Annotated in this window: 59 protein-coding genes, 1 other RNA gene and 1 pseudogene; 27 read left to right on the plus strand and 34 right to left on the minus strand. The window is 63.0% G+C overall.

From position 1 onward, the window contains the following. Positions 1–316 precede the first annotated feature (316 nt). From GE300_RS14605 to GE300_RS14615, 3 genes are read right to left on the minus strand one after another with little or no spacing between them, the layout of a single operon-like run. Positions 317–604: a putative quinol monooxygenase gene (locus GE300_RS14605; protein WP_154447360.1), complete on the minus strand. Its 288-nt coding sequence runs from the start codon at positions 602–604 to the stop codon at positions 317–319. Positions 605–664: 60 nt separating this feature from the next. Continuing rightward, on the minus strand, positions 665–1,759 hold the full coding sequence (locus GE300_RS14610) for an isocitrate/isopropylmalate dehydrogenase family protein (protein ID WP_154447362.1): 1,095 nt from the start codon (positions 1,757–1,759) through the stop codon (positions 665–667). Positions 1,760–1,775: 16 nt separating this feature from the next. Then, entirely contained in the window at positions 1,776–2,447 is a 672-nt protein-coding gene (locus tag GE300_RS14615; RefSeq protein ID WP_154447364.1) for a GntR family transcriptional regulator, read from the minus strand. A 161-nt stretch (positions 2,448–2,608) separates the two neighbouring features. Between GE300_RS14615 and GE300_RS14620 the strand changes: the two genes are divergently transcribed. The 5 genes from GE300_RS14620 (at position 2,609) to GE300_RS14635 (ending at position 6,237) form a co-directional block, all read left to right on the plus strand. Continuing rightward, positions 2,609–3,628: a TRAP transporter substrate-binding protein gene (locus GE300_RS14620; protein ID WP_154447366.1), complete on the plus strand. Its 1,020-nt coding sequence runs from the start codon at positions 2,609–2,611 to the stop codon at positions 3,626–3,628. Between the two features lie 60 nt (positions 3,629–3,688). Continuing rightward, a complete protein-coding gene (locus GE300_RS14625) occupies positions 3,689–4,201 on the plus strand; it encodes a TRAP transporter small permease subunit (protein WP_154447368.1) in 513 nt (170 codons plus the stop codon). Beyond that, complete coding sequence (locus GE300_RS14630; protein WP_154447370.1) at positions 4,201–5,508, plus strand: TRAP transporter large permease; 1,308 nt, start codon at positions 4,201–4,203, stop codon at positions 5,506–5,508. The genes GE300_RS14625 and GE300_RS14630 overlap by 1 nt, the downstream gene beginning before the upstream one ends. Positions 5,509–5,521: 13 nt before the next feature. Beyond that, positions 5,522–5,644 (plus strand): hypothetical protein, encoded by a 123-nt coding sequence (locus tag GE300_RS23585; protein ID WP_267905456.1) that lies wholly within the window; start codon positions 5,522–5,524, stop codon positions 5,642–5,644. 116 nt (positions 5,645–5,760) lie between these two features. Further along, a complete protein-coding gene (locus tag GE300_RS14635; RefSeq protein ID WP_154447372.1) occupies positions 5,761–6,237 on the plus strand; it encodes a hypothetical protein in 477 nt (158 codons plus the stop codon). Positions 6,238–6,248: 11 nt separating this feature from the next. Here the strand turns inward: GE300_RS14635 and GE300_RS14640 are convergent, their stop codons facing one another. From GE300_RS14640 to GE300_RS14650, 4 genes are all read right to left on the minus strand, one after another. After that, the gene (locus GE300_RS14640; protein ID WP_233417046.1) at positions 6,249–7,121 is read right to left on the minus strand and encodes a competence protein CoiA; all 873 of its coding nucleotides are present in this window, start codon (positions 7,119–7,121) and stop codon (positions 6,249–6,251) included. Further along, positions 7,118–7,387 (minus strand): helix-turn-helix domain-containing protein, encoded by a 270-nt coding sequence (locus tag GE300_RS23085; protein ID WP_233417047.1) that lies wholly within the window; start codon positions 7,385–7,387, stop codon positions 7,118–7,120. Before GE300_RS23085 ends, GE300_RS14640 begins: the two co-directional genes overlap by 4 nt. Positions 7,388–7,476: 89 nt before the next feature. Then, positions 7,477–7,902 carry an EF-hand domain-containing protein gene (locus tag GE300_RS14645; protein WP_154447376.1) on the minus strand — a complete coding sequence of 142 codons (426 nt, stop codon included), beginning with the start codon at positions 7,900–7,902 and terminating at the stop codon, positions 7,477–7,479. 64 nt (positions 7,903–7,966) lie between these two features. After that, the gene (locus tag GE300_RS14650) at positions 7,967–8,173 is read right to left on the minus strand and encodes a hypothetical protein (protein ID WP_154447378.1); all 207 of its coding nucleotides are present in this window, start codon (positions 8,171–8,173) and stop codon (positions 7,967–7,969) included. A gap of 613 nt (positions 8,174–8,786) precedes the next feature. Between GE300_RS14650 and GE300_RS23725 the strand changes: the two are divergent. Both GE300_RS23725 and GE300_RS23095 read left to right on the plus strand, forming a co-directional pair. Beyond that, positions 8,787–9,431: pseudogene (locus GE300_RS23725) on the plus strand (DNA topoisomerase); the annotation flags it as partial. A gap of 235 nt (positions 9,432–9,666) precedes the next feature. Continuing rightward, a complete protein-coding gene (locus tag GE300_RS23095; protein ID WP_233417048.1) occupies positions 9,667–9,855 on the plus strand; it encodes a hypothetical protein in 189 nt (62 codons plus the stop codon). A gap of 103 nt (positions 9,856–9,958) precedes the next feature. Here GE300_RS23095 and GE300_RS14660 read toward each other — a convergent pair whose 3' ends face one another. From GE300_RS14660 to GE300_RS14670, 3 genes are all read right to left on the minus strand, one after another. After that, on the minus strand, positions 9,959–10,513 hold the full coding sequence (locus GE300_RS14660) for an OmpA family protein (RefSeq protein ID WP_154447382.1): 555 nt from the start codon (positions 10,511–10,513) through the stop codon (positions 9,959–9,961). Positions 10,514–10,619: 106 nt separating this feature from the next. Then, the gene (locus GE300_RS14665) at positions 10,620–11,264 is read right to left on the minus strand and encodes a lysozyme family protein (RefSeq protein ID WP_154447384.1); all 645 of its coding nucleotides are present in this window, start codon (positions 11,262–11,264) and stop codon (positions 10,620–10,622) included. Between the two features lie 6 nt (positions 11,265–11,270). Then, positions 11,271–11,498: a helix-turn-helix domain-containing protein gene (locus GE300_RS14670; protein ID WP_154447386.1), complete on the minus strand. Its 228-nt coding sequence runs from the start codon at positions 11,496–11,498 to the stop codon at positions 11,271–11,273. 193 nt (positions 11,499–11,691) lie between these two features. Between GE300_RS14670 and GE300_RS14675 the strand changes: the two genes are divergently transcribed. Next, positions 11,692–12,285, plus strand: coding sequence for a hypothetical protein (locus tag GE300_RS14675; RefSeq protein WP_154447388.1), 594 nt, complete (start codon positions 11,692–11,694; stop codon positions 12,283–12,285). An 18-nt stretch (positions 12,286–12,303) separates the two neighbouring features. After that, positions 12,304–13,143 carry a hypothetical protein gene (locus GE300_RS14680; protein ID WP_154447390.1) on the plus strand — a complete coding sequence of 280 codons (840 nt, stop codon included), beginning with the start codon at positions 12,304–12,306 and terminating at the stop codon, positions 13,141–13,143. Between the two features lie 54 nt (positions 13,144–13,197). Here the strand turns inward: GE300_RS14680 and GE300_RS14685 are convergent, their stop codons facing one another. From GE300_RS14685 to GE300_RS14700, 4 genes are all read right to left on the minus strand, one after another. Further along, entirely contained in the window at positions 13,198–15,240 is a 2,043-nt protein-coding gene (locus GE300_RS14685) for an ATP-dependent helicase (RefSeq protein ID WP_154447393.1), read from the minus strand. A gap of 202 nt (positions 15,241–15,442) precedes the next feature. After that, entirely contained in the window at positions 15,443–16,249 is an 807-nt protein-coding gene (locus tag GE300_RS14690; RefSeq protein ID WP_154447395.1) for a DeoR/GlpR family DNA-binding transcription regulator, read from the minus strand. 77 nt (positions 16,250–16,326) lie between these two features. Beyond that, positions 16,327–17,817, minus strand: a complete 1,491-nt coding sequence (locus GE300_RS14695) for an FGGY-family carbohydrate kinase (RefSeq protein WP_154447397.1) — start codon at positions 17,815–17,817, stop codon at positions 16,327–16,329. After that, complete coding sequence (locus tag GE300_RS14700) at positions 17,814–18,608, minus strand: SDR family NAD(P)-dependent oxidoreductase (RefSeq protein WP_325063253.1); 795 nt, start codon at positions 18,606–18,608, stop codon at positions 17,814–17,816. The genes GE300_RS14695 and GE300_RS14700 overlap by 4 nt, the downstream gene beginning before the upstream one ends. Positions 18,609–18,779: 171 nt before the next feature. Here GE300_RS14700 and GE300_RS14705 point away from each other — a divergent pair, with 171 nt between their 5' ends. From GE300_RS14705 to GE300_RS14730, 6 genes are all read left to right on the plus strand, one after another. Further along, positions 18,780–19,580, plus strand: coding sequence for a BtpA/SgcQ family protein (locus GE300_RS14705; protein ID WP_154447399.1), 801 nt, complete (start codon positions 18,780–18,782; stop codon positions 19,578–19,580). 252 nt (positions 19,581–19,832) lie between these two features. Further along, entirely contained in the window at positions 19,833–20,864 is a 1,032-nt protein-coding gene (locus GE300_RS14710) for a TRAP transporter substrate-binding protein (protein ID WP_154447401.1), read from the plus strand. Between the two features lie 57 nt (positions 20,865–20,921). Then, complete coding sequence (locus GE300_RS14715) at positions 20,922–21,518, plus strand: TRAP transporter small permease subunit (protein ID WP_154447403.1); 597 nt, start codon at positions 20,922–20,924, stop codon at positions 21,516–21,518. After that, positions 21,515–22,819, plus strand: coding sequence for a TRAP transporter large permease (locus GE300_RS14720; RefSeq protein ID WP_154447405.1), 1,305 nt, complete (start codon positions 21,515–21,517; stop codon positions 22,817–22,819). The genes GE300_RS14715 and GE300_RS14720 overlap by 4 nt, the downstream gene beginning before the upstream one ends. A gap of 9 nt (positions 22,820–22,828) precedes the next feature. Next, positions 22,829–24,259, plus strand: coding sequence for an amidohydrolase family protein (locus GE300_RS14725; RefSeq protein WP_154447406.1), 1,431 nt, complete (start codon positions 22,829–22,831; stop codon positions 24,257–24,259). Beyond that, positions 24,256–24,990, plus strand: a complete 735-nt coding sequence (locus tag GE300_RS14730) for a maleate cis-trans isomerase family protein (RefSeq protein ID WP_154447408.1) — start codon at positions 24,256–24,258, stop codon at positions 24,988–24,990. Before GE300_RS14725 ends, GE300_RS14730 begins: the two co-directional genes overlap by 4 nt. Before the next feature lie 318 nt (positions 24,991–25,308). On the opposite strand, the gene GE300_RS14735 is transcribed toward GE300_RS14730, so the two are convergent. Continuing rightward, on the minus strand, positions 25,309–26,616 hold the full coding sequence (locus GE300_RS14735; RefSeq protein WP_154447410.1) for a hypothetical protein: 1,308 nt from the start codon (positions 26,614–26,616) through the stop codon (positions 25,309–25,311). Between the two features lie 412 nt (positions 26,617–27,028). Between GE300_RS14735 and GE300_RS14740 the strand changes: the two genes are divergently transcribed. Beyond that, positions 27,029–28,330, plus strand: coding sequence for a replication-associated recombination protein A (locus GE300_RS14740; RefSeq protein ID WP_325063254.1), 1,302 nt, complete (start codon positions 27,029–27,031; stop codon positions 28,328–28,330). A gap of 426 nt (positions 28,331–28,756) precedes the next feature. Here the strand turns inward: GE300_RS14740 and GE300_RS14745 are convergent, their stop codons facing one another. From GE300_RS14745 to GE300_RS14780, 8 genes are all read right to left on the minus strand, one after another. Beyond that, positions 28,757–29,614, minus strand: a complete 858-nt coding sequence (locus GE300_RS14745) for an amidohydrolase family protein (protein WP_154447412.1) — start codon at positions 29,612–29,614, stop codon at positions 28,757–28,759. Then, entirely contained in the window at positions 29,611–30,645 is a 1,035-nt protein-coding gene (locus GE300_RS14750) for an ABC transporter ATP-binding protein (protein ID WP_154447414.1), read from the minus strand. Before GE300_RS14750 ends, GE300_RS14745 begins: the two co-directional genes overlap by 4 nt. Further along, complete coding sequence (locus tag GE300_RS14755) at positions 30,642–31,607, minus strand: ABC transporter ATP-binding protein (protein ID WP_154447416.1); 966 nt, start codon at positions 31,605–31,607, stop codon at positions 30,642–30,644. Before GE300_RS14755 ends, GE300_RS14750 begins: the two co-directional genes overlap by 4 nt. A 2-nt stretch (positions 31,608–31,609) precedes the next feature. Next, entirely contained in the window at positions 31,610–32,428 is an 819-nt protein-coding gene (locus GE300_RS14760) for an ABC transporter permease (protein ID WP_154447418.1), read from the minus strand. Continuing rightward, a complete protein-coding gene (locus GE300_RS14765) occupies positions 32,428–33,435 on the minus strand; it encodes an ABC transporter permease (protein ID WP_154447420.1) in 1,008 nt (335 codons plus the stop codon). The genes GE300_RS14760 and GE300_RS14765 overlap by 1 nt, the downstream gene beginning before the upstream one ends. A gap of 2 nt (positions 33,436–33,437) precedes the next feature. Then, positions 33,438–34,613: a mandelate racemase/muconate lactonizing enzyme family protein gene (locus GE300_RS14770; protein WP_154447422.1), complete on the minus strand. Its 1,176-nt coding sequence runs from the start codon at positions 34,611–34,613 to the stop codon at positions 33,438–33,440. After that, the gene (locus GE300_RS14775) at positions 34,610–35,605 is read right to left on the minus strand and encodes a zinc-dependent alcohol dehydrogenase (RefSeq protein WP_233417050.1); all 996 of its coding nucleotides are present in this window, start codon (positions 35,603–35,605) and stop codon (positions 34,610–34,612) included. The genes GE300_RS14770 and GE300_RS14775 overlap by 4 nt, the downstream gene beginning before the upstream one ends. Before the next feature lie 104 nt (positions 35,606–35,709). Further along, positions 35,710–37,488 (minus strand): ABC transporter substrate-binding protein, encoded by a 1,779-nt coding sequence (locus GE300_RS14780; protein ID WP_154447426.1) that lies wholly within the window; start codon positions 37,486–37,488, stop codon positions 35,710–35,712. Between the two features lie 156 nt (positions 37,489–37,644). Between GE300_RS14780 and GE300_RS14785 the strand changes: the two genes are divergently transcribed. Continuing rightward, positions 37,645–38,538: an IclR family transcriptional regulator gene (locus tag GE300_RS14785; protein WP_154447428.1), complete on the plus strand. Its 894-nt coding sequence runs from the start codon at positions 37,645–37,647 to the stop codon at positions 38,536–38,538. Here GE300_RS14785 and GE300_RS14790 read toward each other — a convergent pair. The 3 genes from GE300_RS14790 to GE300_RS14800 are packed head-to-tail and all read right to left on the minus strand — an operon-like array spanning position 38,535 to position 41,404. Further along, entirely contained in the window at positions 38,535–38,870 is a 336-nt protein-coding gene (locus GE300_RS14790; protein ID WP_154447430.1) for an L-rhamnose mutarotase, read from the minus strand. The two genes, GE300_RS14785 and GE300_RS14790, sit on opposite strands and share 4 nt — an antisense overlap. Further along, on the minus strand, positions 38,867–39,916 hold the full coding sequence (locus GE300_RS14795; protein WP_154447432.1) for a Gfo/Idh/MocA family protein: 1,050 nt from the start codon (positions 39,914–39,916) through the stop codon (positions 38,867–38,869). Before GE300_RS14795 ends, GE300_RS14790 begins: the two co-directional genes overlap by 4 nt. Positions 39,917–39,925: 9 nt before the next feature. Continuing rightward, positions 39,926–41,404, minus strand: a complete 1,479-nt coding sequence (locus tag GE300_RS14800; RefSeq protein ID WP_154447434.1) for a sulfatase family protein — start codon at positions 41,402–41,404, stop codon at positions 39,926–39,928. Between the two features lie 353 nt (positions 41,405–41,757). Here GE300_RS14800 and GE300_RS14805 point away from each other — a divergent pair, with 353 nt between their 5' ends. Beyond that, positions 41,758–42,099 (plus strand): helix-turn-helix domain-containing protein, encoded by a 342-nt coding sequence (locus GE300_RS14805; RefSeq protein ID WP_154447436.1) that lies wholly within the window; start codon positions 41,758–41,760, stop codon positions 42,097–42,099. On the opposite strand, the gene GE300_RS14810 is transcribed toward GE300_RS14805, so the two are convergent. After that, positions 42,096–42,296 carry a hypothetical protein gene (locus tag GE300_RS14810; RefSeq protein WP_154447437.1) on the minus strand — a complete coding sequence of 67 codons (201 nt, stop codon included), beginning with the start codon at positions 42,294–42,296 and terminating at the stop codon, positions 42,096–42,098. The two genes, GE300_RS14805 and GE300_RS14810, sit on opposite strands and share 4 nt — an antisense overlap. Further along, a complete protein-coding gene (locus tag GE300_RS14815) occupies positions 42,277–42,594 on the minus strand; it encodes a hypothetical protein (protein WP_154447439.1) in 318 nt (105 codons plus the stop codon). Before GE300_RS14815 ends, GE300_RS14810 begins: the two co-directional genes overlap by 20 nt. Before the next feature lie 127 nt (positions 42,595–42,721). On the opposite strand from GE300_RS14815, the gene GE300_RS23100 reads away from it, so the two are divergent. Together GE300_RS23100 and GE300_RS14825 are read left to right on the plus strand one after the other, a co-directional pair. After that, on the plus strand, positions 42,722–43,477 hold the full coding sequence (locus GE300_RS23100) for a hypothetical protein (protein WP_233417052.1): 756 nt from the start codon (positions 42,722–42,724) through the stop codon (positions 43,475–43,477). An 80-nt stretch (positions 43,478–43,557) separates the two neighbouring features. After that, positions 43,558–44,523 carry a metallophosphoesterase gene (locus GE300_RS14825; RefSeq protein WP_154447441.1) on the plus strand — a complete coding sequence of 322 codons (966 nt, stop codon included), beginning with the start codon at positions 43,558–43,560 and terminating at the stop codon, positions 44,521–44,523. A 439-nt stretch (positions 44,524–44,962) separates the two neighbouring features. Here the strand turns inward: GE300_RS14825 and GE300_RS14830 are convergent, their stop codons facing one another. Further along, a complete protein-coding gene (locus GE300_RS14830) occupies positions 44,963–45,907 on the minus strand; it encodes a hypothetical protein (RefSeq protein WP_154447443.1) in 945 nt (314 codons plus the stop codon). Positions 45,908–46,086: 179 nt separating this feature from the next. Between GE300_RS14830 and GE300_RS14835 the strand changes: the two genes are divergently transcribed. Beyond that, positions 46,087–46,515, plus strand: a complete 429-nt coding sequence (locus tag GE300_RS14835; RefSeq protein ID WP_154447445.1) for a potassium channel family protein — start codon at positions 46,087–46,089, stop codon at positions 46,513–46,515. A 40-nt stretch (positions 46,516–46,555) separates the two neighbouring features. On the opposite strand, the gene GE300_RS14840 is transcribed toward GE300_RS14835, so the two are convergent. The 3 genes from GE300_RS14840 to GE300_RS14850 all read right to left on the minus strand — a co-directional run bounded on the left by GE300_RS14840 (position 46,556) and on the right by GE300_RS14850 (position 47,808). Next, positions 46,556–46,822: a hypothetical protein gene (locus GE300_RS14840; RefSeq protein WP_154447447.1), complete on the minus strand. Its 267-nt coding sequence runs from the start codon at positions 46,820–46,822 to the stop codon at positions 46,556–46,558. Between the two features lie 152 nt (positions 46,823–46,974). Further along, positions 46,975–47,208 carry a WGR domain-containing protein gene (locus GE300_RS14845; protein ID WP_154447449.1) on the minus strand — a complete coding sequence of 78 codons (234 nt, stop codon included), beginning with the start codon at positions 47,206–47,208 and terminating at the stop codon, positions 46,975–46,977. 102 nt (positions 47,209–47,310) lie between these two features. Next, a complete protein-coding gene (locus GE300_RS14850; RefSeq protein WP_154447451.1) occupies positions 47,311–47,808 on the minus strand; it encodes a hypothetical protein in 498 nt (165 codons plus the stop codon). Positions 47,809–47,903: 95 nt separating this feature from the next. On the opposite strand from GE300_RS14850, the gene GE300_RS14855 reads away from it, so the two are divergent. The 3 genes from GE300_RS14855 (at position 47,904) to GE300_RS14865 (ending at position 50,321) form a co-directional block, all read left to right on the plus strand. Then, positions 47,904–48,743, plus strand: coding sequence for a hypothetical protein (locus GE300_RS14855; RefSeq protein ID WP_154447453.1), 840 nt, complete (start codon positions 47,904–47,906; stop codon positions 48,741–48,743). A 439-nt stretch (positions 48,744–49,182) separates the two neighbouring features. Continuing rightward, positions 49,183–49,944, plus strand: a complete 762-nt coding sequence (locus tag GE300_RS14860) for a hypothetical protein (RefSeq protein ID WP_154447455.1) — start codon at positions 49,183–49,185, stop codon at positions 49,942–49,944. A gap of 164 nt (positions 49,945–50,108) precedes the next feature. Then, the gene (locus tag GE300_RS14865) at positions 50,109–50,321 is read left to right on the plus strand and encodes a hypothetical protein (RefSeq protein ID WP_154447457.1); all 213 of its coding nucleotides are present in this window, start codon (positions 50,109–50,111) and stop codon (positions 50,319–50,321) included. A gap of 98 nt (positions 50,322–50,419) precedes the next feature. Here the strand turns inward: GE300_RS14865 and GE300_RS14870 are convergent, their stop codons facing one another. Continuing rightward, on the minus strand, positions 50,420–51,523 hold the full coding sequence (locus GE300_RS14870; RefSeq protein WP_154447459.1) for a hypothetical protein: 1,104 nt from the start codon (positions 51,521–51,523) through the stop codon (positions 50,420–50,422). Between the two features lie 199 nt (positions 51,524–51,722). On the opposite strand from GE300_RS14870, the gene ssrA reads away from it, so the two are divergent. The 3 genes from ssrA (at position 51,723) to GE300_RS14885 (ending at position 53,833) form a co-directional block, all read left to right on the plus strand. Beyond that, positions 51,723–52,172, plus strand: a transfer-messenger RNA (tmRNA) gene (gene ssrA / locus GE300_RS14875). Between the two features lie 27 nt (positions 52,173–52,199). Further along, the gene (locus tag GE300_RS14880) at positions 52,200–53,042 is read left to right on the plus strand and encodes a Mom family adenine methylcarbamoylation protein (protein WP_233417053.1); all 843 of its coding nucleotides are present in this window, start codon (positions 52,200–52,202) and stop codon (positions 53,040–53,042) included. 62 nt (positions 53,043–53,104) lie between these two features. Further along, on the plus strand, positions 53,105–53,833 hold the full coding sequence (locus GE300_RS14885; protein WP_154447461.1) for an NAD-dependent deacylase: 729 nt from the start codon (positions 53,105–53,107) through the stop codon (positions 53,831–53,833). A 3-nt stretch (positions 53,834–53,836) separates the two neighbouring features. On the opposite strand, the gene GE300_RS14890 is transcribed toward GE300_RS14885, so the two are convergent. Then, the gene (locus GE300_RS14890) at positions 53,837–54,001 is read right to left on the minus strand and encodes a hypothetical protein (RefSeq protein ID WP_154447463.1); all 165 of its coding nucleotides are present in this window, start codon (positions 53,999–54,001) and stop codon (positions 53,837–53,839) included. Positions 54,002–54,596 lie beyond the last annotated feature (595 nt).

Below are 54,596 nucleotides of genomic sequence, written 5' to 3' on the forward strand. Positions count from 1 at the left end.
GTCGTCCATCCCGTCGCTCCTTCACTGTAGAAGGAGCCGTCAAATCTGAAAGTGCGAAAGATTCTTTACGTTATCAAAGTTTTTCGCATATCGTGTTTCCTTGCCGGGACAGCCTTACTAGGATCGCCCGATCGGCGATCCGGCAAGACCCTCCTCCCCGGTATCTGTTGCGCCGGAAAGCCCGGCCGCCTCGTTGATCGAATGGCTGGCAGGTCCCGGCGCGCACGTTCTGGAACAGGAAGAGCTGGATCCCGCGGCAGACTGGATAGACGCGCAGTCCTGAGCCGTTGCCCGGCTCGCCCCCTTCCGGCCAAGCTCAGTTGGTGATTAACTCATAGACCCTGACGGTTTTGTGCCGGACCAAATCTGCTACCGCGACATCGAAGGACTTGAAGTGCGCGGTCTCGACGTGCGCCATGAAGGCGGCAAGATCGGTGTAAAGCTCATAGAGAAATACACTATTGCGGTCTTCGGAAAGGCAGACGTCAAACCTGTGGCACCCTGGTTCATCTTCCAGAGATCGGCGGGCGTTCTCCAGCATGTGCGGCAAGAAGGCTTCCATCTGACCGGCATGGGGCTCGAAGGTCACTGTGACGACATACATTCGCTTTCCTTCAGGCAGCGCAGGGAAGTTGCAGTGCGGATTGGAGCAACTGGTCTCGGCTCAATCCAAAAGCTCCAACAGCTCCTTCGTGACCGCGATAGTGCCCATGTCACCACCGAATTCTATCGGCCGGAGGCGGTTTTCCTCAAAGCCGCTCTGAACCGCCACTTCAACGAACTCGGCAGCTTCCGCCCAGCGTTGATTGCCGGTGCGTTCCGCGAGGTAGTCGAGCATCAGGGCACCAGAGAGCACAGCCGCTAGCGGATTGGCTTTGTCTTGACCCATGATGTCTGGCGCTGATCCATGTGCGGGTTGGAAAAGTCCCACCTCATCGCCGATCTCGGCACAGGCTGCCATGCCCATCCCGCCGACAAGGCCGCCGCCGAGGTCAGAAAGAATGTCGCCGAACATATTTTCCATCACCATCACGTCGAACTCCCAAGGCTTGCGGATAAGGTCCAGCGCCTGGGCGTCGACGTAGTTATGCGTGGCCTCGACGTCCGGGTATTTTGGAGAGACTTCATCGAAGATCTTTCGGAAGAAGGCCATGGAGTTGAAGACATTCGCCTTGTCGACGCAAGTGAGCTTGCCCGGGCGGCCACGGGCCTTGCGCTTTTCGGCCAGGCGGAAACCGAAGTGAAACAGCTTCTCGGTGGTCGGGCGGGTGATGCGAAGTGTGTCGCGAACCTCATCATCGCTGGAAAAATTCGGGCGACCGTGGGTGGCGGCTGAAAAGAACAAACCTTCGGTGGATTCCCGCAGGATGACCATGTCAATCCCGGCCGCGCGGGGGTCGGCCAGCCGGCGCGGGGCATTCGGATATGCCTTGACCGGGCGGACACCTGCGTAAAGGCCATATCGGTCGCGCAGGCGGAGGTGCGGGGTAATCTCGGTACCGTCATCGTGGCGCACCGAGGGTAGGCCGATGGCGCCAAGGAAGATGGCGTCGAGTTCCCCGGCGCGGGCCTCTCCCCCGGGCTCGATATCTCGCCCGGTTTCCTTGTAGTAGCCGGCCCCGGCGGTGATTTCCCTATAGGTCAGCGCCGGCAGTCCCGCCTTTGCCACCGCAGCATCGACAACCGTGACCGCCGCGTTTGCTACGTCTACACCTATGCCGTCACCCCTAATGAGGGCGATGCTCAACCTATCTGACATGATAGTTCCTTCTGTCCTAAAGCTGGCCCAGCTTGTATTTTTCCAGAATGGCCAGCAGCTCTTCGGCGGATCTCGTGCGGTGCTGTTTGAACAGTCGCCGCACGGAGTCGCCGTCGCCTGCCCGCAGGTAGTTCAGAATTTCGCGGTGCTCCTGAGTGGAACGGTGAGGAGGGCCGCGCATCCGCATGGTGACAACCCGCGCCCGATGAGCCTGGACGTAAAGCGCGCGGACGAAGTCCTCCAGGCGACGGTTCCCCTGCAGGTCGAGCAGGATATGGTGAAAGCGATCGTCTGCCTCGGCCCATTTGTCGAGATCCTCGCTCACCAGTGCGGCCTCCATATCGGCAGTGGCCTGCTTCAGTGGGGCGAGCTCCTGGTCGCTGGGGCGCGTTTCGGCGTAGCGGGCGGCTGCATCGGGCTCCAGCGAGGTAAGGATCTGGTAGATCTCGCGCATATCCTCGGGATGAATCGGCAGGACCCGCACACCCCGGCGGGGGACCAACTCGACCAACCTCTCCGCCTCCAGACGGATGAGGGCCTCGCGCACCGGTGTGCGGCTCATACCCAGCCGCAACGCGATCTCGGGCTCCGGCGCCTGAAAGCCGGGCGGCATCCGGTTGGTCCGGATCTCATCCTTCAATCGCGTATAGGCAGCTTCAACACGTGTTGACTTGGCAGCCTCTGCCATCCGGTCCGACCCTTCTCATTTCGGCAACAATTGCACTTCATGTGTGCATCGTCAAATAGTTTAATGCACACATTGACCGACGCATTACAAAATGCCTTAGTGTGCGGACGTGCCGGTGAACCGGCCCAGAAAATGCCCAGCCGTGGGCGCGAGGAGGAAAAATGAAACGGATGATCATGACGGCGGCGGCATTGTCGCTCGCTGCCACTGTGGCCAGTTCGGAAACAGTTCTCAAGATCCAGTCATCGGCGCAAAGCGGCGCCTACGAATACAGCTACCTCGAAGACGAGTGGGGCAAGCGCCTTGCGGCCATGACGGGCGGCGAGGTGACCATCGAGTTCTTCCCGATCAATGCGATCGTCGACCGCAACGAAACCCCCGAGGCGGTGATGGCCGGTGTGCTTAGCGGCGACCTGAACTCCGTAGCCTATTTCACCGGCCGCAATCCGGCCTTTGCCATCATGGGCGACCTCATCGCCGGCTACGACTCGCCGGAGCAGGTGCAGACTTTCTGCCGCCATGGCGGCGGGCGCGATGCTCTTCAGGAGCTTTGGGAATCGGTACTGCCGGGCGCCATGCACGTCGTCGGTTGCGGTGCAGTCTCGAAAGAGGCGCTGGTGTCCAAGGTCGAAATCCGCGGGGTCGAGGACCTCGAAGGCGTCAAGATCCGCTCGCCCTCGGGCCTTGCGGCGACCGTGTTCCAGAAGGCGGGTGCCGCGCCGGTGTCCATGTCGATCAGCGACGTTTTCACCTCGCTGGAAAAGGGCGTGATCGATGCTGCCGATGCCTCTGCCTACATCAACAACTCGACCAGCGGCTTCCACCAGGTAGCGAAATTCCCCCTGTATCCGGGCATCCACTCGATGGCGATGCGTCAGTTCGTCATCAACAAGGGCGTCTGGGACGGCCTGACGGAAGATCAGCAGCTGGCCGTCGAAACCTGGTTCTACGCCGCCTATGACGACCTGCGCCGTCAACTCGACCTGCAGGACAAGCAGCAGGTTCAGGAAGACAAGGCCGCCGGCGACATCACCGTGGTCGACTGGAGCCAGGAAGAGCGGGACAAGTTCCGCGTTCTGGCCACCGAAGCGTGGGAGGAGACCGCTGCGAAATCGCCCGAGGCCCGCAAGGCGCTCGACGCGCATTACGCCTTCATGAAGCAGATCGGGCTGCTGGAATAACACCAAGAACGGCGGGGGGCAGTCACCGTGCTGCCTCCTGCCCACGAACGGGAGGGGCCGGTGCAGGCATATGTTGAAATCATGGGGAAGATCTCTGTCTTCCTCGGCAAGGTCTGCGGGGTCTTCTACCTCGCTGCGGTGGGTCTCTCGCTCTACGAAGTATTCATGCGCTACGTCTTCGGCGCGCCCACCTCGTGGACATCCGAGACGATCATGGTCCTGGTCGCTACCGCCTGGATGCTTTGCGTCGGTGCCGTCACCCAGCAGCGCCGTCACATCACCGTCACCACGATGGAGCTTCTGGTGGGCGAGGCGCTCTGGAACCGGATGAAGAAGCTCGCGATCGTGCTGTCGATGATCGGCGTGGCCGGGCTGCTGATCATGATCTGGGGGCCGATGGTAAAGGTGCTCAAAGCGCCTCAGACGACCGGCAGCGCCTTTGACCCCTACGCCCCGACCTATGTGAAGACCATGCTCGTCGCCTCGGTGACGCTCTACTTCCTTCAGCTTCTCGCCAACCTGTTGACGCCCGCGGCAAAACGACCTCGCTCAGCCGGAATGGGAGTCGAATGATGGGCATCGAACTGATCACGCTCTGCATCGTCTCGGCGCTGTTCGGCCTGATGGCGATCGGCGTGCCGCTGGGCGCTTCCACCCTGCTGATCTCCGTCGCCACCGCCTACCTTGCCTTTGGAAGCAACGGCTTCATCCTCGTCACCTCTGCCGTCACCAAGGTGATGGACAAGCAGACCCTCGTGGCGGTGCCGTTCTTCGTCTTCATGGCGAATATCATGGAGCGATCAGGCGTAGCCAAAGAGCTTTTCAACTCCATGGCCATTCTGGGCGGACGGATGCGTGGAGGCGTAGCGGTGCAGACCTGCCTCGTGGCCGTGCTGCTGGCCGCCATGTCCGGCATCGTTGGCGGCGAGATCGTGCTATTGGGCCTGATCGCCCTGCCCCAGATGTTCCGGCTGGGCTATGATCGCAAGCTCTCGATCGGCGTGCTTTGCGCGTCCGGCTCTCTGGCCACTCTCATTCCACCCAGCGTGGTACTGATCGTCTATGGTGCCGAGGCGGGCGTATCCGTGCGCGACCTCTTTACCGCCGGCGTTGGCCCCGGCGTTCTGCTGGCGTCGCTCTACATCGCCTACGTGCTGCTCCGCGTGCGGATGAACCCGGCGATCGGCCCCGCCTATGACGCGCCCGAAGCCCAGTTGCCGTTCTTCGAGCGGATCTCTTATCTAAAGGGCTTGATCCTGCCCTTCCTGCTGATCTTCGGCGTTCTCGGCTCGATCTACGGCGGCATCGCTACAGTCACGGAATCTGCGGCCATCGGCGCGGTTGGATCACTCATCGTAGCGGCGGCCAGGCGCGAGCTGACCACGAAAGGCGTGCGTGAGGCGCTCTGGGCAACGACGCTGACCACCGGCTCCATCCTGTGGCTGATCATCGGGGCCGTCAGCCTCGTGGGCATCTACAACCTTTTGGGTGGTACCCGCTTTCTCAGCGGCATTCTCACCGGGCTCGACATGCCCCCGATCATGGTCATCGTCGTAATGATGCTGATCATCTTCTTCCTGGGAACCTTCCTCGAGTGGATTGCCATCGTTTTCATCACAGTGCCAGTATTTGCTCCCGTGGTTGTACAGCTTGGGTATGATCCGGTCTGGTTCGGCATCCTCTTTGCCATGAACATCCAGATCTACATGCTCTCGCCCCCCTTTGGGCCGGCCTGTTTCTACCTCAAGAGCGTGGCCCCCAAGGACGTAACGCTTCAGGAAATATTCCTGGCTGTGCTGCCGTTTATCGGCCTTCAGATCATCGGCTTGGCTCTTGTCATGGCCTTCCCTGCGATCGCACTTTGGTTGCCTGGTCTATAGAAAGGACACCATCATGGATACGAACAACGAAGACCACGAGGTTTACGAGTTCGGCTGGTGGCCTGAGATCGTAGGGGCGGTCGGCGTTGTTGTTCTAGTCTGGGCGTTGATTGCCACTGCGCGTGGGGCGATCTAGGGCGAGGCGCGAGAGCAGGTCGAGGCGGTTCTTGGGGGCCTTCGCGCCTGAGCCGGCGGGTTGCCCGCCGCGCCCCGGCCCTGCTACGCTTTCCGGGTCAAAGGTATTTCGAGTGCGTGATCATGGCCCAAGCTCTTTGCCCCTCCTGTTCCGGGAAGGGATCCGTCGACAATTTCGTATGCGGCTTCTGCGGCGGCACGGGCTTCGTGAAGTCCCCGGGCGGCGGTGGCGGCGGCGATGGCCCGCCTCTCCCGCCTGGCCTCCCTATCACCGGCCTTCTGCGTATTTTCGCGCTGATCCTCGTCGCGTGCGCGGGCTACGCGACCTTTCTTGCCTACCAGAACGCTCCGGGCAGCGGCAGCGACAAGGTCTTCACCGCCAGCATCACCTTCGGTCTCCTCGGCCTCGGGATCATCATCGTGGTGCGGGTCCTCCAGCATGCGCTGGTGGTCGGCATCGTGCTCGCAGTGCTCGTCGGTATCGATTTCGCGATGAACGACGGCGGGTTCACCAATGGCGCAGTCAGCCTCGCCGGCCCGGCGGCCGAAGAGGTGATGGGCTGGCTGCGGTACCTGGTTCTCGGGCCGGGTTGAGGCTCGGAGGGTTACCGGGGCTCGGACTTCTCGGCCGCTTGCTTCGGTGAGATCCTTGTCCAGCTGCGATCTCCTGGTCCGTAAGAACGTGGCGCGCGCCTGGCTTCCTGCTTTGGAGCGGGTGTGGCGGGTGGCGGCCGCTTTTCGGTCAGGATCGCCTTTGGCGTCACGCCATCGAATTCGATCCACGGCAGCGGCTTCCCGTCGCGGATGCACGCGATGAATTGCGCTCGAGGCAGGAAGAAGCCGTACACCGACATGACCGCGCCATCTTGCGACAGACGCCGTGCGCGGAGCATACAGAGATCATCGAGATCTTCGGTGCCCGGCCCAAGGCCCTGAATTCCGCCCGCGCCGAAATCGAAGAGAACAGGGCATGAGATGCCGGCCCAGTCCCGGGTGAGGCGCACCCAGTCGACATCACGGATCTCGTAGACAATGCCGCCGGCCAACCTGTGCTTTGTTGCGCACGACAGCGCATCGGAGAACTGCCCGGCGTCCGTCTTCCGGCGCAGCCCGTCGACCACCCAGGTGATCGATCGGTGGAAGGCGGTGCGCGCGAGGATCTCTCCCCTGTCGATCGCCGAGTGCTGGAGCTCGACCACCCTTCCGGACGGTGTGCGCAGATCAGCGATGTGAAGCTCGCCATACGCATCCCGCAGCGGGATTTCCTGCCACTCGGCCGGGAACTGCCCCTTCCAGCGACGATGCCATTCGGTCTCGTTCTCCCACCATGGATCGCAGTGGCACCGCCCCTTGTGGGCCCAGTGCCAGACTTTGCGATCGCCGCATTTCGCGACCAGATCAGCGCCGCAGCCCGGGCAGCTGCCGCGCGCACCCGGTGTCGCCTCGACGCGAGCCTTATCGACTATCGCGAACCTCATTGCGAAAGCCCATACTTCTCCCGAACCATCGGCGCGACCCCGGCGAGCGACCCGCGATAGATCCAGTCGAGCGTCACGCCGTAGCGCTCGCAAAGAACCGTCGCAGCCTCGATCGGGATCCGCCTCTGGCCGTTGTCCCAGTTCGCGTACTGAGAGCGCTGAAAGCCGTTCAGCTTCGCCCAGGTCGTCTGGTCCATGTCGTGGATCTGGCGCAGCCGCCGCAGCCGCGCCGCGATCTCGGGAAATGTCTGTCTTTCGGTAGCCAACCTGTGACGCTCTGGAAATGCCTGAAAAGAAAAGCCTCCCCAGCATGGACCGGGAAGGCTCGGGGTTCCAGAAAAACGTGATCCGTGGATCAGCGAGCGGCGCGGCCCTTGCGCCCGGCCTTCATCTCTTCGCGGGTGAGCTTGCCGTCGCCATCGGCGTCGAGCAGCGCGAAGCGGCGTTCGGCCGAGGCGATGAAATCGGCCCGCGCGATGGTGGTCTCGGTACGATCGCCGCTCCGCTCGGGACGGTCGGCGCGGGCCGCCTTGCGCCGCTCTGGCGCGTTCTTCCGCGCGGCGGCGCGCTCATCGGGGGTGACGCGCCCGTCCTTGTCGGCATCGATCCGGTCGAACATGGCCGCGCGCTGCGCGCGCATGTCCGACAGCGTGATCGCGCCATCGCCATCGGCATCGAGCCGGCCCGCGCCGCGCTTGCCGGCTCCTTCGGCGAAAGCTGCCGCCGGGGCGATCAGGCTGGCCGCGACGGCCAGGACGAGAAGCTTGCTGGAGTTCTGCATGTCTGCCTCTTTCGTTGGTGCCTCCTTGTTACGGGGCACCCGCCCTGTTCCGTCGCGAAACGCCTCAGTTCGTCAGGACATCGAGATGGCGCTCGATCTCGGAGCGCGACAATTCGCTCTCGATCATCGCCTTGGCGGCGGCCTTCTGCGCCGAGCTCAGTGCAGCCGGGTTGTCGACATAGCGGCCGAGCTGGGCATCGAGCGCGGTGCCGGCCGAGAGCGGGGTGGCGAAAGCGCCGGCGAGTGCGGCGGCAATGGCGAATTTCTTCATGATTTTCTCTTTTTTCTCGGTTCTCGTGGTCCGGGTTGTCGGCCTCCCGCGCAGGGCGCGCTCGGTTTTCAGGCCCGGGCTCCTCATTTCGGATCCTGGGCCCCGTTTTCAACAGACCTCACCGTTTTGTTTTTTCGCAGGTAATTCACATGCAATTTCTCAGATAGTCGAGAACTCGAGAATGCAGGCAGTCGTATTCATTGAGGCGAAGGGGAAGGCAAATGCCTGGACCCGTATCGCCCGCCGGCTGGGAATGACCGCGACGGTCGTTCCCACGATCGGTCATGTCTGCTCGTTCCCGCGCAAGCTCTACCCGATAGGGATCGATCTTTCATCTGGAGAGGGGCTCGAAAAGGAGCGACATCCGATCCCGGAGAAGCGCAGGGCCATCCTCGAGGCGGTTTCCAATGCCCCGGCAGGCGCCGCCATCATCATCGCGACCGACGACGACGTCGAAGGCGACGTAATCGCCTACGACGTGGCGGACATCGTCTACAGCGCGTTCCCCGAAAGGGCGAGGGCGATCGTGCGCGTGCGCCCCGGCCCGATCACCGTGCGGGGCATCCGGACCTCGCTCGCCTCGGCGCAGCCGCTCGAGCGCATTCTCGTACAGATGACGTCCGACGCGATCCCTGGCCGGGCCCGGGCGGTCACCGATCGCTGGATCGGCGCGACCTTCTCACGCATCGCCGGCGCGCCGGTCGGCCGGGTGCGGTCAGCGATCCTCGGCGCGACCTACCTGTTGAACCGCGCGCCGGAGAAGCTCCGCGGCCGCCCGGAAACGGGGGAGATCACACTCCAGGCGCGCTCCGCCATGGGAGGCCGCCCGTTTGTCGCGCGCGTTCCCCTGGCAGGAGCGGAAGACCCGGCGCGCGTCGCCCGCCTGCGCGACCTGGCGCAACGATACGCAATGCGCGTGGTGCCCGGCTCCGTCCGCCCACTGATGTCGCTGAGCGCCGCGGTGGCCCCGCGGATCGGCACCGTGCGCCCGTTCAACACGGCCGACGCCCTGGCGCACGCCGCGCGCCACCACGGAATTCCCGTCCGCATGGCAATGCAGGGCCTGCAGGACGCCTACCTGCGGGGCATGATCTCCTATCCGCGGACGTCCGGCCGGGGCATCTCGGCCGAAAGCGCAGCACATGTCGAGATGCTCGCGCACAGCTGCGGCATCACCGGGCTGGACGTGGAGGTTCTCTCTTCCGACAACATGCTTGCCGGACCCGCGCCCGGCACCCACGAGGGCCTGCACCCGGTTCTGCCGCTATCGACCGAAAACTCGGACGTGCTCCGGACGCTCATCCGCAAGCCCCTGCGCGCCCCCGAGGGCGGCTGGGACCGCACGAGCGTCATGCAGGCCATGGTCGCCCTGGTGTCGCGCCGCGCCTTCGAGGCGGCCCGCGAGATCGCCATGGAGCGCGGAAACTGGGGGCCTGACAATGGCGACATGGGCATACGGCATCAGGAAGAAGGCCGAGGTGCGAACCGAGACGATGCGCCTGGAGGCGGAGCTTGCGGATCTGCGCGAAGAGCGCGCGCGACTGGAAAATCTCACGCGGCGTCTTTCCACGGAGTATCTCGACCTGGACCTTCTCGACGAGAGAGCCCGTGCCGTGCTCCAGCTGGCGCGGTCAGATGAAATCGTCATCGATGCCGATCCGGCGCTTCCGGCCCGGCACTGATGCCATCGGGTCCCCGCGCATGCGGGAGAGGTATGTGCGGCAACAGCGCGTAATGCTGCAAAACCGGTTCATTCCCGCAAATGCAGGGAGACGGCGCGCCCCGTCAAAGCGGACGCACGAGGAACGAGACCCGTTCATTGCGCTCGAACCCGTCCGCTGTTGCTTCGGCAAGGGGGAAGCGGTGGCCGAGTCCCGTCGCGAGCAGACGGTGACCATCTACGCCGCGGCTCATGAGGGCGCCTCGAACCGCCTCGCTACGACGTTCGGTGCGGATCGCCGCGGCGTAGCTGTCGTCACCAGGCTGGACGTGAGATACGATCTCGACGCGGATCTTCCAGGTGATCATCGCCGGGGCCATTGCTGTCAGGATCTGGGTCCCGCGCGGCAGCAGGGATGTCGAACGGGACGCAAAGAGTTGGCGTGCCGGCATGCGGATCCGGTAGTGGTCCTGCAGGGTCGCGGTCTCGATCCAGTCGGGCCATCCAAGGTCGCCGGCGATCTTGCGTCCGGCCAGCATCAGGTAGCCTCTTTCGGCGTCGTTGATGGCTCGGCTCGCCCAGGGGTCCACGTCCCGGCCGGTACGGGCGATCGCGCTCGCGGGGGCGGCAAGGGCCGCAGCGGCGGTCATGATCAGGTCGCGTCGGGAAGTCTCTGGCATTTCGGATCAGTCCTGTAGGCCGAACATGTCTCTCCTTGCGATTATGGAGGGCGCCGCCGGGGGCTCAACTCTCGAGGCCTGTCGGCTCCGGCGTTATCAACAGATATCAGCGCAGCGGAACGGGATCGGCCACCCGGCCATCGTCCGGCCACACCACCTGGCGCGGTGTACGCAATCCGCCCTGGCGGAGGTCGACCGGCGGGCGGGATCTCGAGCTGATGATCGCGCGCATCACGGGCACGGTGGTCTGGGCCCGGTTGCCGGCAATCCCGTGATAGTAGGACATTCCCGCCTTTGGTCCCGTGAACACCGGGAATGCCGCCCAGATGGTCGCGACGCAGTTGCCGATCCGCGTCGTGTCCGCATCCGGATCGTAATAGTTGCAATCGTTGAGCAGCATCCGGGCAAGAAAGTCCTGTGTACGGGCATTGAACATCTGGCGCCGGTCCACCCTGTGTCGGCCGACCAGGTCCCTGAGGGTCTTGCGAATGAACTGGTAGCGCCCGACTGCGCTCGAGGCGGAGCCGGCGGCAACCATGCGGTCCTGGAAGGCGATGACCTCCTCGATACGCATGGAGCTGATCGGCTTTGGGGGCTGCAGTTTCGAGTGCCCGCTGATCTCGTCATAGCCATCCGGGCCCTCGACCTTGCCGAGAAGCGACAGGATGGGACCATCATGCACGATCGGTGCGGCCGCGGCCGTGCCGATCGCGGCGAGTGCGAGCATGACCATGACGGGCAGCGCGCGCATCGGGGACTATCCTGCCGTGGCGGTGGATCCGGCCTTTTCATGGATCCGCAACTCGAGGCCGAGCGCATCCAGGATCGCCACGACCCGGCCCAGGCCGAGTTCCAGGCCGCGGTGGTTCTCGATCGCCTCGATCCGGCCCTTGCTGACCTCGGCGCGCTCGGCGAGCCCGGCCTGGGTCATTCCCTGTCGCGCACGTTCGAGCCGCACCACATCGCCGATCTTCACGGTATCCATTCTGCCGGGTCTTTCTTCTGTCCTGCCGATACAGAACTGGAGTGGGGCCGGCGCCGGGGCGGGTCAACGCGCAGAGAGGGAGTTCTCCACATTTTCCACGGTGTCCGCTGTCCCGGGATGAAGGACAGTCCCGTTTTTCATGTCGGCGTCGTATTTTCGCAGGACCGTACCCTGACGCCGGAGCAGCAGACCCATGAGCTCGATGACCAAAGAGGACGCGCTTTCCATCGGCGAGGCCCGCTGGGGCGCTCCCGCGACCGCCGAGCCCTGCGCGCGGCACGGCGCATGGTCGATCGAGGGCTCGGCTGGCGCAGGCATCGTCGTCGACGCGGCGACCGTATCCGCGGGTGAGCGCCTTCAGATGGCGCCCTACGTCCAGGAAGAAAGTGGCGCGTTCACCTTCGACCTCGAGCGCCAGTGGTCGATCGCGGGATTCGTTCTCGGGGCCTTCGCTCCCGACGACGCCGATCGCACGGCGATACGGGACATGGCGGAAGTCGGATTCAAGCGCGACTTCGTGGCGCCGCGCATCGCCAGTGGTGTCGCGGAGGACCATGTTGCCTCCAACCCCGGGCTCACGAGGCATCTCGAGCTCGGCTTCGAAGCCTGGCGCAGGCGTCACGACATCAGCGAGTTCGAAGGCAATCACCGGAGTGACTACTGGCCGAATGCGGCCATGATCTTCGACGCCGCCGTGCGCGCCCGCCTTTCGATCGAGGTCGGCGCCGAGGCTCCGGCGGAGCCCGTCGGCAAAACCCCTGCCCCCGCACCCGAACCGGAATTCTGACAAAGGGAAGACCCACAGATGAGAACCAGGCGCGCCTTCGTCAACTTCGACCCCGCCGATCCCGGACGCCTCGCCACGGCACCGCAGGAGCCCGAAGAGCTCACCGCGGACGGCTTCGCCCGCGCCTATGACGGGTTCGAGACCGCGAGAGGTGCACGTTTCCACATCGACGATGCCGCCCAGGCGCTCTGGAAGGCTTCGCAGCGCGGCGAGACGGAAGAAAGGTTCGAGACCCTCGAGAACGTGCCGCGCGGCGAGCTGAAGCAGGCCGTGATCTTCGACGATGGCGACATGCACGTATTCCCCTGCCCTGTCGGCGCAGACGGGGAGCCGGTGCTCGGCGATCTGCCTTGCGAGCGCATCCTGACGCGCGCCGAGATCTACGCCGCGTCCGGGATGGACGATCCGGTGCCGGCGGCGCGCTTCGTGGAAGGTGAGCATCGCGCGCAGGTCCGTATCGGGATACGCGATGAGGAAGAGTTTCGCGAGACATTCCTTGATGGCCGGTCCTGCAGTCTCTCCGAGGCGGAGATGGACCGTGTCATCTATCCGTTCGAAGCCGGCGAGATCGGCGCAGACCTCGGAGGCATTGCGCTGCGCCCTGCTGGGGCGGACGAGTGGATCGTCGAGATCGAGGCGCGGGTGAATGCCGCCGATCTCTTCAACGTTGCCGCGGCCCGGGCCGCCCGCGCTGCCGGGCACGATGACGACTACGTTCCGGAAAGCGTGGCCGACGCGATCTTCGAGGCGTTCTGGGGTGGCAATGACTCGCCTTCCCCGATGGATATGGGCTTCGAGATCCTGGACTGGGGTCCCGTTCCGGCGCCGGAGGCTGGGGCCGAAGAGCCGGCGCCCTGATCAGGCCCGGCGCGGCCGGAGTCGGAGCAGATCTTGCTGCAGGCCGTCCGATCCTCAGTCCCACATGCTGCGCATGCGTGCACTGACGTCGACGGTTCCCGGGGCCGGGGGCATCGGCCTGTCATTTTGCGCGGCGGGAGACCAGTAGGTCTGCTCGAAGCGGTCAAGGATGTCCTCGGGAATGAAACGCGTGCGCGCGGCGTAAAGGTGCCGGTCGCCGTTTCGCGCCTGCTGGTGAACGAAGAAGCGCAGCGGAATGCCCAGGGTCAGCGAGTCCTTCGCCCGCGTCATGGCGACATAGAGCAGGCGCCGTTCTTCCTCGAGTTCCTCCGTCGTGCCTGTGCCGAGATCTGACGGGATGCAGCCATCGACCGCGTTCAGGACGAAGACCGACCGCCATTCCTGGCCCTTGGCCGAGTGGATGGTCGAGAGGATCATGTAGTCCTCGTCCTTGTGTGGAGGCCCGGCGCGATCGCTCGTCGCGTCCGGCGGATCGAGCGTCAACTCGGTCAGGAAACGCTCGCGGGACGGATAGCCTGCCGCCATCTGCTCCAGTTGCAGGAGGTCGGCGCGGCGGCTCTCGGCATCCTCGTGCAGACGGTCCAGGTGCGGATCGTACCAGGCCCGCGCCCGCGCGATCGCCTGTGGCCATTCGGACTTGCCCGTCAGGGCAACCAGAAGCCCCTGCCAGTCGTCACCGGCCGATCGCGGCGGAGCCACGCATTCGAGCGCCCAGTGCGGGTCGGGCGCCAGGTCGAGAGCATCGAGCACCCGGCCCGCCGCGACCGGGCCGACGCCCGGAACCAGCTGCAGGACCCGGAAACCGGCCACCCGGTCCCGCGGGTTCTGCGCGAACCGCAGGAAGGCGAGGATGTCCTTCACGTGAGCGGAATCGAGGAATTTCAGCCCCCCGAACTTCACGAATGGCACATTGCGGCGCGTCAGCTCGATCTCGAGATGTCCTGAATGGCTCGAGGTGCGGAACAGCGCCGCCTGGTCCTTCAGCGCCATCCCGGTCTCCCGGTTTTCGAGCACCCGGTCGACGATGTAGCGCGCCTGGGTCAGCTCATCCGACACCGTGACCAGGCGCGGCTTCTCGGCGGACATTCGTTCCGTCCAGAGATTCTTGGTGAAGCGTTCCCGCGCGCCTGCGATGACCCCGTTCGCTGCCTCCAGGATCGGGGCCGTCGAGCGGTAGTTCCGGTCCAGCGTGATGACGTCCGCGGGCGGGCTGAAGCCTTTCGGGAAATCGAGAATATTGCGGACTGTCGCGGCGCGGAACGCGTAGATCGACTGCGCATCGTCGCCGACAACGGTCAGGCCGCGCCCGTCGGGCTTCAGTGCCATGAGGATCCGCGCCTGCAGGCGATTGGTATCCTGGTACTCGTCGATCAGCACGTGATCCCAGGCGCTGCCGATGTGCGCGGCAAATCCGGGATCCTCCATGACCTGCGCCCAGGCAAGCAGGAGGTCGTCATAGTCGAGGACGTTCTGCGCCTGCTTGGCTTCCACGTAGGATCCGAACAGCCGCTTGAGCTCGGCCTCCCAGTTCTCGCACCAGGGAAAACTCTGCTTCAACACATCTTCCAGCGGGAGCTCGGCGTTCACTGCGCGGGAATAGATCGCGAGACAGGTGCCCTTCGCGGGGAACCGGCTTTGGGCTTTCGAGAAGCCGAGTTCGTGCCGACAGACGTTCATCAGGTCCGCGCTGTCCTCGCGATCGTGGATGCTGAAGTTCGGATCGAGACCGATCCCGAGCGCGTTGTCCCGCAAGATGCGCGCGCCGATCCCGTGGAAGGTTCCCGCCCAGGTGAGCGCCTCTCCAGCATAGCCGGTGCTCATCGCTTGCGCGGTGATCCGCTCGACACGGCGGGCGAGTTCCGTTGCCGCGCGGCGCGAAAACGTCATCAAAAGGATCCGCCTCGGATCAGCGCCGTTGACAAGCAAGTGCGCCACGCGGTGTGCGAGTGTGTTGGTCTTGCCCGAGCCCGCGCCGGCAATGACCAGCAGTGGACGGGAGATGGCGTCATCGCCAACCCCGTGAACGGCCGCAGCACGCTGGTTGTCGTTCAGCTTGTCGAGATAGCCCGTATCCATTGCACCGCCTGCCGCTCGCTTTGTGCCAGGGTACCGGGTTGCGAACGAAATGTGAACACGCTCGATGAGAGCCGCTTTGCACGGTAGCATGCTCAGAGTTGCCTGGCTTTTGCGGCCGCATTTCGCTTTTCGGGGCATGCCAAGCGAGCGCCTGATCTGCGGGGTGGGCGCCTCGAACGCTCTAGCTACTGCGCAGGAACTCTCAGGCCACGCAAATTTCAACTTTCGCCCGTGCCAGCGCATCAGCGATAGCGCTCGGCGGCATGGCATCAGTGATCAAGACATTTACCTGGGACAAAGGAGACACTCGGGAAAATGCCCTCCGCTCAAACTTGGAAGAGTCACACAACGCGACGACCTTGGCCGCATTAGCCATGAAGGCGCGCTTTACCTCACTGTCCTCCGGGGAATAATCGTAAAAACCATACTCATCCAAGGCGGCGACGCCGATGAATGCAATGTCAAGGAAATGAGACTTCACGCTGTCCACGGCTTGCGGTCCGGTGATTGAAAGCTCGGGTGTCCGCACTTGGCCAGCCAGCGTATAGACCGGCGTATCGCGTCCGGCGAGATATGTTGCCGCGCGCAGCGAACTGGTAATTACGCGTATATCTCGCCTTGATCCAAGTTTCTCTGCAAGGGCAAGAGTCGTGGTCCCCACGTCGATGCCCAGCGACATTCCCTCACCCACCAAGGCAGCCCCGGCTTTGGCGATGGTCACCTTCTGCCCAGCGCTCTCCTGGCGGCGCATGTCAAATGCCGGCTCATTCATCTGCGCATCTCTGACTGGAGGTAGCGCTCCACCACGGGTTCGTTCCAGTAGCCCCTGCCGATCGAGGGCATCCAGGTCGCGCCGGATCGTCATGGCCGAGACATTGAAGATCCTCGCCAACTCGCCGATGGTGACAAAAGTGCTCTCCTCAAACGCGTGTAGAATCCGCGCCTGCCGCAGCGATGCAGGCAGCCTTTCAGGCTTGCGGGAATCAGCGTGTTTGGGAGGGTCCAGCATCAGGTGAGCTTTCGGTCAGGCAAAAGGGCTGAGGGAGGGATACCAGATTCTCACGGCGAGGAAATGTGCGGTAATGTTCAGGTCCGTTCTTCGGCAAACCAGGGCTGCAGCGCGCCGTAAAGCGCCCGGTACCGATCGTAAGCTTCGTCGTAGGTCTGTCGATGCGCGGGCTGTGGGTGAAAGATGTGGCCCCGAGGCGACAGGCGCGTGATATCCGACCAGTCGTGAGTTAACCCGAGCCCGTAAGCCGCGACGAATGCTGCCCCAAGCGCGGATCCGTGATCAGCTTTTAGAAGTTGCAACGGATGGCCAATTACGTCGGCGGTGATCTGCATCCAGACTCCGCTTCTTGTGCCGCCATCGGCAGCGAAGAATCGTGCTGGAGCATGCCCGATATCGGCCAGTACTTCGATGTGATGGCGAAAACCGAAGGCGACCGCTTCCAGCGCGGCGCGCCACATATGCCCACGCGTGTGGCTGAGTGTTAGCCCCGCGAACGTACCTCGCGCTGCAGGATCGTGGATCGGAGTTTTCTCTCCAAGGAAATATGGCAGACAGAAGAGTCCATCCGAACCGGGAGGAACTTCGTTCGCCAGCTTATCGAGTTCCTGGTGAGGATCTCCGTTTGCACCCGGTGCGATCAATGTGGTTAGCCAGTTCAGCGCCGAGCCGGACGAGGCCATGCAGCCATTGGGCGCAAAAAGTCCGGGCACGATGTGGTAGTCAAGGTACAGTCGCGGATCAGGTAGAGCTTTCGGAGTCGAAACCACGATATCACCCGCTCCACCAAATTTCAGCAGCACATCACCGACATCGAACACACCCGCCCCGAAGGCTGACACAATATGGTCTGCCGCTCCGCCAAAAACGGGAACTCCTTCGTCCAAACCTGTTTCGGCGGCAGCCGCTGCGCTGACGCGGCCCATCATCTCATGGGATACCGAACGTTCAGGAACCGCGTGGCGAGGGAGGCCGGACAAGGCGACGAGGTCATCTTCCATGCAGCCAGTGCGGAGGTCGGTAAAGCCAGCTTCAAGTGCCCAGTTTTGTTCCACTGCTCGGCGCCCAGTGAGGCGCCAATTGATGTAGTCATAAGAACCGAAGACCGTGGAGATTTGGTTGAAGACCTCGGGCTCGTGCCGCGCGATCCAACGCGCCTTGGCGGCTACGAGCTGCTGATTGATACCGTTTCCAGTTCGGGCAATGAAACTGGCCTCGTCGATCTCGGTACGCAGCTCCTCCACCTCGCGACCGCAACGCCCATCACTTTGTTGAATGGAAGGGCGGAGAATCCTCCCGGCCTCGTCCAACAACACTACCGCGGGAAGCATGCCAGTTACGCAGACTCCAGCAATTCTCTCAGGGCCGACCGCGTCCGCGACTTCGCGCAAAAGCGAACTTGCGTTGGCCCACCACTCGGCCGGGTCTTCCTCAGCCCATCCGGTGCGCGGAGCTGACAGCTTTGTCGGGCGCATTCCAGTGGCAAGGATTTCGGATGGTATACGCGCCGCCAGAACCGCGGTGGAGGTGGTGCCGATATCGAGGCCAATGACTACATCCCGCGTCATCCCATATAGACCCCGCCAGTGACATTGATTCCCTGACCGGTCATGAACCTGGCTGCATCCGAACATAGGAAGGTGACGAGCCCGGCAATATCTTCGGGGTTTTCCAGTCGGCCGAGAGGAGTTTGCGAGATGTAGTCCTGGAGAACCTCATCTTCCCTCATGCCACGCAGGTTCGCTTCCCACTCCACTTCGCGCCGCTGCATCTCAGTCCGGACGAAACCGGGGCAAACAGCGTTCACACGAATGCCGTCTGGTGCCAGTTCCCGGGCAAGGGCCTGAGTCCAGCCAAGAACTGCGAACTTGGATGCTGAGTAATGAGCCAATAGGGGCGCACCGACCTTGGCGGCAAGTGAGGCGGTGTTGACGATCACGCCCTTTCGTCCCGCGCCAAGGAAGTGGCGGGCTGCAGCCTGATTGGTCAAAAAGACCCCGCGGGCGTTAACGTCGAAATTGGTGTCCCACTCATCATCGCTGAGATCCACGGCGCGGTTCATGGACGAAACGCCAGCATTGGCAATCAGGATGTCCAGGGGGCCGTAGTCCCGAATAGCGGCCGCAAAACCGGCTTCGACCGAAGGCCGGCGTGACACATCCATTCCCAGCGATCCATGTCCAGGTCCAATACTGGTAGCTACACCTGCGGCTTGCTCTGGCGAAAGATCGGACGCGATGACCCGTACGCCATGGGCTGCCAGGCAGACAGCGATAGCTCGCCCGATTCCACCCCCAGCGCCGGTGATTAGGGCCGTCTTCCCATCAAGATCGACGGCCAGCCTTTGTGGTACGTTCACGCTCTTGCTCCCCTGCAGTCGGAGCGAGATTGGCCGTGTTTTAGTCGCAAGGCAATGCTCCAATGTAAACCTATGTAATTTTATGTTGCTTTTTGTTCATTTTGCTGGACTGTAACGAATGCCTGACCTGCACTGGCCGGGCTTTCCAGAAGAAACGGACGGCTATACGCAATGGTGTTTGATATCTTCGGCTCACGATCCAAGGTCGTGATTGCCATGGTTCATGTAGGGGCTCTGCCCGGAACGTCGCTTTACGACGCGGATGGCGGCATGGCCGCACTGATAGAAGGCGCGCTTGCCGATGCCGAAAAGCTGAAGGAAGCAGGCGTCGACGCCATCATGTTCGGCAACGAGAACGACCGACCCTATGTCTTCACGGCGCCTCCGGAAGGTATTGCCGCCTTCACCACGGTCATCAATGCAGTGGCTCCCGAGATTGGGCTTCCTTTTGGGGTTAACTACCTTTGGGACCCCATCGCGAGCACCGCCATCGGTGGCGCGACAGGCGCAAATTTTGTACGCGAGATCTTCACCGGGGTCTTCGCATCGGACATGGGTATTTGGGAGCCAGACGCCTCTTCCGCATTGATATTGCGCAATAATATGTCGCGAAGAGACATGAAAATGTTCTTCAACATCAATGCGGAGTTCGCCCACTCCTTGGATCGGCGCCCTATCGAATTGCGTGCGAAGAGCGCCGTCTTTAGCTCGCTCGCCGACGCCATCCTGGTTTCAGGCCCCTTGACCGGACAGCCAGCTGAGCAAACCGATCTGCAGCGGGTCAAAGAGGTACTTCCGGACACCCCGGTCTTCGCCAATACCGGCGTCACCATCGACACGGTATCCGACGTCCTTGCAGTCGCTGACGGAGCTATCGTTGGTTCGCATTTTAAGGTCGATGGGAACACCTGGAATGCGGTTGATGCAGATCGCGCACGGCGCTTCATGGATCGCGTCGCGCAGCTGAGATGAGTGAGCCTGCTCGGGCTTGCTCGAGCATCAGCCCTAAGAGTGACGAAGGAAGCAACAATCACCCGCAAAAGTGATCAAATAATGAACACTAATTAACATTTCTAAACGAAACTGACCGGAATGGGTGGCGGGAAACGTGGAGAACAAGGGAGCCTTGACGTCGCCCATGTCCGGAGAATCTGGGGGTGCTCTGGAAATGAAACGAGTCCATCCAGGATCGGAACAAGAACTAAAACACAACAGGAGAGTGACATGCATATGAGAACGACCATTGCCGCCTGCGCCATAGCTGTGTTCGCTGCACAGGGAGCTGCGGCACAGCAAGTATCTTGGCTCAGCCAATCCCAGACGCAAAGTGCGCAATATCCAATCGAACTCGAGGCGATCCAGGCAATCAACGAGAGCGGGATCAACGTCTTGCGCAACGAGTTCCAGGCACTCGGAATTTCCATGGCGGATGGCTTGCGCCTTGTGCGCGACGGCACATTCAACCTCGCTTCGATCCAGGTGGGCCTGGTGGCCAGCGACGACCCTTTCCTGGAGGGGATCGATCTCATCGGTGTGTCTACCGACATGGAGAGTCTGGAAGAGACGGTCGACGCCTATCGAGGGTCTTTCGATGCACGGCTCGAGGAGCGGTTCGGGGTGAAGGCCGTCGCGGTCTGGCCGTTTGGTGGTCAGGTCTTCTTCTGCAACGAACCCATCGAGACACTGGACGATCTGGCCGGGATGCGCGTTCGCTCCTTCACCGCATCTATGTCGGCGCTGCTGGAAAACCTGGGCGCCACGCCAATCACCCTGGCTTTCCCCGAGGTATATCCCGCACTCCAGCGCGGCGTTGCGTCCTGCGGAATCACCTCAGCCACATCGGCCAATACCGGTCGCTGGCCGGAGGTTACCACCCACCTTCTGCCGCTCTCGGTCTCAGGCGCGATCCAGGCGCATGTGGTAAACCTGGAATGGTGGAACGGTCTTCCGGAGGAGCAGCGCGCCACGCTGGAGGAGAACTTCGCCGCCATGGAAGAAGCGCTCTGGACACTTGCCAATGAAACTTCCAGCACGGCAATCGAGTGTACCACCGGTGGATCCTGTGAGAGCGAGCTTTACGGCTCCTACGACCTGGAACTGGTCGAAGTCTCGGACACCGATATGTCCCGCCTGCAGGAAATCGCCAGCGAGGTGATCGTCAGCGACTGGGTAGAACGCTGCGAGCGGACCTACCCCGAATGCGGTGCCATCTGGTACGATACGGTTGGCGCGGTGCGCGGCTTTACCGCCGACTGAACCGGAAACTCACGGCGGCGTCCTCGGGGCGCCGCTCCTCTACGGGGACAGGCGCGCATGCCCGCTACGCGAATTCTTTTTACGATCCTCCGCCATCTGTCGACCTTCTTGGCACTGCTTGCTGGACTTTCAGTATTCGCACTGGCCTTCATCATTGGATTGGATGTGGTGGCACGCAGGATCTTCGGCGTCTCGGTCCAAGGTTCTGATGAGATTGGCGGATACGTTCTGGCCATCGTCGCCTCGCTTGGGTTTTCCTACGTCCTGTTCGAGAAAGGTTTCACCCGGATCGACATCTTCGTGAAGAGGTTGCCGAAGCCCGTCGAGAACGCGTTCAACGTTATCGCCTACGTCTCGCTCGCGTTTGTGGCGATCTTCTTTGCGCAAAAAGCAGTTGCGGTGTTCGAGACCACGCTTCAGTTCGACTCGCGCGCGAACTCGCCGCTGCAAACGCCGATCCGCTACCCGCAAGGCTTCTGGGTTGTAGGCACCGTGTTCTTCGCGATCTGCGCCACGCTTCATGCTCTGCGCGCCGTCGTACTCTGGTTCACAGACGTCGAGGCTCTCGAAGCCGAGTTCGGTTTCACTGATATCGAAGAGGAGATTCACGAAATCTCCGAGCTGACCTCAGACGCGCGGGAGCGATCCAAATGACTGGTGCCGGGCCCGAGACCATCCTTATCGGCTTTGCCATCCTGCTTGTCCTGCTTTCTGTTGGCATGCATATCGGCACAGCGCTTTTCGCCACGGCGGCTTTCGGATCCTGGTGGTACTTCGGCGGGGTGATGTTCAACCCGTTCGGCACCATGATGTGGAGCACGCTCAACAACTTCCTTCTGGTGGCTATCCCACTTTACGTGCTGATGGGGGAAATCCTTGTCCGGGCCGGAATCACGGCGCGGATGTATACCGCTATCGATGACTGGATGCGGCATCTGCCGGGGGGGCTTCTGCACACGAACCTGGCCGCCTCGACTGTCTTCGCGTCAATCTCCGGCTCGTCCGTTGCGACCGCGGCAACCATCGGAACGGTCGCCTTCCCTGCATTTCGCGACAAGGCTTATGCCGAGAAATGGGTGCTGGGCACAGTGGTCAGCGGAGCTACAATTGGCATTCTGATCCCGCCGAGTATCAACCTGATTATCTTCGGCGCGATGACGAACACTTCAATCGGGCAGCTTTTCCTGGCCGGTGTCGTGCCGGGCCTGCTGTTGGCCTCGCTGTTCATGGGCACAGTGATCATCGCCAGCGTGCTAGACCCGACCGTTTCGGAGAGCGCACCACCCGATGCGTTGGCCGCTCGCCTGCGGCGGCTCAGGGATCTACTCCCGCCGCTTCTTATATTTATCGGGGTGATGGGCAGCATCTATACCGGCTGGGCGACCCCAACCGAGGCGGCGGGTCTTGGTGTCGTGGCAGCGACCATTCTCGTGGCCCTGCATGGAGATTTCACTATCAGGCTGCTGCTCGACAGCGCGCTGTCGACGGTCAAGGTATCGGCCATGACCCTCCTCATTCTGATAGCAGCCTTCTACCTTAACTTCATTGTGGGGGTGATAGGCATTCCCGCACTCCTGACCAACGCCATGGCGGGCCTGACTATTCCGGCCTGGCAGATGATCATGCTGCTGGTAGTGATCTACGTGGCGCTTGGCTGTTTCATGGACTCCCTCGCCATGATGATCGCCACGACGCCGATCGTTTTCCCGGTAGTAGTAGCCTTGGGTTACGATCCGCTCTGGTTTGGCGTGTTCCTTGTTATCATGTGCGAGATAGCACTTATCACGCCACCCGTAGGCATGAACATCTTCGTGGTTCAGGCCGTGCGCGGCCGTGGATCGGTCACGGATGTCATAAAGGGAGTGATACCCTTTATTGCCTGTTTCTTCGCGCTCGCAATCGCAATTACGGCATTCCCGAACATCGTGACCTGGCTGCCGAATTCGTTGGAGTAAAAAGTCGAGATGACCGAGACGACGTGTATCCGCGCTGCAGACTGGATCATTGCCTGGGACGAGCACAAGGAGGCCCATACATACCTGCGCGGCGGCGATGTCGCCTGGACAGGGGACCGACTGAGGCAGGTCGGAGGTCGTTTCGATGGCCTGGTCGATACAGAGGTCGACGGCAGTCGCCTTCTTGTCATGCCGGGGCTGATCGACATGCATTGTCACCCGACACAGACGCCGATCTTCCGGAATTTTGTTGAGGAATGGGGTAATCCGCGACTGTTCTTCAGCGGGCGCCAGGCCTTTCGCCGGAACTTCATTCAGGATGACAGAGCCCTGGCTGCGTCTGCCCGCTACGCACTGGCCGAGATGGCAGCTTCAGGGATCACCACGATCTTCGACTTGAGTCATGCCTACCCGGGCTGGCTCGATATCCTCGAGGAAAGCGGTCTTAGAGTCTGGGTCGCGCCGATGTTTCGCTCGGCCCGTTGGTACGCCGAGACGGGGCAGCAGACGCTCTACGACTGGGCCGATGATGGCGGTGCCGCCGCTTTCTCGGAGGCGCAAATGGTGATGGATGCCGCTGAAGTCCATGAAAGTGGGCTTTTTAGCGCAGTGGTCGCGCCCGCACAGATCGACACCTGCACCGAGGCACTTTTACACGACTCCATCGCACTGGCCGAAGAAACCGGGCGCCCGCTATTTACCCACGGCGCTCAAAGCTACCCGGAATTCCACTGCATGGCGCAGCGGCATAACATGTCTCCTATCGAGTTCATGGCCGAGATCGGATTCCTCGGGGAAAAGACAATCATAGGCCACGCCGTATTTACCGACGAGCACCCGTGGATCCTTTGGCCTCGCAATCACGACCTCAAACTCCTGGCGGAAACCGGTAGTTCAATTGCTCATTGCCCCACCGTCTTTATCCGCGACGGCACGGTCCTTCATCACATCGGTGCCTATATGGATGCCGGAGTGAACGTGACTCTGGGTACCGACACGCATCCGCAGAACATGCTGGAGGAGATCCGGGTGGCCGAACTTCTGGCCCGCGCGTCCTCAGGTCCCAAGCACAGCAGCAGTACAACCCGACTGTTCAACGCAGCAACGATCAATGCGGCGAAGCTGTTGGGGCGAGACGATCTGGGCCGGCTCGCCCCAGGAGCGAAGGCCGATCTCGTTACCTTCAACATGGACCATCCGCAGATGCACCCGGTGCGTGACCCGCTACGTACCATCGTTCACCAAGCTGCCGAGCGGGCAATCGAATCTGTCTATGTGGATGGCCGGAGTATCTTGTCCGGAGGCCAACCCACGCGGATCGACTGGCAGGTGGCAGGGCGCGAGTTGACGCGTCAGCAGGCACGCCTCGCCGCAGAGGCCGGCAATATCGAAGAGATAGTACCTCTGTCTTTGGAAATGGGCCAACCGAGGGGCGCATGATGGACCGCAAATTGATGGGGGTCCTGACCCCTTCTTCAAATACCATCCTTGAGCCAGGCACATCAGCGCTTGTCGCTGACCTGCCGGGCGTATCTGCCCACTTCTCACGCTTCAATGTGGTAAAGATCGCCCTCGACGAGGGTGCGAACAACCAGTTTCTTCTGGAGCCGATGCTCGTTGCCGCGCGACTTTTGTCCGATGCAAAAGTTGGGGTCATTGCCTGGTCAGGGACTTCCGCGAGTTGGCTTGGCCCCGACTGGGACGCGGAGTTGTGCGCGGCAATCGAGGCCGAGACCGGAACTCCCGCCTGCACCGCCGTTGGCGCGATCAATGAATTGCTCGCGCGCCACGGGGCATCAAAGATTGGCTTGGTCACTCCCTATACGGCAGATGTGCAAGCGCAAATTATCGCGACCTATGCAGGACAGGGGATTTCAGTAGTCGGGGAGGAGCATTTGAACCTGTCCGATAACTTTGCTTTTTCGACCGTTTCCGACAACGATATCCGCGCCATGTGCCGCTCGGCGGCCAGGGATGGGGCTCAGGCGATCGTCATCATGTGCACCAACATGCGCGGCTGGAGCTTCATGGCTGAGCTGGAGGCCCAGATAGGGATCCCTGTCATCGATTCTACCGCTGCCGTCGTTTGGAAGGCGCTGCTCGTATTGGGGGAGGATCCGGTACCGCTGGAGCAAAGGGGGTGGATGTTCACTCAGGCGGGAACTGCATGAGCCGGAGTATTTTATGCCAAGGGAGAAGTCTTCGGAATCCGGGCGACCTCTGACCTCCTGGTCGAAGGCTGTGGCTGACCGCTGCAGCCGCATTTCGATTTTCGGGGCACGCCAAGCGAGTACATTGACGCCGACGGCGCGGCGGTCGTGGAGGCTTTCCAGAGTGCGGCGGAGATGCCTGGCAACGGCTGATCCGAAACACGCACCTCGACCTTCCTTCGGTTGGAGGGGCGGCTTCCCGGTCCCGAAACAATAACAAAAAAAGGCCGGCGCATCCCGCCGGCCTCTCTCGTTTCGGGGCAGCCATTCGGCGGCGTATCAGTACCCGTCGGGGCGCGGCCCGGCACCGATGCCGTAGTCGTCCTCGTCATCGTACTCGGGCTCATCCTCGTCTTCGTCATCGAAGCCGAAGTCGATCTCGGCGCCGTTGTCGTAGCGCAGGTCCTTGAGCTCGTCGCGCAGCGCCTGCAGCTCGTCCTCGGTCGGAACGTCGGCCTCGGTCAGCTGCTCCATCATCGGGGCGGCGTCGAAGTCCTTCACGCGGGTCTCGCTGTCCCATGCGTAGAGCACGGCACCGGCCTGGTCGGCGATCAGCATCATGTCGACGCCACCGCGGCTGAACATCTTCCCTTCGAAGGAGTAGCCCGGCATGCGGCTGGTCAGCAGTGCGCGCGTCTTCTCGATCGCACCCGGGCCCCACTCGGTTTCCTCGTGGCGGCGCAGGTCGGCGATGACCGTGTTCGCGTCACGAGGGCCGAGGCGGCGGGACTGGATTTCCTCGAGCGGGGTCGTGGTCAGCGGCGCGAAGGCCAGTCCGATCAGCTCCCGGTTCGGCATCATCGCGGCGACCTGGGCAGCGGTCATGCCCTGCCCCGCGCTCGGCAGGTCGTTCAGCTCGTCGGTGACGCGCTCGAGGCCATGCTCGCGCTTTTCCCCGGCCGGCGCGGCATCGGCTGCCCGGAGCTTCGCGATCTCCGTGCGCAGCGACTTGGCCTCCTGGGCCATGCGCGCGTCTTCGGCGGTGAGGTTGTGCGCGGTCGCCCTGCCGATCCTGAACTCGGCCATCGCGGCGATCGACTTGCCTTCCAGGCCGCTGAACGGGTTGTCGTGCTCTGCAGCCAGGCGCGCTTTCATGCAAGCCACGAAGCCGTCGTTCTGTGCAAAGGCGCCATCGGCGTAGCGGGGCTTGGCCGGCACGAACTCGTCGTCCTCGGCGAGCTCGCCGCGCGCGACGAGCGCGCGGTGCTCCCGCTGCGCCTTCTCGTTATGCTCGACGAGATCCTTGCGATTCTGCCGATCGTCGCGTCCCATGTCGACGAGACGCACGGCGGTATCGACCATGTCGCTCGCGCCCACGACGCTCTCGGTGCCATCGCCCATCGGCACGACGATCGAGAGATCGTTCCAGCCCATCGGATCGAGGACGCGGCCCTTGCGCTTGCCGCCTTCCGGCTGCCAGCTGACGATGACGTCGCCGGCCTTCAGTTCCTGGCCGACCTTGTCGGCGGTGTCGGCAGGCAGGTCGCGCAGCAGGTCTTCCGTCAGCGGAAGGATTTTCGCGGGGGCGCTTTCGTAGCGGGCCTTCATGCCCTTCTCGGCGAACGCCTGGGTCAGCGTGGTGGTCATGAATGTCTCCTTGAGATCGGGTGTCCTGCCAGAGCGTATGGTGGACGTCTGAAAATCGCAATGATTCGTGTTTTTCGCGTACTCGAAAGAGGCCCGCTTCGGAACCCTCCGCTCAGGATATGAGCGGAGTAGCGGAGTAGACGCGAGAGATCCGTGGCGTGGGCACGTGAGAAAGTCTCATCTGGTATTTGTTTTTCGCAAACTATCAGGCTATGCTTCCAAGGTCAACGAATTCCCCGCCTCTCCAGGCAATCCTGCCAGGCGTCACCCGCTTGGTGTGGCGCCAGGTGCTTCCTCCGGCTATGCAGGAGACGCTCGATTTGCCACCGAGCGCTGCCGACCGGCAGCGTGTCGATCGCACCGCCCGCCTGCGAGCCGCGCCGGAGCCAGAACTGACCAAGGACCCCGTATCGTGAAAGATCTCTTCGCCGCCGAGCCTGCATCGCGCCCACTTGCGCACCTCCTGCGCCCGCAGTCCCTCGACGAGGTGATCGGGCAGGAAAAGGCCGTTGCGCCCGGCGGCATCCTGCGCCGGAGAATTGCCGCCCAGCAGCTGGGCAGCATCATCCTTTTCGGGCCGCCGGGCATCGGCAAGACCTCGATCGCCGAGGCCGTGGGGCGGGAACTCGGCAAGGAGTTCCGCCAGCTCCACGCCACCCGGGCCGGGGTGAAGGATATCCGGGCGCTTGCGGACGAGGCCGCGCGCACCCCGCTTCTCATCTTCGTCGACGAGGTCCACCGCTTCTCGGCGACGCAGGCGGACGATCTCCTGGCGATCTCCGAGAACGGTACGGCCGACTTCATCGGCGCGACCACCCAGAATCCCTACACGTCGCTCCCCAAGGCGCTCATCTCCCGCTCGACGGTGGTGAAGCTCGAGCCGCTCTCGATCGAGGACATGGAGAAGGTTCTGGATCGCGGCCTGGCGCATTTCGCGAAGGCGGGGCTCGAGGTCGCGCTCTCGCCAGCGCACAAGCGCACCATCGCCGGGCGATCGGGCGGCGACGCCCGCGCCGCGCTGACCGTGCTCGAGAGTCTCGCGATCGGTCATGGCAGCGGAAATCGCGTCGAGATCACCGACGACATGCTGGCCGACGCCTACGAGGCCGCCCCGGTCAACCACGATCGCGGCGGTGATCAGCACTACGACATCATCTCGGCTTTCGTGAAGAGCATGCGGGGCTCCGATCCGGACGCGACGCTCTATTGGCTCGGCCGGCTCATCCATGGTGGCGAGGATCCCCGCTACATCGCCCGGCGCATCATGGTCCATGCAAGCGAGGACGTCGGCCTGGCGGACAATACCGCGCTACAGACTGCCGTCGCCGCGGCGCAGGCGGTCGAGATGATCGGCTACCCCGAGGCGCGCATCATCCTCGCGCACGCGGCCCTGCACGTCGCCCGCGCGCCGAAGTCGAACTCGGCCTGCCGCGGGATCAACCTGGCCATGCAGGCGGTGACATCGGAGCCGCCGGCGCAGGTGCCCTTGCACCTGCGCGACACGCACTATGCGGGCGCGAAGAAGCTCGGCCACGAAGGCTACCGCTCGCCCCATGGCGATCCCCGCGGCTGGCTGGAGCAGGCCTATGCTCCTGGCCTCGAGCGCGGCCGGTTCTACCAGAGCGACGCGCGCAGTGCCGCGACCTTCGAGAAGCGCGCGGACGAGTTCGCGCAAGGCCTCACGGGCAAGCCGGTGGCGCGGACTTTCGAGTGATGCTTGGCGACTCGGCCCTGCCAGAAATGCAGGCCTGCGTCCGGTAGGCCTCGAGCGCTCGCGCGCCCTCTAACGGCCTGCGGGCTCCTTTCACCGGGGCGTTCACCGCTCGATTGACCACCGGGCGCCGCCAGGGCCGGTAGTCTTGGCCTTGAAGATGTGCGCCCCGCCGGCGCTGTCCAGCCCAACTGACGCCGCATTCCCGGTGGACAGCACGAGGCATCGACCCTAGCGCGACAGACAGGATGATCGACCAGCGACCCGATGTGACCTTTCACCTGGCCGCAATCGTCACGGCGAAATCGAAGTCGAGTTCGAAAAGGGCGGTGCCATCAGCCTTGATGGCAACCGAATTCTTTTCGGTGCGATCCGTGCGCACATAACTCCGAGGGTTAAACGCCGCGCGTTGACCAAGGCTACCGCAAATCAGCGCCCTGCTCGGCAGGATTCCCCCAAGCGCAACATCCGGGCCATCTTGCCGCCTAGAACGCCACTCGCTTCAGCGGGAGCAAGATGGCCGTGACGCCGCAACACCTCCAGCGACTGCCGATAGGTCATATGCCGGGACGAGACCGGGAAATCTGATCCCCAGACCATTCGACCCGGAAACAGTTCGCGCATGAGTGTCTTGATCCATGTGAGGCCGGAATAGCGATAGTCATCCTCCGGCCCCGCAACATTCCCCAGCCCGGAGAGTTTGACAAAGACATTGAGCTGCGCGGCGACCGCCTCGGCAAGTTCCCGGTCAGCCATGGTCGTGCCGCTGCGAGGGCCGAAAAAGGCGTGATGGTGCAACAGGATCGGCAGGCCGGGGTGGCGACGTGCGAGTTCACCGCAGGCCGGCAACTGGTGCGGCATCAGGGAAAGACTGGCGACAAGGCTCATGGTCTCGGCAAGGGTGAAGAAGGCGTCGCCTTCCTCCCCCAGCAGCCAACTGCCGTCTTCGTCTTCGGTCAGGTAGGTGGTGAAGCCCTTCATGCCCCAGCGGTCGAGCGCCGCGCGAAGCCGGTCCTTGCTTCCCGGTCGCTGATAGTCCGGGGACCAGCGGCATTCCAAGTCCGGGAAAACGGTTAATCGGCCGGGGAAGCTGTCAGCGGCGTTAAAGGCATCGGCGGCGTTCGCCGGGTTGTCGCCAATGGCCGCGGCGATCACCAAGGCATGATCCACACCGTTCTGATCCATTTGCCAGATTAACTGCTCTGCCCGGGACCGGCTTTCAGGATCGGGCACGGGCGGCTGATAGGGCCACCTGTTCCAGATATGGCAATGGGCATCGACGATCATTCCGCGGCAACCGTTCGGGCCGTCGCGGCGCGGCGTTGGATTTCAGCGGCGGTGGTCGTTTCGGTGCGCTCATCCATCCAGCAGGCCGATGCGCGCAACGGGTCGGTATCGAACAGGGGCGGGCGCTGCGCCCGGCACTTCTCCATCACATGCGGGCAACGCGTCGCGAATGCGCAGCCCTGGTCGGGCATGTTGCTGACCTCGCCCGTATCGCTGCCATCGCCTAGGTTCCAGGGAATGTCCGGATCGGGTGATGGGACCGCCTCGATCAGGGCGCGGGTATATGGATGGCGGGGGCGATGGATGACATCTTCGGCGCTGCCGATTTCCATTACCTGACCGCCGTAAAGAACAAGGATCGTCTCGGCCACCTGGTAGGCCGTGGTCAGGTCATGGGTCACGTAGATCAGCGCGATCCCCTGCTCGCGGTTCAGCTTCCACAGAAGCTCGAGGATGGTCGAGCGGAGCGACGCATCCACCATGCTTACCGGTTCGTCCGCGATGATCACTGACGGCCGCAGCGCCAGGGCACGGGCGATCATGATCCGCTGTCGCTGTCCGCCTGAAAGCTGGTGGGGGTGCTTGCCTATGGTCTCTTGCGGGCGCAGGCCAACGGTCTCCATCGCCTGTTCGATCAGGTGAATGGCCTCGGCTTTCGACTGCGCCAGGCCAAAAGTGCGCAACGGCGTCACCAGCGGATGTTCGACCCGGTAGAACGGATTGAAGACCTCGAACGGGTCCTGGAAGATCGCCTGGACATCCCGGCGGAACGCCTTGACCTCGTTGGGGCTCAGCGAGGACATCGCCCTGCAGTTGTACATCACCTCGCCCGACGTCGCGGGCTGGAAGCCCAGCAGAAGTCGGGTCAGTGTCGTCTTGCCGCTGCCGCTTTCGCCCACCACCGCGGTGATCGAGGGGCTTTCCCCGCCCACTGTCAGGGACAGGTCCTGCAAGGCGGTCTTCCGGACGCGCCCGCCCAGACCCGAGGAGAATACGACGTCTACGTTCCGGGCTTCGATCGTGCTGGTCATGAAAGTTCCTCGGCCAGGTGGCAGGCGGCCAGATGGCGCGGCTCTTCGGCATCCACCGGGCGCGGATCCGGGCGTTTGCTGCGGCAGATATCCGTCGCCATCGGGCATCGCGGGTGAAACGGGCACCCTTCCAGCTGGGTCAACAGTGAAGGCCCAACACCGGGGATCCCCTTGAAGGTTCCGCGTCGTTCGAAAGATGGCAGCGAGTCGATCAGCATCTTGGTGTAGGGGTGGCGCGGCTTGGCGAACAGTCGCCGCACCGGCCCGGTTTCCACCAACCGGCCGGCGTACATAACGCCCAGATCGTCCACGAAATGCGCCATCAGCGCCATGTCGTGCCCGATCAGCAGTATCCCCGCGCCCAATTCGCGCTGGACTCGGCCAAGGGTCGCCAGCACCTGCTTCTGAACCATCACGTCCAGCGCCGAGGTCGGCTCGTCTGCCAGGATCAGGTCCGGACCCAGCGCGATGGCCATGGCGATGCACACCCGCTGCTTCATGCCGCCGGACAATTCGTGCGGATACCGGTCCTGGACGTTGGCTGACAGGCCGACCCGTTCCAGCAGGTCCCCTAAGATCGCCCTGCGTTCGCTGCGCCCGTGGCGCACGCCGTGATCGTCGAAGATGTCGCCCATCTGCTCGCTGATCCGCAGAACCGGGTTCAGCGACGACATCGCTCCTTGCGGCACCATCGCCATGTCCGCGAAGCGCAGCTTACGATAGGCGGGATCGCTTAGCCCGGTCAGTTCGCGCCCGTCCAGATCAATGCCGTCCGCCTCGATCCTCCCGCCCCGCAACAGGCGCATCAGCGCAAGCACGGTGGTGGATTTCCCCGAGCCGCTTTCGCCGACCAGCCCAAGCCGCCCGCCTTTTTTCAACGAGAACGAAACGTCGTTGACCGCATAGGCCGGCCCCTTGGGGGTCACGTACTCGACGCTGAGGTTTCTTACATCCAGCAGCATCACTACCTCGCAAGACGCTTGTTGACGGTGGAATCCAGCCCGATCGAGGTCAGCATCAATCCGACGAAGATCAGCGAGATGATGAACACCGGCGGCATCCACCACCACCACATGCCGCGCACAATTGCCGCGTAGAACTGCGCCCAGTAGATCGTCATGCCCAGCGTCAGGTCATCCTGCGGCCCCAAGCCCAGGGCCTCCAGCCCGATGGTCGCCAGCATCGCCTGGCTGACGGTCATCACGAAGCTGGCGGCGATGAAGGTCAGCAAGTTCGGCAGAACTTCGACGAAGACCAGTTTCAGGCCGGACTGGCCATTCAGCCGTGCGATCTGGACATAGCCTCGCTCGCGCACCGACAGCGTCTGCGCCCGGATCGTGCGGGTCGCGATCATCCAACTGAGCGCGGCTACGATGACCGCCATGATCTCGACGGTCATCACGCGCACATTGGCCGCCACCAGCACCATGATCGCGATGCCGGGGATGGTCATCATCACGTCCGAGATCGTCCGGATCACAGCATCCACCCAGCCGCCGACAAAGCCGGAGACCAGCCCGAGCACTGTTCCGACACCGAGCGAGATCAGCCCGGCCAGCAACCCGATCTTCAGGGTTTGCGGTAGCGCGTAGATGAGCACAGCGATCATGTCCCGCCCCTGCCCATCCGTGCCCAGAAGAAACTCTGTCGAAGGCTTCTGCCTTGGAATGACAGCGCCGACTTCGGCCATCTTGGGATCGGCAACCATTGGGCCGATGATGGCGGTCAGGATCAGCAGCACAAGGATGCCGAGCCCCCATCCGAGGAATGCATTCATCCGCATCAGCCACGCCTCCGCGCCGAGATCCTCGGATCGATCAGCGGATAGATCAGATCAAGAATGAAGGTAGCCAGCGCCAGCGAGATTGACAGGAAGACAACGATGCCCTGCACCACGAAATAGTCCTTTGCCTGGATCGCCTGGTACAGGCGAAAGCCGATACCGGGATACGAGAAGATCACCTCGACGAGGATCGCGCCGGAAACGATGTGCCCGAGGGTAAGCGCCAGCTTGGTCAGCTGCGGCAGCATTGCGCTGCGCATCCCGTAGCGGCGGAAGATGCGCTTGTCCTTCAGACCCTTGGCTTCGGCCAGCGCGATGTGGTCCTCGCCCAGGGTGGAAACCAGCATACCCCGCATCCCCACGGCCCATGCCCCGGTTTCGGCTAGGATGATCGATGCGGCGGGAAGAGTGCCGTGCCAGAGAATGCCCTTCACCGTCGCCCAGTCGAAGCTGGGCGAGGTGCCGTAGGGCAATCCGCCGCCCGCAGGGAATATGCGCCAGACCACCGCAAAGAAATACAGCAGCACCATGCCGATCAGGAAGTAGGGGACCGAGGACAGTAACAGCACCACCGCGCCCGGTCCGCGCCACAGACGGCTGGCCTTGGGCCAGGCGATCAGCCCTCCAAGCAGTGTCCCGACCGTGAACGAAACCAGCGTCGCAAAGCCAAGCAGACCCAGCGTCCATGGCAACCCGGCGAGGATCGCCGCGCCGACCCGCTCGGGATAGCTGGCCAGCGAGAACCCCAGGTCCAGCCGGAACAGTGCGCCCCAGTAGTTGAAGTACTGGTGCAGGACCGGCTGATCGAGGCCGAACTTCTCGCGATATGCGGCGACCATTGCACCGACGTCCCCGACCGATCCGCCACCCTGCGCCAATAGCTGGCTCAACTGGCTTTCGATCGGATCGCCGGGCATCATGCGCGGCAACGCGAAGTTGATCGTCACTGCCAGAAAGATGACCAGCAGCATCACCAGGAAGCGGCGGAGCACATAGTCGAAATACATGGTCAGCGCCTCATCGCAGCCAGAACGTCATCGTTCAGGCCCAAGCCAAAGCCCGGCGCGTCAGATGGCGCGACCCGGCCATTCACGGGAACCGGCATCCCGGGAAAGACCCGGGTTTCTTCCAGCGGCACGCCCGGCGCGCCGCCAACGAAGTATTCAGCCCAACGGATCGCGGGCGATGTCACCGACAGATGCTGGCCATAGGGCGTGTTGGCGCCTGCGTGCAGGCAGACTTCCAGCCCGTGCGCCTCGGCCAGTTGGGCGATCTTCCGGCACCCGGTGAACCCCCCGGCCCAGCAGATATCCGGTTGGAGGATGTCGGCCACGCGGCGGGCGCAGGCGCTGCCGAACGACGGCAGGCTGTACCAATGCTCGCCGGTCGCCAGTGTCTGCGCCGGCACGCGGCGGCGGAGTTCATCGTGCGCCTCCGCGTATTCAGGCAGAAGGCAATCTTCGATCCAGCGTAGGTTGTAGTCTTTCAGCCGGTCCACTAGCCGGACGGCAAACTCGACATCGAACGCCATCCAGCAATCGAGCATCAGTTCGACATTCGGCCCGATCAGTTCTCGTGTCCTGGCCACCAGCGCTTCGGTTCCGGCCAGACCGTCCAGCCCGTGATACAATCCGAACGGGCACGCCAGCTTGGTGCCCCGAAACCCCAGTTCCATGTGCCAGTCGGTATCGTTGCCCGTCGCATAGACGAACAGATCGTCCCGCACTGGCCCGCCTGCCAGCTTGTAGGCCGGTTGATCCAGCAGCTTGCCCTTCAGGTCCCACAGCGCGAGGTCAATCCCCGAGACCGCATAGGACGGCAGGCCTGACACGCCATAGGGCGTGGTCATGCGCATCATCATGTCCCACAGGCGTTCGATTGCCATGCAGTCCTCGCCCACCAACAGCGGCGCGAGGTGGTCGTTGATCAGGTGGATGACCGGCTGATCGTAGCGGGTCGTACCGAACCCGGTCGTGCCGTCCTCGGCGGTGATCAGGCAGCCAACGGCACCGTCATAGCGCCACGTGGACCGGAGCTTCTTGAAGCGCTCGTAGCCCGACATCGGCCCGGCCACCTCGGCGTCCTTGGTCCAGGGCGGCCGGCGGCCTTCGGTGCCGGCTCCCTTGTAGAGGGCACCGACCATCTCGGATTTGATCGGAAAGGCCTCAATGCTGACGATCTTCATGCTGCCTGACCCGGCATCAGAAGAACCTTCGATACGTTGCCCGGGTTCTTCACGAGCCGGTCGAACCAGGCACCCCCTTCACCCAGCGGCGCCTCGACGATCCAGGACCCAAGCGACAGGCTGCCATCGGCGGCCGCGGCCAGCGCATCTGCGAAATCTTTCGCGGAATAGCAGAACGTCCCCCTGACCACGATCTCACGGCGGATCACTTCAGAGGCCGGGAAATCGCTGGCCTCGGCATGAAGACCGGACAAAAGCACATCGCCGCCCGACCGGGTGGCCGCCACGGATTGTGCCCGGGTCTGGGCCGAACCGACGGCATCGACCGTCACCGCAACGCCGCGCCCGTCGGTGGCGGATCGGATATAGTCCACCGTGTCGTTTTCTTCGGGAACGATGACCTCGGCACCAAAACTGCGGGCCATCTCGCGCCGGTCGGCGTCGAGATCGACACAGAACACCTTTTCCGCGCCGCAATGCTTCAGCACCTGAACGGCCAGCAGGCCAATCGGCCCCGCGCCGATAACAAGGGCAGTCTTGCCCGTAAGGTTGCCCGCCATTGTGCCGATCCGGATACCGACCGCAAACGGTTCGACCATGGCGCCCACTTGCAGGGAAACACTGTCCGGCAAACGGTACGTGGCCCGTGCAGGGGCCGTGACGCGGGACGCAAAAGCGCCAGGCCGGTGCGCACCGATCAACGAGCGCGACAGGCAAAGATTTGTCGCACCTTCGGCGCAATACTCACACTCGCCACAGGGCACCATCGGGTTGCAGGTCACCCGGTCGCCGACCTTCAGGTTGGTTTCGGTGCCCTCGCCAATCGCGGCAACGGTGCCGGCAAACTCATGCCCCATGACCAGCGGCGGCACCCGAAGCGCGTTGTGGCCAAGGTAACCGCCGAGTTCCGAACCGCAGATACCGACATAGGCGACATCGATCAGCAACTCTCCCGCGCCGGGCACCGGATCGGGCCAATCCTTCAGTGTCATCGCCTCGGGACCTTCCCAAACCAGAGCTTCCATTTTGCCTGCCAATCTGTTGATGAAAATGCCAGGCGACAGGGATCGCCGCCTGGCGGATTTGAATCCGGCGTTTACTGCGTCGGTTCGAGGTTCAAGATCACCAGTTGGAACCCGGCCCAGGGAAGATAAGGCGCGATATACGGGTCCTCGGCATTGGGGTAGCCGGTCCAGTAGGTCGAGTTGAACACCAGCGTGTGCAGTTCTTCCGCAAGGCTGATCTCGGGCAGTTCCTCGACGAAGATCTCGGACGCCTGGCGGACCAGATCCATGTACTCCGGATCATCCGGGGACGGCTGCATCGCCTCCATCTGGTCCAGCAGGGCATCCAGTTCCGAGTTCTCGTAGCGGGTCACTGCGCGGTTGTTCTTCACCGCCTCACCTTCCGGCGAAGAGTATTTCGAGTGGAAGTGCTGAAGCGTCTGCCAGGGATCGTAAAGCGCACCGCAATGCGGACCCACGTCCATCTGGAAGTTGCCGGCCTGCACGGCTTCGTTCTTGGCGGTCAGCTGCTGCACCTTGAAAAGCGCGTCAAAGCCCGCGTTCTTCAATTGCTGCGACAGCACCGGGCCAATCGGATCGCCCTGCGCCACGGCCAATTCCAGTTGCAACTGGCTGCCGTCACCATTGGCCCAAAGCCCGTTGTCGCCCTTGACGAAACCGGCGCCCTCCATGATCTCGGCCACTTTGGCAGGGTCAGGATTGTCCAGCGCATCGAGGCCAAGATCGGCGCTCATCTTCTCGACGTAGTCCAGCATCCCCTCGTAGGAAGAAAGCGGCATCATCGCCTTCAGAACCGAGCCTTCGTAGGCCAGGTTGACGATCTGATCGCGGTCAATGGCGAAGTTTATCGCGCGGCGGAGCGCAGCGTTGTCGAACGGCGGGACCTGGCTGTTGAACCGCAGTGCATAGGTACAGCCGTCCGGCGCGCCCCAGACGGGGCCTTCCTTGTTCCACGACACCAGTGCGGGGTTCTGGAACCGTATCGCATCATAGGCGCCGGGTTGGATCGACCGCCCCATGTCGATCTGGTTCGAGGCGAAAAGCTGAGGCATCGCCTCTTGCGTGCCCGGAACGTAGACGATGCGCTCGACCTTGGGCATCTCGTCGACCATGCCGGAGTCCACCGCCCACCAGCTGTCGCGAAGATCGAAGGTCGCGGCCGAGGGTGTCGACGCGACAAGCTTGTAGGGACCGGTTCCGACCGGCCAGCCCTTTTCAAGATCGAAGTTAGGGAACTCGCTGGCATCCGTCCCGGCCCAGATGTGTTCCGGCACGATCACCAACCGCGATGCCTGGCCTGTCGCAAGGAAATCCTGGGGCCAGCGCGGGCCCGGCTTCTTCAGCGTCAGAACGACCGTTAGCGGGTCCGGTGCCTCGGCGGTTTCAACCCATTCGTCGATCGCGGACGAGAATAGCATGCCCGGCGATTCAGACTTGAGCATTTCGAGGGTATAGATCACGTCCTCGGCGTCGAAGGTTTCGCCGTCCGACCATGTGACACCGTCGCGCAGCTTGATCGTGACCACCGTGAAGTCGTCGTTGATCTCCATGCTCTCTGCCAGCCACGGAATGCGCTCGTTGGTGTTGTGGTTGGTGTAGAAGAGCGACTCGTACACCGTATAATGCAGGTTGTTCCGCCCGTGCAGCAGCACTCCCGCATAAGGGTTGTAGTTGTCCGTCGACGGCACCTGATTGTAGAAATCCCAACCCTGAGAGATCAGCGTCCGGTTCCGCGGCACGTCGGGAATGTCTTGCGCCACCACCGCACTGGAAACCAGAAGCCCAGCCATCAGACCAGGTACGATGAGGCCACGGCGAACCTGCGTTCGCCCGAAGAATGTGTGCAGCAATGTATCCTCCCTTTATCTGCACGCTTGGTGCGTACAGTTGACCCCGGCCTTGACGACTCTAACGAGTTCACATATGAGAACCGTGGTTCATGTAAACTATGCCCGCGATTCGGCGTTCGGTCAAGCCGCCGCAAGTAATTCGAAAAGGGAACCCCGGTGACGGTCACGAAAACTACCAAGTCAGCCGCGGCTGAACCCCGCTCGGTCAAGTCGGCGGAACGGGTTCTGGACATCCTCGAGCTGGCGATTGCCAAGGATCACGGCGTCAGCTTCATGGAGCTGACCGCCGCGCTTAGCATTCCCAAAAGTTCGCTCCACGCCCTGCTCGACGTCATGGTCCGACGTCAGTACCTGGAGCCCATGTCGGACACTCGGCGCTATACGCTGGGCATCCGCACGCTCGAAGCGGGCGAAGCCTATATGCGGACGCATGACATGATCGACGTCGCGCGACAGGCCATGCAGGCGCTTGTGGCCGAGGTGAACGAGACCACGCAGCTTGCCCGCCTGTCCGGACGCGAGAATGTCTATCTTGCGCGGGTCGACAGTTCGCACGCGCTGCGGCTTCTGTCCGAGACCGGGCGCAGATTGCAGGCCCACGCCACCGGCGTCGGCAAGGCGTTGCTGGCCCAAATGCCCGAAGATCAGGTTCAAGCGCTTTACGACGAGCCGGAATTGCCGGTCTATACCGGGACGACAATCGCGACCCCCGAGGCCTTGTCCGAAGAACTGGAACGAACGCGTCGGCGCGGCTTTGCCATCGACAACCAGGAATATACGCCGGGCGTCTTCTGCCTTGCTGTGCCGGTCTTCGGTCAACGTGGCACGGCCGAGGTTTCGCTTTCGGTATCGGTTCCGCTGACCCGTGTCTCCAAGTCCGCACTGACGCAGATCCTGGCGCGGCTCGCATCCACCAGCCTGGAAATTTCTCGTCGTACCGGCAATCCGGCGGACAATACCAAGCTGGTCGCGTTGAGCGATCCGGACATGGCCGCCGCGCAGATAGAAGCGCTTGCCGCGTCGCCTCACTACGGCTTGAGCTTGAGCTAACTCGGGCCACCAGGGGCCGTCATGCGGAAAACCCGCTCGATCGGGAGGCGCGCCGGTAGGTCGCCGTCCATCTCAAGCACGTCGGCCATGTGGTCCCGCCAGCGCAGGATGACCGGGTCGTCGGTCATCGGCTGCGGACCCTTGCGCAGCATGTGGCCGAATACCTGGCCGCCCGCCTCGTCGAGGAAAATCTCGTAGAACACGATGCCCGATGCCTGCAAAGCCTCGACCATTTCGGGCCAGATCTCGGCATGGCAACGGCGGTACTCGTCGGCCATTCCCGGCCGCAAGCGCAGCACGAAGCCGGAGCCACGCAGATCGTCCCAACTCATTGCGCCTGCACCGGCATCATGACGCCGTCCTCGGCGGCCGAGCGCAGCATCGCGTGGATCGTCGCGGTCGTCAGTGCACCGATACTACCCGACGACTGGTTGCGCCCGCGCCCCAAGGCCAGATCGGCCAGCGCATCCACCGGTCCGGCACTGTTCACGGCCCAGTCGCCAGGCTTCAGGGGCAGCATCTCGCGCGTTCCGTCGTTCAGCTTGATCTCGCACCGGTCAAGATCGAACTCGGCAGTGATCAGGCCCAGACTGCCCGCCAGGAACACCCGCATCAGCGCCCGCTCGCCCTGCGGCATGGCAACCGAACCGGAAATCGAAACCGTTGCGCCGCCAGCGCATCCCAGAACCGCTGCATCCGCAATGTCCACGCCCTCGGCCTGCCGAGTCAGCGCCGAGACCTTTTCAGGATCAAGGCCCGACAGATAGTACATCAACGCCAGCGAGTGGCTCAGTTGCCCATAGGCAAAGCCGCCACCGCCCGCCGGGTCCTGCCAGGTCGATCGGTCAGGGCGGAAGAACGCCGCGTCCCAGCGTTTCAGCCCGTCGGCACCGGTAAAGACCTCGCGCGTGACCGAGATGAACGAGCAGGCGACATGCTCGATCTCGCCAATAAGCCCGTCGGCGATCCGGTCATGCAGGTCGGCGACATGCGGCAGGTAATTGTGCGAATTGGCAATCAGCAGATGCCTGTCATGTTCCTCGGCGATCCTCACCAGGTCCCAGGCCTGACCGGGATCAAGGGTCATCGGCTTTTCGCACATGACATGCGCGCCGCCTTCAAGCGCCGCGCGGGCTTGTTCGTAGTGCAAGGCATGCGGGGAGGAAACGACAACGATGTCGGGCTTGCGCGCCAGTACCTCGCGGTAGTCTTCGGATGCGAAAGCGAACCCGAAATGGTCCTTCACCCGCGCCAGGTCGGCCGCGCCCAACCGGCATACACCATCCAGTTCGACTTCATCGCGCGTCGCCAGCACCGGAATGTGACTGTGGGCCGCGAACCAGCCGGCGCCGATAACGGCGGCCTTAAGTTTGCTCATCTTGTCGCCTTACAATTTGGGCGGGGCGAACTCCCCCACCTCCGCTGCCGAAAACTGTGGAACGAACGCCGGTTCAAGCGCCGCAGCCGCCCGGTCCAGCAGGCAGGTCCGGAACGCGGCTACCTGGCCAGCGTGCGCCGGATCGCGGGCAAGGTTCCGGACTTCCTGCGGATCCTCCAGACTGTCGGCAAGAAAGGCGTCCTCGTTCTCCGAAGCCACCGGGCCGCCGTCCTGCCTGACATTCATGTCAAAGCGCCATCGGTCCGTGCGCAGACAAGCGCGGCGTGGCCACCCCAGCCCGCCATCCCACGTCCCGACGTTTGCAGCCGACGATGCCGAGGCCCCGAGGTGCCCTTGCCCGATGGTCGAGAAGACCATTTCGGGCGCGGGTTCGTAGAACAGGTCGCGGCCCTGAAATGCAGGGTCCGGTGCGATCCCGGCCAACCCGCAAAGCGTCCGCGCCAGATCCATCGCCTCGCTCAGATCATCGCGTACCGCGCCTGCGGGTAGCCCGGGACCCCGAATGACAAGCGGTATCCGCTGCGATTGCGGCGCATGAACGACCTTGGCCAACAGTCCGCCCTCGCCCAACGACGCGCCGTGATCGGCATTGAAAACGACAACGGTATTCTCGGCCAGCTCGCTGGCATCCAGCGCTGCCAGAACGCGGCCGACCTGATCGTCGAGCCAATTTGTCAGCGCCGCATAATCCGCCTGAGCCTGTTGCATCTGCGCGTGGGTCAGCTCTGGCCCCCCAACTGCTGCCGCGAACAACTGCTCGTATCGGCTGGCTTCCGAGCGGGGCAGGTCGTGGCCGGGGAAATCCTTTGGGTCATAGCGTGCCCTGTACCGGTCGGGCGGCAGAACGGGCGTATGGGGCTGGAGGTAGGACACCCGCAGCATGAACGGCTGATCGCCCGTGTTTGCCAACCAATCCAGCGCGTTGTCCGTAACCGCATCAGGCGGATAGTAGACATCGTCCGGAAACCGCCCTCCAACTGGCGAGGGGATGCCGCGTGGAACGATCGCCTTCAGCACGGCGCTGCCCACGGCATCGGCAAATACGTTCATCCCGCTTCCACTGGAATCCCTGTGCTGCCATGCCGAATACCCCCGCGGCAGATGCGCCTTGCCGAAACTGGCCGTGCGATAGCCGTTGGCAGCGAAGTGCTCGGGGAAGGTCTGGGCGACATGCGGAACCGGATAGCTCGCCCAGGCCCCTTCGTTGGAATAGATCGCCAACCGCTCGGGCGACTGTGCCGTCAGCATAGAGCATCGGGAGGGCACGCAGGCTGGCGAGTTGCACCAATGGCGCGAAAACCGGACCCCCTTCGCGGCCAACGAATTCAGATGTGGCGTCACGGCACGATCCCACCCCGGAGAGCAAGGATCGGCCGAATAGCAGCCGATAGACGAGGCGCGCAGTTCGTCAGCCATGATCCATAGAATATTGGGTAACAAGGCCGACCCCTTCCCTAATGTTCTCATATGTGAACTATAGTTCAATACTATCTTAGACCGCGCACCGCAAGCTCGCAAGGCTACTGCCAATCATCGCCCTCAAGAGTTTCTGCAATAAGTATGCTGACAACCTGGGTTCCATTCCTGGGGGGGGGGCGGGCTGGGCGTCTATGGTGCGCTCAATGTCGGGATTGGTCGCTCGTCCCCGCCCTTCTCCTGTTCTTCCGGTATGTACCCATCGGCCTCATCCTCAGCGTCCTGGACCGGGGGTGACCGCACGCTTGGAGCAGTAGTGCCCGAGGTGACGGACGCCGCATCCAGGTTGGACGCCAAGAGAAAATCCCGGCACGGTGGCGCGAAGATCGAAGGAGGACTCGACCATGCAGGGCTCGACGATCGGCAAGAACCTGGAGCGCATCATGCGCGAGCGCGGCTATAATCCCTCGCGCCTGGCCCGCGAGGCCGGCTTCGGGCATACCACCGTGCGCGACATCATCCAGGGGCGTGTCGCGAGTCCGCGTTTCGACACCATCTCGAAGTTGGCCGGGATCCTCGGCTGCAAGGTCTCGGAGATCACCGGCGCTCCGGGCGCGCAATCTCAGGATGATGAACTGCAGGCGCTTTGGAGCCAACTCCTGGAAGAGGAGCGCTCCGTGCTGATCATGGTTGCCAAAGCCCAGCTCGAAGCGCGGAGAGCGCGTTGGGCCCCATCCGGCTTCTAGAGAAACGCGCCCCGCAGCCTCCGCTTGCGCAGTATCGCCAACTCCATGCGGGCCTGCAGCCCGAGGTTCTCGAGCGTCACCGGCCGCGCTTCGGCGCCACCCGCGGCAATCCAGGTGCAATCCGCGCTGCCGCGCTCGCAGGTGCACTCCGCGCAGCAAGGGCCGATCTCGGCCCGGTCAGTCGTCTTCTTGTCCATGTCCTTCTCCGTTTCCTGGCAGCGGCCACCAGCCTTCGAACCAATCGTCGGGCCCGAGGCCGTAGCCGAACGGCCCCGCCAGTCTCCAGCCGAGATCGCGCACGCCTTCGATGTCGCCAGGATGGCAGACAACAACAAGAAGGCCCGCAAGGTCGTGAAGGTTCTGCGACGCCTCCTGGCCGCTCTTCTTCGCGGGAAGGTCCCTGAGGATCCGGGCCAGCACGGAGGTGCGATCCTTCGGCGCCTCCGACATCGGCCGGGGATCCGGAAAATAGTTCGCGTCGGCAGGATCAGCCATTCGGAGTCTCCGCGCTGCGCGGCGAGGCCGGATCTTCCCCGGCATGGTTCCAGTGCGCGCCGCAGCGCAGGCAGTAGGTCCCGGTATACGCGTCGTCGGGCGACATCGGCACGCTCGCGACGCCGTCATGCTGAACGGCGAGAAGACGGGCGAACTCTACCACAACATGACCGGGTACCGCGGGGCCATCCCCACCCACGACGGCGCCATGTTCGATATCGGCGAGGCTGGCATCGGCCAGTGGCGCAAGATCGCTGCGCAGGTGAACCGATGGGCGAAGGCAGCCATCGAGGCTGGTCAATCGGATCCGCGCCAGGTCACCGGAAGCCTGCCTACCGACGACAATGATGTTGTTGCCGTCGTCAGCGTGGCAACCGGCGAGATCTCGCAGATCGACTTCGTCCGCCGCAAGGCGTTCCATGCCGCCCAGGACATGTTCGGCGGCGAGCGCGTGGGTCTCGGCTTCTTCGATCTCGACGATCATGACGCGAAGAACCCGCCGACCATCCTCCTGACCGAAGACGACGCCTGGATCGAGGCGAGCCACCCAAAGCACAGCTACCGCTTCATGTCCGAGCAGGAGGCTCGTCTCCGCGAGCACGTGATCGATCGGGTCTTCCCGACGGACGACACGGACACCGTGCTCCTGATCGGCCGAGAGGGCGGAGACGGGCGCGCCATGCCGGTATTCGCAAGCCGCGCCTCCGCAGAGCTTGCCCAGGCACGCTACGGTGATCGTGCTCAGCTGGCCGATGTCCAGCGGGCGGAGGCGAACTCGGTCTCCGATCCGGCGGTACGGGGAGAGATCGCATCGCTTCTGCCGGGCTTCGACATGGAGCTACTGCCCCGCGCCGAAGAGCAGGAAGCCCCCTCGCCCATGTGAGCGAGCCAACCCCGGCGCACAGCCGCGCGCCGGGCGTCTTCCCATATCCCACGACCACCTATCGCACCGAGGAGCCCGAAATGGTCAAGTTTCTCTACTGGTCCGATCTGCACCGCGAATTCGGCAGCAGCGACCACCCCGTTCCGTTCCCGGAGCCCACGCGGGACGTGAACCTGACCAATATCGACGCAATCCTGATCGCCGGCGACCTCCACGCTGGTGACGAACATGTCTCGAGCCTCGTCGAGATCGAGGAGCGCTGGGGCGTGCCGGTTATCTCGACGCGCGGCAACCACGCCTTCTACCACGACGACTTCGCGAGCCTGCCGGGGCGCCATGCGCGCCTGGCCGCGGAGGCCCGCACGCAGGGGCGCCGGGTCCACGTCCTCGATCGCGAGACGCTTGTCCTCGGCGATACGCGGATCCTCGGCGCGACGCTCTGGGCCGACTTCGAGGTGCTCCGGCCGAATCCCGATCGCCTCGAAGCGACGATGTACGGCGCACGGCACCTGATGAACGACTATCGCAAGGTGCTCGCGGAGCCGGATGGCGATCTGCTCATGCCGAGCGCGACCGCGGCCCAGCACCGTGCCGACCGCGCCTGGCTCGCGCAGGAGCTCGCCAAGCCCTGGGATGGACGCACCCTTGTCATGACGCATCACATCCCGGTGCCCGAGGCGCTCGCGCCCGAAGCCGGCAAGGGTGAGATGGCGCCGGCATATGTCTCTGACCTGCGCCACGACATGCTGCGCTTTCCGATCGATGCCTGGGTGAGCGGCCATTCGCACTGGGCGCGCCGCGGCACGCTGCCGGGCCTGCACGGGCCCGTGGCCTTCACCGCGAACATGCAGGGCTACCCGGGGCAGCACACGAACTTCGATCCCTATCTCGTGCTCGACATGGATGCGCCGACGCTGGGCCTCGAGCCGATCGGCATCGCCGATCCCTCGCTGAGGGACCTGCCCGGCGCAGAGGAAGTCCTGGAGGAGATCCGCGCGGAAGTTCCGGCGGAGGGCGGTTCCCGCCCCGGCGCTCCTATGCCATGATGCCGTGGGAGATCGATCACGGTGACTCCGCGGAACTGCGCCACGCCCATATGTTTGCCGGGGTCATGCCCGCTCGGGAGATGAACGCGCTGCGCGCGGAGGTGAGGCTACGCTCCCGGAAGTCCGGCCCCGCGGAATAATCCAGAAAAGAAACTGTTGCACCAACGTGACGACCGACGCCGGCCGAAACACTAGATATTGTGGGAAACACTTCAAACCGTGACAGATGTTGATCAAGGCTTCTGGACGCGACCTCACCTGCGGAGGTTATCGCTACGCTGCTCGGGCGATCCGGAAGTCTTCTGCCTGAACTGGGGCCCGGCTCGGGGGGGCTGGGCCCACTTTTTTCCCGCTTGCACTCAGTGCAGCAGGTCGCTCCGCGGTTCGTGGCCGCCTCGCGGGAACACTCGTTCACCGCGAGCCAGGTCGGATGCCGCCGCTAGAATCCGCAGGTTCTCTGGATCCAGGTGGCCACTCCCGGGACGCAAAGCTCCTCGAGTTCCGGTTTGTGCATCTCGCTTGGTTCTGCACTTGCCATCCATTTCAGTACAGGCAGGGGGTCGACGTCCATCAAGACGAGATACTTGCCGATCTGATCGTAGATCTCGTCATCCAGCGGCACGGCACCAGATGTCGTATACACGCGGTGAAATCCGAGGTGTGGCCCGGGTCCCATCCAGATCCTGCGCTCAGTCCCGCCCATGAAGGCCAGCGGGCAAGCTGAGTAGCAAGGACCGTGCAGGGTGGTCGCGAGGCCTCGCATCCTGATCTCCATGCCGATCAGGATGGCATCCATGACGCTTCCCCCTGCACTGCCGAAAGCAATGGTAGCAACGCCTTGATGGTCGTCCAGGGCCTCGGTGAAGCGCTCGTGGATACCCCAGTCGATATCGCCGTACACGAGCAGTGTGCCATCCCTGACCGAGAAGTCACCGTGCAATTCGGGATCGTCGATGTAGGCTGACACTGGTATGCCGTGTTCACCAACGCACTCAAGGTTCCATAGACTCTTCTTCTGAATTTCGGTCATTGAAGTAGCATTCCGCGCAGCAGCGACCCATGAATCGAGAAAGACCGCATGCTGCATGATCTCCATGGGGTCGGCCTGTACCGTTCGCGGCGGATCCTCGAACGTTTCCGCCTGCCTGATTTCGCTCTGGAAGCCGAGCATTCTGCCGATGATCGCGCAGATGTGCCTCTCATACCCAATTCCATGCAGGGCGCTACCAGGATGCCCGGAGCCCAGGCTCAAGGCGAAATCGTAGTATGCTGAGCTCTTCTCGCTCACGGCCGCGATTGCATTGCTCCAGGACGTTTGCGCTGAGAGGATACTCGGAGCGATGAGCAGGATGCTGAAAGCCAGAATCCGGGGAAATATCTTCATGCTCGCGACTCCTGAACAACCGGCAGTAGTCGCAAGCTATTCGCAGGAGCTTCCCCTGGGAAGAGCCGCAAACAGATCCGCAACTTCGCCAATCCTCCTGGTGCGTCAGGCTCGGCCCGAGCGCATTGGGATGCAACAAACCGGACCCCGTACCCGTTGAGGCCAGAATGGGAGGCGTCATGGCATTCGTCATAGGCTTGGCACTTGTTGCGTTGATGGGGGCGCTCCATCACCTCTCGTTGCGGGCGCTTGAGCGCGTCAGTGGCTATGATCGAAACCAGCCAAACCTGACGATCCAGATCGTTTTCCTTGGCCTCCTGGGCATCCACGCTCTCGAGATACTCATTTGGGCGGGAGCATACCGTATCTTGCTTGGCTGGGGTGTCGGAGATCTTACCGGCGCCTACAACGGGACATGGACAGATCTCGTGTACTTTTCAGGGGTACAGTTCACGACGCTGGGATACACCGACATCACGGCCCTGGGCGACATTCGCCTGATCGCCCTCATGGAGGCGCTTGGCGGCTTCATGGTGCTGACCTGGTCTGCGACCTACCTATATTCTGCCTGGCAGCGCGCATTCCGGTTGGTGAACCAATCCAGCTAGTCTACCGCCAGGTCAGCACGATGCGTATCGGCCATCGCCTTCAGTCTTCGGGCTTGCTGAAGGCGCAAGGCACCCAGAGCGAGATGCGGTCATCGAGACACCAGCCACGGCTCTCGAGTTTGCCGGCGTGGCGCGCTCGGACAGCGCAGGCTTCGGGGTACGCACGCCGCGACGAGCCGCGCCCCTGGCACGAAGCGTCCGCCTGGCGCCACTTGGCGATGACCTGCTGGTCGGTCAGGTTCGAGGCGGCTGCCGGAGTGCCGGCGGCGGCCAGGATTGCAATGGCTGCGATGATCACCGGTTTCACGATGGCCTCCCGTTTCCGTCTTGAGACTATCATGGGGGCGGCCTGTGAAAATCACGAGATCAAAGTCAAGCTTTATTTTTCCACAGGTTCTCAAGGATCGGCAGGAGCCGGCTCCTCGATTTTCCCTGGGCATCGCGATGACTCCATCAGCATCACTTTCGGCGAAGCCGGTATCCGTGCTTGAGGCGCAGCGACAGGATCTTCCGACCGAGCTCCTCGCACCTGGCAACGGACCCCGAGCCGCGGATCGCCACCCTGCCCCGCCGGCCGATACGCCCCCACTGCACCATGACGGCGCCGTCCTCGAAGAGATCGGACGTGGTGCGGATCGAGTAGTAGCGGAAGCAGTCCGACTCCGGATCGACCTTCTCGAGATAGATGTCCAAGGTCCCCTCCCCCGGCGCACTCTCCAGGTCGAGGTAGACTCCGTTTTCGTTTGCGGATCAACTTGTTTTTTCGGAGAGGGCGCGTCCGACCTCGGGTGCTGTCTAGTCCGGGGCGATCGGCGCCGCCCGCTCGCACGCTTGCGACCATTCCCTGCGAGCCGCGTCGCGCCTGACGCGCAAGATCTCGAGCTCCCGCTCCTTTTCGTGGATCTCGTCCTCCATCGTTTCGATGGCGCGCAAGTCCCAGTCTGCCGGTCCATCGGGGCATTCGATGGTGGCATGCTCCTCGAGAAGACGGACCGTCTCATCGTCCAGCCTGACGATATCCTCGCCACCGACGACGAGCTTGAACGCGCGCGATCCGGGCTTTCTGTCGCGAACTCTCTCGATCACCAGCGCCTGCTTTTCCACCTCGGGGGATTTGTGGCGGGCGTGCAGCGCAAAGCGAAGGCCTGTATGCTCGCCCGAAATCGCATGTGCAATCCGTTCGGGAATGTAGACCAGCGCCCGATCGCCGCCCCAGGCATCGCCTCCCTTGAGAAAGAGGCCGGCACCCCGCCGTCTCAGCGACGCTCCGGAGAGCTTCAGGATGAGGGTCATTGCAATCTCCCGTTTTTCGCACTCTTCAAGATATACTTGTGGTCCCGAAAGCGCACCTGCGGGCGCCCGAACTCGAAAACAAGAGGAAATGCTGAATGGGAAACCTGGTCACGAACAGGATCAACTTCGACCTTTCCGGAAAGCCCTGCCTGGAAGATGAGCTGCGGGAGATCTGCGCGCGCATATCGCCGCAAGACCCAGCGCAGCTCGTGGCCGGGATTTTCGCTGGCGGGCGAGTGCCGACCTCTCTCGATTTTCGCATTGCCAGCCCCGAGCCGGAAGACATACGCGGCATGAAGATCGACAAGGACTTCGATGTCGGTCTGGCGATTGTCTCCAGGGACCGGGACTACATCGCGTTGTGGGACGAAGCCATGGACGCTGGCGTTGCCGCGATGCCTCCCCACATGCAGCGCACACGCCATTCGGTTCTTGCAGCCGCGGGGCTCGCCGGCCTTTCGGAGGCTGAGCTCCTGGCGTACGGTGTCTCCGCATTGCCCGATGCATTCATGGCCGCCGCAAGATCGGCGCGGTTTTTCGAGAAAACCGGCGCGTTCGAGCCGATCACATGGCGCACGCAGCGCTGGGGCGTTCGGGCGCACTCGCCCGAGGCCACGCTCTGGCTGGAAGGCGATGCGCTGTCCATGCGCTTCGATACGGTCAACGGCGCACCGGCGCAGTGGCTGGAAGTACTGGCCGAGGCCCTGCCCCGCACCGTGTTCGCGGGCGCCTCGTATGACCAGGACACCGACTATTCGGCATCGTTCGCCACGGAAGGAGATGGCGAGCTTTCCTTTGCGGAGTCCGATGACCCGGACGGCGTCCTGGCCGCCCGCTCAATCGTATCCGGTCTCTCGGCGGAAGATCTGCTGGCCGAGGATGAGGCGCTCGACGGCGGCGACGCGGATGATGGTGGGCCGGATGATGGTCCGTAGGCCCGGATCGCCGATTTGCGAAAAATGATATTTTTTATCTTTCGGTGTTGCACGCCGAAAAGATTTTGCCTATCTTTTTCACAGCACCGATACCTCGGCGCATAGACTTCAGGAGATACTCGTCAGCTTCTCCCACCAATCCTGCGGATTGGAAGGAGCTTGCTTTGAAGAAGGGAGGAAGTTTCCAGGCTGACCAGAGTCAGCGGCAGATGCCTTCGGGTTGAAGCCGCTACGTTGTCGCCAGGTCAAAGACCGACGTCGGGGTGCTTCACCAGCTCCGACCTCTCGAAGCCTCGAATGCAGACATGGGTCGGGAGACCCACGAAACGGTTCGAGGCGGAACGCCGGGCGGCAACTTTCTCGAGGTGAGACGGCGCGGGGCCTCCTCGTGTCGCGTTACAAGGCCCTTACGGGCGCATACAAAGGAATGGAGAAGGCAATGACGAAATTCCTCACCAGCACCGCCGCCGCCGCCTGCCTGTTTGCTCTTGCCGCGTGTGGAGGTGGTGCCGGCTCGGGTGGTGGAGCGTCTCCCACGCCGGTGAGCGCGCCGACCAAGTCCAGCTCGACCGCGGACATGATCGCCTTTGCCGAAGATGGCGGAACCTCCGAAGCCATCACCGCAACCCCTTCGTCGACCGGCCCGGGCCCGATCACCCGCACGACGCGCTCGGTGACGGTGGATGGCAAGGTGACGACCGTCATGACGGACGCGACTTCCGAAGGAGTCGTGGGGATCGTGGAACTCACGAAGGACGGCGTTGCGACCTACCGCTTCAATGATGACGCCGCAATCGTGACGGGCGCGGCAAGCGGTCGCTATGCAGGGCGCACCAATGCCACGTACCGGCTCGACAATGGCTCCTCCGAAGTCTCCGGCGACGGAAGCTTCAACCTTGTGCTCGACACCGGCACCGGTGAGGCGAACTACGGACTGACCGTCTACGCCGACGACGGAAGCTCGAGCGTCGAGGCCTATGGCGCTGCCGCCTACGCGAACGGCCGGTTCGACGAAACGAATGACGGCGTCATCCTTCGCGACGAGAACGGGACCGTGATCCGGACCAACGAGGAACTGACGATCGATGGCGCGATCATCGGATCCGACGCGGTGAACGCCGCCGCCGGGACCATCGTCGGCGAGACGGGAACCGGCTTCATGATCGACGGCGTGTTCATGGCCGGCCAGGCTCCGAAGTAGGCGACCGGCCGTACATGGAGAACGCAGGGGCGCCCCACCGGGCGCCCCTTTTCGTTTGGAATGCGAGCAGTGCGCAAACTGGCGGTCGATTGCTGTGGACAGGGACTTCAGGGCCCCGGCGGGGAGCGTATCTCCTGCCTGGGAGTCACCTTCAGGGAAGAGCAATGCTGAAAGTCACCGCCTCGATGACGGCAATCGCCCTAATGGCAGGCTGCAACACGCTCTCCGGCCTGGGCAAGGATGTGACCGGAGTGGCGGAGTGGACCAAGGGGGCCATCACCGAAAGGAGGAGCGGCGGCTCCGAACCCTCGCTCCCCGCCTACAACCCTGCCCCGGAATATTCTTCCGGGGTTCCGGCGTTGGGGTCCGCTTTCTGATCGGCCCGGTCGCGAAAGTGAACCTCCTCGCCCTGAGGGACAAGGCTTCCGCTGCCCGCGGCGGCCCGCATTGAGCCGTCGCACCGCGGGCGAAAAGATCAAAGAACGATTTCCTCCTCGACATCGAGGGACCAGATTTCCTCGAGACGCGTGCGGACGGTATTGCAGGCCAGCCCCATTTCGATTGCCCGCTGCTTCCGCGACAGATCCTGGTCGAGAACCTTTACTGTTGTCCATAGCGACCGAAGCTCGTCATCCGGCATCGTGACGAGGTTCTCGCGCAGTTCCCCGATTCCGGAAAACGCTGCGGGATGTCCACGCCAGCCGTGCAATACCAAGGTGCCATTGTTCGGTCCCGTGGTGTTCAGGTTGCAAGCGGCGTCCTCCATCTCCAGGACGGAGAAGTCCTCCGCCAGGTAGCTTGAGAGGGCAAGGTCGCACACCTCCTCGAAAAGCTCTTCCCGGGTGGAGAGTTCCGTGAGCCAGCGCTTGTCGAACTCCCGGGAGACCTCGTCGAATCCATCGATGCGCCCGGACCTGTCCCAGTTGTAGTTCATGCGGATATCCCAGCTCAGCGCCATGCCGCCCCGGACGCGGGACATGGGGTGCAGCAGGATATCATTGACCATTGCCTCGCGGCTCGTGGCCGGCAGATGATACGCGCCTTCGGCATGCAGGGCGCGGGTGAACTCGTCGCGATTGTCCCGGTCCTGAGGCCGGCGAAGCCCGAGCATGACCTGGCGCGCGAAGTTGCCATTGTCCGGTTCGCCCGCCCGCGTGTCGATATCGTGGGCGACACCCTTGTAGTAGTCACTGCGATAAATGAAATCCGAGAATTGCTTCCATTTCATGCGCGAGATCGCGTCGAATGCACTGACTTGCCGGCTGGAAGCGCCACCGACGCCGGTTGCCTGGCGGCCGTAGTCTTCGACGAGGACGGCCATGTTGTCATTGTCGAGAATGACGACACCATTGCGATTGAAGTTCGGAGACTGCGAGTCCTCGCCCTTTGCCACCGCCACGAGGACCGTGAAGCTGCGGGAGGCGTCGCCCCTGGTCGCAAAGAACAGGTTCTTTTTCAGCTCACGTGCGTGGACATACTGCCCGGTAGCGGCCATCTCCTCGCCATTCATGAAGACGGGTTCGACGGCTTCCTGCGGCTGGTGTTTCGAACGAACTTGGTCGTCATTCGCAATCTGCATTTCTGTCCCTCGTGGTCTCATGCCAGTTGATATGAGCTTGTTAGTGTTGAACCCGGAAAACTCGTGACTTTGCGAAAAAACGAATCGCATGTCCTTCTTGGCCCATCACGGGCGGGACGGTCAACAAACAATTTTCAACCCAGGCGGGAAAAACTATATCCAAAGATCATGCTGCCCCGAGACTCCGAGTCTGCGAAAAACAGTTGAACTTTTTCTTCGTGATGTATACTGTTCCCGTGTCCGGTTCGTCCGGGCTATGGCGATAAACGCACCTGAAGAGATGGACCGGACCCGGGGGCGGTACCCGGCGGCTCCACCACAGGCGGTTCGTCGCGGGCGACAGCAAGACGTCTCCCGCACGAAGGCGCCCGATGAAGATCCGGAATGGCGTGCCATGCGCCGATCGGGACTTCCTGCGGCAGCGAACCGTCGGTGATGGGGCCGAAACAGGATCGACGGACGTAGGGACAGGAACGCTTTCGCTCGGTGAGATACCACCGTTATCGGTTCGAACTTGAGAGCTGCCAACACCAACGCTGCTCCGGTCGCCCTCGCCGCTTAAGCGGTACGGGTAGACCACCCTCAACTCCTGCCGGTTAGCCCCGGCGGGCGGGGCCCGCAGGGAGCCTGGCAACAGAATCCCTGCGCACTTCCACCTGCTTCTCGAAGGTTTCCAATGTCCGCGCTCGCTTTCTCGAGATCCCAGCGCTGGCGCGAGCGCCGCGCGAAATTCGTCCCCGATGCCGGCACTTTCGATCCCGCCTGTTTCTCGGTCGATGTCATCTCCTGTGCCCGCGAGGCGAAACCCTTCGTGATCGAACACCACTATTCGGGATCCTTCCCCGCAACCCGGCTATCGTGCGGTCTGTTCCGGAACGGCCCTGGTGGCCGGGCGGAACTCGTCGGGGTAGCCGCTTTCGCGGTGCCGATGAACAATGCCGCCATTCCGAAGCACACCGGGCTCGAAGACGCCGCCGCGGGCGTCGACCTTGGCCGCCTCGTCCTGCTCGACGATGTCGAAGGCAACGCAGAGAGCTGGTTCGTTGCCCGCGCGTTCCGCCTGTTGAGGTGCGAAAAACGCACGGTTCAGTCGGTGATCGCCTACTCCGATCCACTGCGCCGGGTGTCGCGCGACGGCACGGTCACGATGCCCGGCCATGTCGGCATGGTCTACCAGGCGCTCTCGGCGACTTGCCGCGGCCGGTCCGCGGCCAGAACGAACCTTCTTCTTCCTGATGGGCGCGTCCTCTCGCCGCGCGCTCTCTCGAAGATCCGCCGAATGGACCGCGGCTGGATCTATGCTGCGCGGCAGATCATCGATGCCGGCCTCTCCCCCCGCGCCGCGGGCGAGGCGCCTGCCGACTGGCTTGCACGGCTGGTCGAGGCCGGAGAGCTGCGGCGCAGCCGGCATCCCGGAAACCTCGTCTACACCTTCCACCTGACGCGCGCCGCGAAGCTCGCCGCGCGCAAACTTCCCTCCCTGCCCTATCCCGGGCCGGAGGTGGTCGTTGCGGCCTGATCCTTGGCGCGGGCGATTCGATCCGGCACGTCCGGTCAATTGCGAATATTAGGAACTCCAAGATGATCATCATTCTCACCGGTGCCGGCATCTCCGCGGAGAGCGGCGTGAAGACCTATCGCTCCGACACCGGCCTCTGGGAGCAGCACAGCATCGAGGACATCGCGACACCGGAGGGGTTCGAGCGGGATCCCGGCAAGGTCCGCGCCTTTTATGACGCTCGGCTCGATGCCGTGCGCGCGGCCGAACCCAATGCCGCACACCTCGCCCTGTCGCGCCTCGAGCGCGAAAGCCAGGTCCCGGTCCTGGTCGTGACGCAGAACGTCGACGATCTGCATGAACGCGCGGGATCACGGCGCGTGCTTCACATGCATGGACGTCTCGGCGCACCCGTCTGCGCCGGTTGCGGCGCCGGGTTGCCAGGCGAACGCCTCGAAGGCCAGCCCCCCTGCCCCGCCTGTGGCGGCCAGGCACGGCCGGACATCACCTTCTTCGGAGAACAGCCAAAGCATCTCGAGGAAATCGCGGAAGCGCTGAGCCAGGTGACGATCTACATCTCGATCGGGACCTCCGGCGAGGTCTTCCCGGCCGCGCGCTTCGTGCGCCGGGCCCGCAAGCGCAAGGCGCGCCGGATCGAGGTGAACATCCGCCGCACCCGGATCACGAACGATCACCGCGAGCTTCGGCACGGGCCGGCGAGCATCGAGGTCCCGACGCTCGTGCGAGAGATCCTGGCGGAGCAGCTGGAGCTGGACCGGCAAGAAGGCGCTGGCCCGGACGGGCAGAACTAGCCGCTACCTGGCGGGCTTCTTTCCGCTCTCGATCCGCTCCTTCAGCCAGGCATCGCGCCTCTCTTCTTTCGCCTGGGCTTTGCTCCACGCTTCTTTCCATTGCTCAGCCGTCGAGTTCTCCAGGCCTTCCAGGATTTTTTTCCGGGGGCCGGTCTTCTTGTCATTCATCTTCCATTGTCTCCCGCTTGGTTGCATGAAGCAGGGCAGCTTTGACGCCAGTAGCCTCGGTCAAAACCTTCAACGCGCCCTCCCAGCCCCCAGCCTTGCAGGCTGCATCGTGAATCGCATGCAAATGGTCGGGCCGGGGAAAAATCGGCATGGCTCAGAGTACAGACAGATGCCGGTTTGGCAAAGCCGTATGCGGCCTGGTCCATCGCCCCGGCGAGTAGCGCACCGAGTCGCCAATTCATGAAATCGTCCGGGGAATACGGAGCAGTGGGACGGATACCGTGTAGAGCGCCACACCCAGCCGAGCCGGCAAACCCGAACGAATCCATGCTCTTCTCGTACTTTCCGAAAGTGCCCCCTGAACTTTTCCAGGTCAGCAGTTTTCGAACCACCCCGGCTCTCCATGATTGTCTTGAAGTTTCCGCAACTTGAGGAGGTGCGCTTGTATCGCGCCTGAACAGCTTCTTCTGTGAATCCCTGTTTCTGGAAGAAAATCGTTGCTCTGGCGCAAACCTCGTGGCAATCACGTTACTAGCGGTGGCGAGTGAGTTTTGCATCGCCTAGCGCTAAGAGCCAATAATGGCCGCACACGAGG

Source organism: Halovulum marinum, from assembly GCF_009697225.1.
Classification (GTDB): domain Bacteria; phylum Pseudomonadota; class Alphaproteobacteria; order Rhodobacterales; family Rhodobacteraceae; genus Halovulum; species Halovulum marinum.

Excerpts from the sequence above, each read along its gene's own strand:
- GE300_RS14605 (WP_154447360.1), bottom strand. The coding sequence starts at position 604 with ATGTATGTCGTCACAGTGACCTTCGAGCCCCATGCCGGTCAGATGGAA.
- GE300_RS14610 (WP_154447362.1), bottom strand. The coding sequence starts at position 1,759 with ATGTCAGATAGGTTGAGCATCGCCCTCATTAGGGGTGACGGCATAGGT.
- GE300_RS14615 (WP_154447364.1), bottom strand. The coding sequence starts at position 2,447 with ATGGCAGAGGCTGCCAAGTCAACACGTGTTGAAGCTGCCTATACGCGA.
- GE300_RS14620 (WP_154447366.1), top strand. The coding sequence starts at position 2,609 with ATGAAACGGATGATCATGACGGCGGCGGCATTGTCGCTCGCTGCCACT.
- GE300_RS14630 (WP_154447370.1), top strand. The coding sequence starts at position 4,201 with ATGGGCATCGAACTGATCACGCTCTGCATCGTCTCGGCGCTGTTCGGC.
- GE300_RS23585 (WP_267905456.1), top strand. The coding sequence starts at position 5,522 with ATGGATACGAACAACGAAGACCACGAGGTTTACGAGTTCGGCTGGTGG.
- GE300_RS14640 (WP_233417046.1), bottom strand. The coding sequence starts at position 7,121 with ATGAGGTTCGCGATAGTCGATAAGGCTCGCGTCGAGGCGACACCGGGT.
- GE300_RS14645 (WP_154447376.1), bottom strand. The coding sequence starts at position 7,902 with ATGCAGAACTCCAGCAAGCTTCTCGTCCTGGCCGTCGCGGCCAGCCTG.
- GE300_RS14650 (WP_154447378.1), bottom strand. The coding sequence starts at position 8,173 with ATGAAGAAATTCGCCATTGCCGCCGCACTCGCCGGCGCTTTCGCCACC.
- GE300_RS23095 (WP_233417048.1), top strand. The coding sequence starts at position 9,667 with ATGCGCCTGGAGGCGGAGCTTGCGGATCTGCGCGAAGAGCGCGCGCGA.
- GE300_RS14660 (WP_154447382.1), bottom strand. The coding sequence starts at position 10,513 with ATGCCAGAGACTTCCCGACGCGACCTGATCATGACCGCCGCTGCGGCC.
- GE300_RS14665 (WP_154447384.1), bottom strand. The coding sequence starts at position 11,264 with ATGCGCGCGCTGCCCGTCATGGTCATGCTCGCACTCGCCGCGATCGGC.
- GE300_RS14670 (WP_154447386.1), bottom strand. The coding sequence starts at position 11,498 with ATGGATACCGTGAAGATCGGCGATGTGGTGCGGCTCGAACGTGCGCGA.
- GE300_RS14675 (WP_154447388.1), top strand. The coding sequence starts at position 11,692 with ATGAGCTCGATGACCAAAGAGGACGCGCTTTCCATCGGCGAGGCCCGC.
- GE300_RS14680 (WP_154447390.1), top strand. The coding sequence starts at position 12,304 with ATGAGAACCAGGCGCGCCTTCGTCAACTTCGACCCCGCCGATCCCGGA.
- GE300_RS14685 (WP_154447393.1), bottom strand. The coding sequence starts at position 15,240 with ATGGATACGGGCTATCTCGACAAGCTGAACGACAACCAGCGTGCTGCG.
- GE300_RS14690 (WP_154447395.1), bottom strand. The coding sequence starts at position 16,249 with ATGCTGGACCCTCCCAAACACGCTGATTCCCGCAAGCCTGAAAGGCTG.
- GE300_RS14695 (WP_154447397.1), bottom strand. The coding sequence starts at position 17,817 with ATGACGCGGGATGTAGTCATTGGCCTCGATATCGGCACCACCTCCACC.
- GE300_RS14705 (WP_154447399.1), top strand. The coding sequence starts at position 18,780 with ATGGTGTTTGATATCTTCGGCTCACGATCCAAGGTCGTGATTGCCATG.
- GE300_RS14710 (WP_154447401.1), top strand. The coding sequence starts at position 19,833 with ATGCATATGAGAACGACCATTGCCGCCTGCGCCATAGCTGTGTTCGCT.
- GE300_RS14715 (WP_154447403.1), top strand. The coding sequence starts at position 20,922 with ATGCCCGCTACGCGAATTCTTTTTACGATCCTCCGCCATCTGTCGACC.
- GE300_RS14720 (WP_154447405.1), top strand. The coding sequence starts at position 21,515 with ATGACTGGTGCCGGGCCCGAGACCATCCTTATCGGCTTTGCCATCCTG.
- GE300_RS14725 (WP_154447406.1), top strand. The coding sequence starts at position 22,829 with ATGACCGAGACGACGTGTATCCGCGCTGCAGACTGGATCATTGCCTGG.
- GE300_RS14730 (WP_154447408.1), top strand. The coding sequence starts at position 24,256 with ATGATGGACCGCAAATTGATGGGGGTCCTGACCCCTTCTTCAAATACC.
- GE300_RS14735 (WP_154447410.1), bottom strand. The coding sequence starts at position 26,616 with ATGACCACCACGCTGACCCAGGCGTTCGCCGAGAAGGGCATGAAGGCC.
- GE300_RS14745 (WP_154447412.1), bottom strand. The coding sequence starts at position 29,614 with ATGATCGTCGATGCCCATTGCCATATCTGGAACAGGTGGCCCTATCAG.
- GE300_RS14750 (WP_154447414.1), bottom strand. The coding sequence starts at position 30,645 with ATGACCAGCACGATCGAAGCCCGGAACGTAGACGTCGTATTCTCCTCG.
- GE300_RS14755 (WP_154447416.1), bottom strand. The coding sequence starts at position 31,607 with ATGCTGCTGGATGTAAGAAACCTCAGCGTCGAGTACGTGACCCCCAAG.
- GE300_RS14760 (WP_154447418.1), bottom strand. The coding sequence starts at position 32,428 with ATGCGGATGAATGCATTCCTCGGATGGGGGCTCGGCATCCTTGTGCTG.
- GE300_RS14765 (WP_154447420.1), bottom strand. The coding sequence starts at position 33,435 with ATGTATTTCGACTATGTGCTCCGCCGCTTCCTGGTGATGCTGCTGGTC.
- GE300_RS14770 (WP_154447422.1), bottom strand. The coding sequence starts at position 34,613 with ATGAAGATCGTCAGCATTGAGGCCTTTCCGATCAAATCCGAGATGGTC.
- GE300_RS14775 (WP_233417050.1), bottom strand. The coding sequence starts at position 35,605 with ATGACACTGAAGGATTGGCCCGATCCGGTGCCCGGCGCGGGAGAGTTG.
- GE300_RS14790 (WP_154447430.1), bottom strand. The coding sequence starts at position 38,870 with ATGAGTTGGGACGATCTGCGTGGCTCCGGCTTCGTGCTGCGCTTGCGG.
- GE300_RS14795 (WP_154447432.1), bottom strand. The coding sequence starts at position 39,916 with ATGAGCAAACTTAAGGCCGCCGTTATCGGCGCCGGCTGGTTCGCGGCC.
- GE300_RS14800 (WP_154447434.1), bottom strand. The coding sequence starts at position 41,404 with ATGAGAACATTAGGGAAGGGGTCGGCCTTGTTACCCAATATTCTATGG.
- GE300_RS14805 (WP_154447436.1), top strand. The coding sequence starts at position 41,758 with ATGCAGGGCTCGACGATCGGCAAGAACCTGGAGCGCATCATGCGCGAG.
- GE300_RS14810 (WP_154447437.1), bottom strand. The coding sequence starts at position 42,296 with ATGGACAAGAAGACGACTGACCGGGCCGAGATCGGCCCTTGCTGCGCG.
- GE300_RS14815 (WP_154447439.1), bottom strand. The coding sequence starts at position 42,594 with ATGGCTGATCCTGCCGACGCGAACTATTTTCCGGATCCCCGGCCGATG.
- GE300_RS23100 (WP_233417052.1), top strand. The coding sequence starts at position 42,722 with ATGCTGAACGGCGAGAAGACGGGCGAACTCTACCACAACATGACCGGG.
- GE300_RS14825 (WP_154447441.1), top strand. The coding sequence starts at position 43,558 with ATGGTCAAGTTTCTCTACTGGTCCGATCTGCACCGCGAATTCGGCAGC.
- GE300_RS14830 (WP_154447443.1), bottom strand. The coding sequence starts at position 45,907 with ATGAAGATATTTCCCCGGATTCTGGCTTTCAGCATCCTGCTCATCGCT.
- GE300_RS14835 (WP_154447445.1), top strand. The coding sequence starts at position 46,087 with ATGGCATTCGTCATAGGCTTGGCACTTGTTGCGTTGATGGGGGCGCTC.
- GE300_RS14850 (WP_154447451.1), bottom strand. The coding sequence starts at position 47,808 with ATGACCCTCATCCTGAAGCTCTCCGGAGCGTCGCTGAGACGGCGGGGT.
- GE300_RS14855 (WP_154447453.1), top strand. The coding sequence starts at position 47,904 with ATGGGAAACCTGGTCACGAACAGGATCAACTTCGACCTTTCCGGAAAG.
- GE300_RS14860 (WP_154447455.1), top strand. The coding sequence starts at position 49,183 with ATGACGAAATTCCTCACCAGCACCGCCGCCGCCGCCTGCCTGTTTGCT.
- GE300_RS14865 (WP_154447457.1), top strand. The coding sequence starts at position 50,109 with ATGCTGAAAGTCACCGCCTCGATGACGGCAATCGCCCTAATGGCAGGC.
- GE300_RS14870 (WP_154447459.1), bottom strand. The coding sequence starts at position 51,523 with ATGCAGATTGCGAATGACGACCAAGTTCGTTCGAAACACCAGCCGCAG.
- GE300_RS14880 (WP_233417053.1), top strand. The coding sequence starts at position 52,200 with ATGTCCGCGCTCGCTTTCTCGAGATCCCAGCGCTGGCGCGAGCGCCGC.
- GE300_RS14885 (WP_154447461.1), top strand. The coding sequence starts at position 53,105 with ATGATCATCATTCTCACCGGTGCCGGCATCTCCGCGGAGAGCGGCGTG.
- GE300_RS14890 (WP_154447463.1), bottom strand. The coding sequence starts at position 54,001 with ATGAATGACAAGAAGACCGGCCCCCGGAAAAAAATCCTGGAAGGCCTG.